The organism is Streptomyces sp. NPDC017056 (assembly GCF_044332485.1).
Taxonomy (GTDB): domain Bacteria; phylum Actinomycetota; class Actinomycetes; order Streptomycetales; family Streptomycetaceae; genus Streptomyces.
Map to the genome: position 1 here is coordinate 57,672 of NZ_JBIRPD010000015.1, position 54,460 is coordinate 112,131.

62 protein-coding genes and 5 pseudogenes (1 of these 67 running past the window's edge) are annotated in these 54,460 nt (G+C 69.6%); 46 read left to right on the plus strand and 21 right to left on the minus strand.

Annotated elements, in window-relative coordinates; translation table 11 throughout:
- On the minus strand, window positions 1-718 hold the 5' end (the start) of the coding sequence (locus tag ACH4OW_RS26095; RefSeq protein WP_360139549.1) for an ABC transporter ATP-binding protein. Its footprint begins 1,199 nt before the window's first position; the window shows 718 of its 1,917 coding nt (coding positions 1-718); it begins with the start codon at window positions 716-718; its stop codon lies beyond the left edge, outside the window.
- A gap of 218 nt (window positions 719-936) precedes the next feature.
- Here ACH4OW_RS26095 and ACH4OW_RS26100 point away from each other — a divergent pair, with 218 nt between their 5' ends.
- Entirely contained in the window at window positions 937-1,365 is a 429-nt protein-coding gene (locus ACH4OW_RS26100) for a metalloregulator ArsR/SmtB family transcription factor (RefSeq protein ID WP_360139552.1), read from the plus strand.
- Window positions 1,366-1,404: 39 nt separating this feature from the next.
- On the opposite strand, the gene ACH4OW_RS26105 is transcribed toward ACH4OW_RS26100, so the two are convergent.
- Both ACH4OW_RS26105 and ACH4OW_RS26110 read right to left on the minus strand, forming a co-directional pair.
- Complete coding sequence (locus ACH4OW_RS26105) at window positions 1,405-2,760, minus strand: NAD(P)/FAD-dependent oxidoreductase (protein WP_360139555.1); 1,356 nt, start codon at window positions 2,758-2,760, stop codon at window positions 1,405-1,407.
- Between the two features lie 125 nt (window positions 2,761-2,885).
- Window positions 2,886-3,464, minus strand: coding sequence for a GNAT family N-acetyltransferase (locus ACH4OW_RS26110; RefSeq protein ID WP_360139558.1), 579 nt, complete (start codon window positions 3,462-3,464; stop codon window positions 2,886-2,888).
- Between the two features lie 136 nt (window positions 3,465-3,600).
- Here ACH4OW_RS26110 and ACH4OW_RS26115 point away from each other — a divergent pair, with 136 nt between their 5' ends.
- Window positions 3,601-4,887 (plus strand): SLC13 family permease, encoded by a 1,287-nt coding sequence (locus ACH4OW_RS26115; protein ID WP_398030256.1) that lies wholly within the window; start codon window positions 3,601-3,603, stop codon window positions 4,885-4,887.
- 39 nt (window positions 4,888-4,926) lie between these two features.
- Here ACH4OW_RS26115 and ACH4OW_RS26120 read toward each other — a convergent pair whose 3' ends face one another.
- Window positions 4,927-6,510 (minus strand): GAF domain-containing protein, encoded by a 1,584-nt coding sequence (locus ACH4OW_RS26120; RefSeq protein WP_398030257.1) that lies wholly within the window; start codon window positions 6,508-6,510, stop codon window positions 4,927-4,929.
- A gap of 665 nt (window positions 6,511-7,175) precedes the next feature.
- On the opposite strand from ACH4OW_RS26120, the gene ACH4OW_RS26125 reads away from it, so the two are divergent.
- A complete protein-coding gene (locus tag ACH4OW_RS26125) occupies window positions 7,176-7,649 on the plus strand; it encodes an STAS domain-containing protein (RefSeq protein WP_398030258.1) in 474 nt (157 codons plus the stop codon).
- Window positions 7,650-7,656: 7 nt separating this feature from the next.
- Here ACH4OW_RS26125 and ACH4OW_RS26130 read toward each other — a convergent pair.
- A pseudogene (locus ACH4OW_RS26130) lies at window positions 7,657-7,773 on the minus strand (glutathione peroxidase); the annotation flags it as partial.
- A 187-nt stretch (window positions 7,774-7,960) separates the two neighbouring features.
- Window positions 7,961-8,245, minus strand: a complete 285-nt coding sequence (locus tag ACH4OW_RS26135) for a hypothetical protein (RefSeq protein ID WP_398030259.1) — start codon at window positions 8,243-8,245, stop codon at window positions 7,961-7,963.
- 486 nt (window positions 8,246-8,731) lie between these two features.
- On the opposite strand from ACH4OW_RS26135, the gene ACH4OW_RS26140 reads away from it, so the two are divergent.
- The 9 genes from ACH4OW_RS26140 to ACH4OW_RS26180 all read left to right on the plus strand — a co-directional run bounded on the left by ACH4OW_RS26140 (window position 8,732) and on the right by ACH4OW_RS26180 (window position 12,231).
- Complete coding sequence (locus tag ACH4OW_RS26140; protein ID WP_398030260.1) at window positions 8,732-8,911, plus strand: hypothetical protein; 180 nt, start codon at window positions 8,732-8,734, stop codon at window positions 8,909-8,911.
- 134 nt (window positions 8,912-9,045) lie between these two features.
- Window positions 9,046-9,402 carry a hypothetical protein gene (locus tag ACH4OW_RS26145; protein WP_398030261.1) on the plus strand — a complete coding sequence of 119 codons (357 nt, stop codon included), beginning with the start codon at window positions 9,046-9,048 and terminating at the stop codon, window positions 9,400-9,402.
- Window positions 9,403-9,455: 53 nt separating this feature from the next.
- Entirely contained in the window at window positions 9,456-9,875 is a 420-nt protein-coding gene (locus ACH4OW_RS26150) for a hypothetical protein (protein WP_398030262.1), read from the plus strand.
- Between the two features lie 17 nt (window positions 9,876-9,892).
- Complete coding sequence (locus ACH4OW_RS26155; protein WP_398030263.1) at window positions 9,893-10,126, plus strand: hypothetical protein; 234 nt, start codon at window positions 9,893-9,895, stop codon at window positions 10,124-10,126.
- The gene (locus ACH4OW_RS26160) at window positions 10,119-10,376 is read left to right on the plus strand and encodes a hypothetical protein (RefSeq protein WP_398030264.1); all 258 of its coding nucleotides are present in this window, start codon (window positions 10,119-10,121) and stop codon (window positions 10,374-10,376) included. Before ACH4OW_RS26155 ends, ACH4OW_RS26160 begins: the two co-directional genes overlap by 8 nt.
- 532 nt (window positions 10,377-10,908) lie before the next feature.
- Window positions 10,909-11,100 (plus strand): hypothetical protein, encoded by a 192-nt coding sequence (locus tag ACH4OW_RS26165; protein WP_398030265.1) that lies wholly within the window; start codon window positions 10,909-10,911, stop codon window positions 11,098-11,100.
- A 189-nt stretch (window positions 11,101-11,289) separates the two neighbouring features.
- The gene (locus tag ACH4OW_RS26170) at window positions 11,290-11,556 is read left to right on the plus strand and encodes a hypothetical protein (RefSeq protein WP_398030266.1); all 267 of its coding nucleotides are present in this window, start codon (window positions 11,290-11,292) and stop codon (window positions 11,554-11,556) included.
- Window positions 11,556-11,753 carry a hypothetical protein gene (locus tag ACH4OW_RS26175; protein ID WP_398030267.1) on the plus strand — a complete coding sequence of 66 codons (198 nt, stop codon included), beginning with the start codon at window positions 11,556-11,558 and terminating at the stop codon, window positions 11,751-11,753. The genes ACH4OW_RS26170 and ACH4OW_RS26175 overlap by 1 nt, the downstream gene beginning before the upstream one ends.
- A complete protein-coding gene (locus tag ACH4OW_RS26180) occupies window positions 11,746-12,231 on the plus strand; it encodes a hypothetical protein (RefSeq protein ID WP_398030268.1) in 486 nt (161 codons plus the stop codon). Before ACH4OW_RS26175 ends, ACH4OW_RS26180 begins: the two co-directional genes overlap by 8 nt.
- Window positions 12,232-12,663: 432 nt before the next feature.
- Here ACH4OW_RS26180 and ACH4OW_RS26185 read toward each other — a convergent pair whose 3' ends face one another.
- On the minus strand, window positions 12,664-13,617 hold the full coding sequence (locus ACH4OW_RS26185; protein ID WP_398030269.1) for a ribosome-inactivating family protein: 954 nt from the start codon (window positions 13,615-13,617) through the stop codon (window positions 12,664-12,666).
- Window positions 13,618-13,937: 320 nt separating this feature from the next.
- Between ACH4OW_RS26185 and ACH4OW_RS26190 the strand changes: the two genes are divergently transcribed.
- The 18 genes and pseudogenes from ACH4OW_RS26190 to ACH4OW_RS26275 all read left to right on the plus strand — a co-directional run bounded on the left by ACH4OW_RS26190 (window position 13,938) and on the right by ACH4OW_RS26275 (window position 26,865).
- Window positions 13,938-14,291, plus strand: a complete 354-nt coding sequence (locus tag ACH4OW_RS26190; RefSeq protein ID WP_398030270.1) for a hypothetical protein — start codon at window positions 13,938-13,940, stop codon at window positions 14,289-14,291.
- Between the two features lie 73 nt (window positions 14,292-14,364).
- Window positions 14,365-14,679, plus strand: coding sequence for a hypothetical protein (locus ACH4OW_RS26195; RefSeq protein ID WP_398030271.1), 315 nt, complete (start codon window positions 14,365-14,367; stop codon window positions 14,677-14,679).
- Window positions 14,680-15,000: 321 nt separating this feature from the next.
- A complete protein-coding gene (locus ACH4OW_RS26200; protein ID WP_398030272.1) occupies window positions 15,001-15,405 on the plus strand; it encodes an SsgA family sporulation/cell division regulator in 405 nt (134 codons plus the stop codon).
- A gap of 95 nt (window positions 15,406-15,500) precedes the next feature.
- Window positions 15,501-16,589: an AAA family ATPase gene (locus ACH4OW_RS26205; protein WP_398030273.1), complete on the plus strand. Its 1,089-nt coding sequence runs from the start codon at window positions 15,501-15,503 to the stop codon at window positions 16,587-16,589.
- Between the two features lie 12 nt (window positions 16,590-16,601).
- Entirely contained in the window at window positions 16,602-16,919 is a 318-nt protein-coding gene (locus ACH4OW_RS26210) for a hypothetical protein (protein WP_398030274.1), read from the plus strand.
- 1,181 nt (window positions 16,920-18,100) lie between these two features.
- On the plus strand, window positions 18,101-18,835 hold the full coding sequence (locus ACH4OW_RS26215; protein WP_398030275.1) for a hypothetical protein: 735 nt from the start codon (window positions 18,101-18,103) through the stop codon (window positions 18,833-18,835).
- A gap of 254 nt (window positions 18,836-19,089) precedes the next feature.
- Window positions 19,090-19,452: a DUF6221 family protein gene (locus ACH4OW_RS26220; RefSeq protein WP_398030276.1), complete on the plus strand. Its 363-nt coding sequence runs from the start codon at window positions 19,090-19,092 to the stop codon at window positions 19,450-19,452.
- Window positions 19,449-19,787, plus strand: a complete 339-nt coding sequence (locus ACH4OW_RS26225) for a hypothetical protein (protein WP_398030277.1) — start codon at window positions 19,449-19,451, stop codon at window positions 19,785-19,787. Before ACH4OW_RS26220 ends, ACH4OW_RS26225 begins: the two co-directional genes overlap by 4 nt.
- Window positions 19,788-20,252: 465 nt before the next feature.
- Window positions 20,253-20,459: a hypothetical protein gene (locus ACH4OW_RS26230; RefSeq protein WP_398030278.1), complete on the plus strand. Its 207-nt coding sequence runs from the start codon at window positions 20,253-20,255 to the stop codon at window positions 20,457-20,459.
- The gene (locus ACH4OW_RS26235) at window positions 20,456-20,677 is read left to right on the plus strand and encodes a hypothetical protein (protein WP_398030279.1); all 222 of its coding nucleotides are present in this window, start codon (window positions 20,456-20,458) and stop codon (window positions 20,675-20,677) included. Before ACH4OW_RS26230 ends, ACH4OW_RS26235 begins: the two co-directional genes overlap by 4 nt.
- A gap of 514 nt (window positions 20,678-21,191) precedes the next feature.
- A pseudogene (locus tag ACH4OW_RS26240) lies at window positions 21,192-21,824 on the plus strand (transglycosylase family protein); the annotation flags it as partial.
- Window positions 21,825-22,111: 287 nt separating this feature from the next.
- Complete coding sequence (locus ACH4OW_RS26245; RefSeq protein WP_398030280.1) at window positions 22,112-22,273, plus strand: LysM peptidoglycan-binding domain-containing protein; 162 nt, start codon at window positions 22,112-22,114, stop codon at window positions 22,271-22,273.
- Window positions 22,274-22,501: 228 nt separating this feature from the next.
- Window positions 22,502-22,651, plus strand: a complete 150-nt coding sequence (locus ACH4OW_RS26250) for an HNH endonuclease signature motif containing protein (RefSeq protein WP_398030281.1) — start codon at window positions 22,502-22,504, stop codon at window positions 22,649-22,651.
- A gap of 285 nt (window positions 22,652-22,936) precedes the next feature.
- On the plus strand, window positions 22,937-23,272 hold the full coding sequence (locus ACH4OW_RS26255; protein ID WP_398030282.1) for a hypothetical protein: 336 nt from the start codon (window positions 22,937-22,939) through the stop codon (window positions 23,270-23,272).
- A gap of 562 nt (window positions 23,273-23,834) precedes the next feature.
- A complete protein-coding gene (locus ACH4OW_RS26260; protein WP_398030283.1) occupies window positions 23,835-24,110 on the plus strand; it encodes a hypothetical protein in 276 nt (91 codons plus the stop codon).
- Between the two features lie 819 nt (window positions 24,111-24,929).
- A pseudogene (locus ACH4OW_RS26265) lies at window positions 24,930-25,409 on the plus strand (DUF5047 domain-containing protein); the annotation flags it as partial.
- Window positions 25,410-25,459: 50 nt separating this feature from the next.
- Window positions 25,460-25,828 (plus strand): hypothetical protein, encoded by a 369-nt coding sequence (locus tag ACH4OW_RS26270; RefSeq protein WP_398030401.1) that lies wholly within the window; start codon window positions 25,460-25,462, stop codon window positions 25,826-25,828.
- Entirely contained in the window at window positions 25,828-26,865 is a 1,038-nt protein-coding gene (locus tag ACH4OW_RS26275) for a hypothetical protein (RefSeq protein WP_398030284.1), read from the plus strand. The genes ACH4OW_RS26270 and ACH4OW_RS26275 overlap by 1 nt, the downstream gene beginning before the upstream one ends.
- A 30-nt stretch (window positions 26,866-26,895) precedes the next feature.
- Here the strand turns inward: ACH4OW_RS26275 and ACH4OW_RS26280 are convergent, their stop codons facing one another.
- From ACH4OW_RS26280 to ACH4OW_RS26290, 3 genes are read right to left on the minus strand one after another with little or no spacing between them, the layout of a single operon-like run.
- The gene (locus tag ACH4OW_RS26280; RefSeq protein WP_398030285.1) at window positions 26,896-27,300 is read right to left on the minus strand and encodes a hypothetical protein; all 405 of its coding nucleotides are present in this window, start codon (window positions 27,298-27,300) and stop codon (window positions 26,896-26,898) included.
- Window positions 27,301-27,321: 21 nt separating this feature from the next.
- Window positions 27,322-28,608, minus strand: a complete 1,287-nt coding sequence (locus ACH4OW_RS26285) for a WXG100 family type VII secretion target (RefSeq protein ID WP_398030286.1) — start codon at window positions 28,606-28,608, stop codon at window positions 27,322-27,324.
- Complete coding sequence (locus ACH4OW_RS26290; protein ID WP_398030287.1) at window positions 28,605-28,928, minus strand: WXG100 family type VII secretion target; 324 nt, start codon at window positions 28,926-28,928, stop codon at window positions 28,605-28,607. Before ACH4OW_RS26290 ends, ACH4OW_RS26285 begins: the two co-directional genes overlap by 4 nt.
- 136 nt (window positions 28,929-29,064) lie before the next feature.
- On the opposite strand from ACH4OW_RS26290, the gene ACH4OW_RS26295 reads away from it, so the two are divergent.
- A complete protein-coding gene (locus tag ACH4OW_RS26295; protein ID WP_398030288.1) occupies window positions 29,065-29,814 on the plus strand; it encodes an N-acetylmuramoyl-L-alanine amidase in 750 nt (249 codons plus the stop codon).
- Window positions 29,814-30,173 carry a hypothetical protein gene (locus ACH4OW_RS26300; RefSeq protein ID WP_398030289.1) on the plus strand — a complete coding sequence of 120 codons (360 nt, stop codon included), beginning with the start codon at window positions 29,814-29,816 and terminating at the stop codon, window positions 30,171-30,173. The genes ACH4OW_RS26295 and ACH4OW_RS26300 overlap by 1 nt, the downstream gene beginning before the upstream one ends.
- 49 nt (window positions 30,174-30,222) lie before the next feature.
- Here ACH4OW_RS26300 and ACH4OW_RS26305 read toward each other — a convergent pair whose 3' ends face one another.
- Both ACH4OW_RS26305 and ACH4OW_RS26310 read right to left on the minus strand, forming a co-directional pair.
- The gene (locus ACH4OW_RS26305; protein WP_398030290.1) at window positions 30,223-30,450 is read right to left on the minus strand and encodes a hypothetical protein; all 228 of its coding nucleotides are present in this window, start codon (window positions 30,448-30,450) and stop codon (window positions 30,223-30,225) included.
- An 86-nt stretch (window positions 30,451-30,536) separates the two neighbouring features.
- Window positions 30,537-30,722: a hypothetical protein gene (locus ACH4OW_RS26310; protein WP_398030291.1), complete on the minus strand. Its 186-nt coding sequence runs from the start codon at window positions 30,720-30,722 to the stop codon at window positions 30,537-30,539.
- 390 nt (window positions 30,723-31,112) lie between these two features.
- Here ACH4OW_RS26310 and ACH4OW_RS26315 point away from each other — a divergent pair, with 390 nt between their 5' ends.
- Genes ACH4OW_RS26315 through ACH4OW_RS26325 form a run of 3 tightly spaced genes read left to right on the plus strand, consistent with a single transcriptional unit; the run spans window position 31,113 to window position 32,989 of the window.
- Window positions 31,113-31,721: a hypothetical protein gene (locus ACH4OW_RS26315; RefSeq protein ID WP_398030292.1), complete on the plus strand. Its 609-nt coding sequence runs from the start codon at window positions 31,113-31,115 to the stop codon at window positions 31,719-31,721.
- Window positions 31,722-31,730: 9 nt separating this feature from the next.
- Window positions 31,731-32,618: a pre-toxin TG domain-containing protein gene (locus ACH4OW_RS26320; RefSeq protein ID WP_398030293.1), complete on the plus strand. Its 888-nt coding sequence runs from the start codon at window positions 31,731-31,733 to the stop codon at window positions 32,616-32,618.
- On the plus strand, window positions 32,615-32,989 hold the full coding sequence (locus tag ACH4OW_RS26325) for a hypothetical protein (protein ID WP_398030294.1): 375 nt from the start codon (window positions 32,615-32,617) through the stop codon (window positions 32,987-32,989). The genes ACH4OW_RS26320 and ACH4OW_RS26325 overlap by 4 nt, the downstream gene beginning before the upstream one ends.
- Window positions 32,990-33,194: 205 nt before the next feature.
- Here the strand turns inward: ACH4OW_RS26325 and ACH4OW_RS26330 are convergent, their stop codons facing one another.
- Window positions 33,195-33,422 (minus strand): hypothetical protein, encoded by a 228-nt coding sequence (locus ACH4OW_RS26330; RefSeq protein WP_398030295.1) that lies wholly within the window; start codon window positions 33,420-33,422, stop codon window positions 33,195-33,197.
- Between the two features lie 159 nt (window positions 33,423-33,581).
- On the opposite strand from ACH4OW_RS26330, the gene ACH4OW_RS26335 reads away from it, so the two are divergent.
- Window positions 33,582-34,247: a GntR family transcriptional regulator gene (locus ACH4OW_RS26335; RefSeq protein WP_398030296.1), complete on the plus strand. Its 666-nt coding sequence runs from the start codon at window positions 33,582-33,584 to the stop codon at window positions 34,245-34,247.
- Between the two features lie 50 nt (window positions 34,248-34,297).
- On the opposite strand, the gene ACH4OW_RS26340 is transcribed toward ACH4OW_RS26335, so the two are convergent.
- Together ACH4OW_RS26340 and ACH4OW_RS26345 are read right to left on the minus strand one after the other, a co-directional pair.
- Window positions 34,298-35,146 carry a helix-turn-helix domain-containing protein gene (locus tag ACH4OW_RS26340; RefSeq protein ID WP_398030297.1) on the minus strand — a complete coding sequence of 283 codons (849 nt, stop codon included), beginning with the start codon at window positions 35,144-35,146 and terminating at the stop codon, window positions 34,298-34,300.
- 13 nt (window positions 35,147-35,159) lie between these two features.
- A complete protein-coding gene (locus ACH4OW_RS26345; protein WP_398030298.1) occupies window positions 35,160-35,909 on the minus strand; it encodes a DUF6879 family protein in 750 nt (249 codons plus the stop codon).
- Between the two features lie 612 nt (window positions 35,910-36,521).
- Here ACH4OW_RS26345 and ACH4OW_RS26350 point away from each other — a divergent pair.
- A complete protein-coding gene (locus tag ACH4OW_RS26350; RefSeq protein ID WP_398030299.1) occupies window positions 36,522-36,770 on the plus strand; it encodes a hypothetical protein in 249 nt (82 codons plus the stop codon).
- A 1,086-nt stretch (window positions 36,771-37,856) separates the two neighbouring features.
- On the opposite strand, the gene ACH4OW_RS26355 is transcribed toward ACH4OW_RS26350, so the two are convergent.
- Window positions 37,857-38,105, minus strand: a complete 249-nt coding sequence (locus tag ACH4OW_RS26355; protein ID WP_398030300.1) for a DUF6545 domain-containing protein — start codon at window positions 38,103-38,105, stop codon at window positions 37,857-37,859.
- A 231-nt stretch (window positions 38,106-38,336) separates the two neighbouring features.
- On the opposite strand from ACH4OW_RS26355, the gene ACH4OW_RS26360 reads away from it, so the two are divergent.
- The 7 genes and pseudogenes from ACH4OW_RS26360 to ACH4OW_RS26390 all read left to right on the plus strand — a co-directional run bounded on the left by ACH4OW_RS26360 (window position 38,337) and on the right by ACH4OW_RS26390 (window position 45,532).
- Window positions 38,337-39,593 carry a M20 family metallopeptidase gene (locus tag ACH4OW_RS26360; RefSeq protein WP_398030301.1) on the plus strand — a complete coding sequence of 419 codons (1,257 nt, stop codon included), beginning with the start codon at window positions 38,337-38,339 and terminating at the stop codon, window positions 39,591-39,593.
- Window positions 39,590-41,035: an aldehyde dehydrogenase family protein gene (locus ACH4OW_RS26365; protein WP_398030302.1), complete on the plus strand. Its 1,446-nt coding sequence runs from the start codon at window positions 39,590-39,592 to the stop codon at window positions 41,033-41,035. The genes ACH4OW_RS26360 and ACH4OW_RS26365 overlap by 4 nt, the downstream gene beginning before the upstream one ends.
- A gap of 55 nt (window positions 41,036-41,090) precedes the next feature.
- Complete coding sequence (locus ACH4OW_RS26370) at window positions 41,091-41,387, plus strand: SDR family NAD(P)-dependent oxidoreductase (protein ID WP_398030303.1); 297 nt, start codon at window positions 41,091-41,093, stop codon at window positions 41,385-41,387.
- A gap of 243 nt (window positions 41,388-41,630) precedes the next feature.
- Window positions 41,631-42,623, plus strand: a pseudogene (locus ACH4OW_RS26375) (RNA polymerase sigma factor); the annotation flags it as partial.
- A gap of 285 nt (window positions 42,624-42,908) precedes the next feature.
- Window positions 42,909-43,415, plus strand: coding sequence for a hypothetical protein (locus tag ACH4OW_RS26380; RefSeq protein ID WP_398030304.1), 507 nt, complete (start codon window positions 42,909-42,911; stop codon window positions 43,413-43,415).
- A 4-nt stretch (window positions 43,416-43,419) separates the two neighbouring features.
- Window positions 43,420-44,391 (plus strand): hypothetical protein, encoded by a 972-nt coding sequence (locus tag ACH4OW_RS26385; protein WP_398030305.1) that lies wholly within the window; start codon window positions 43,420-43,422, stop codon window positions 44,389-44,391.
- 151 nt (window positions 44,392-44,542) lie between these two features.
- Window positions 44,543-45,532 carry an alpha/beta fold hydrolase gene (locus tag ACH4OW_RS26390; protein ID WP_398030306.1) on the plus strand — a complete coding sequence of 330 codons (990 nt, stop codon included), beginning with the start codon at window positions 44,543-44,545 and terminating at the stop codon, window positions 45,530-45,532.
- A gap of 80 nt (window positions 45,533-45,612) precedes the next feature.
- Here ACH4OW_RS26390 and ACH4OW_RS26395 read toward each other — a convergent pair.
- Window positions 45,613-46,084: pseudogene (locus tag ACH4OW_RS26395) on the minus strand (transposase family protein); the annotation flags it as partial.
- Window positions 46,081-46,416, minus strand: coding sequence for an ArsR/SmtB family transcription factor (locus ACH4OW_RS26400; RefSeq protein ID WP_398030307.1), 336 nt, complete (start codon window positions 46,414-46,416; stop codon window positions 46,081-46,083). The gene ACH4OW_RS26400 and the pseudogene ACH4OW_RS26395, both read right to left, overlap by 4 nt.
- 170 nt (window positions 46,417-46,586) lie before the next feature.
- Between ACH4OW_RS26400 and ACH4OW_RS26405 the strand changes: the two genes are divergently transcribed.
- Window positions 46,587-47,729 (plus strand): FAD-dependent monooxygenase, encoded by a 1,143-nt coding sequence (locus tag ACH4OW_RS26405; protein WP_398030308.1) that lies wholly within the window; start codon window positions 46,587-46,589, stop codon window positions 47,727-47,729.
- A gap of 283 nt (window positions 47,730-48,012) precedes the next feature.
- Here ACH4OW_RS26405 and ACH4OW_RS26410 read toward each other — a convergent pair whose 3' ends face one another.
- Window positions 48,013-48,582, minus strand: coding sequence for a TetR/AcrR family transcriptional regulator (locus ACH4OW_RS26410; RefSeq protein WP_398030309.1), 570 nt, complete (start codon window positions 48,580-48,582; stop codon window positions 48,013-48,015).
- Between the two features lie 83 nt (window positions 48,583-48,665).
- On the opposite strand from ACH4OW_RS26410, the gene ACH4OW_RS26415 reads away from it, so the two are divergent.
- The gene (locus ACH4OW_RS26415; RefSeq protein ID WP_398030310.1) at window positions 48,666-49,586 is read left to right on the plus strand and encodes an NADP-dependent oxidoreductase; all 921 of its coding nucleotides are present in this window, start codon (window positions 48,666-48,668) and stop codon (window positions 49,584-49,586) included.
- Window positions 49,587-50,079: 493 nt separating this feature from the next.
- Here ACH4OW_RS26415 and ACH4OW_RS26420 read toward each other — a convergent pair whose 3' ends face one another.
- Together ACH4OW_RS26420 and ACH4OW_RS26425 are read right to left on the minus strand one after the other, a co-directional pair.
- A complete protein-coding gene (locus tag ACH4OW_RS26420; protein WP_398030397.1) occupies window positions 50,080-52,371 on the minus strand; it encodes a glycosyl hydrolase family 18 protein in 2,292 nt (763 codons plus the stop codon).
- A 476-nt stretch (window positions 52,372-52,847) separates the two neighbouring features.
- Complete coding sequence (locus ACH4OW_RS26425; protein WP_360129756.1) at window positions 52,848-54,344, minus strand: amino acid permease; 1,497 nt, start codon at window positions 54,342-54,344, stop codon at window positions 52,848-52,850.
- Window positions 54,345-54,460: the final 116 nt, after the last annotated feature.

Genomic DNA, 54,460 nt, shown 5'->3' on the forward strand with positions numbered 1-54,460 from the left:
GGCCGAACAGCTTGATCAGGGTGGCGCCCGGCGCGGAGAACCGCTCGGTCATCTGGGTGCCCATCGCCGCGTTGTGGTCGGCCGCCTCCCGGCGCAGCCCGGCCAGCCGCCGGCCGACGCGGCGGGCGGGCAGCACGAACACCGGGAGCAGCACCAGCGCGGTCAGCGTGATCTGCCACGACAGGCTCAGCATCACCACGAGCGTCAGCAGCAGCGTCACGACGTTGCCGACCACGCTGGACAGCGTGTCGCTGAACGCCCGCTGCGCCCCGATCACATCGTTGTTCAGGCGGCTGACCAGGGCCCCCGTGCGCGTGCGGGTGAAGAAGGCGACCGGCATCCGCTGCACGTGGTCGTAGACGGTGGTCCGCAGGTCGAGGATCAGGCTTTCGCCCAGGCCCGCGGAGAGCCGGCGGGCCAGCAGGCCCAGGCCCGCCTCCGCCACCGCGATGACGGCGATCAGCCCGGAGAGGCCGAGGACAGTGCCGGCCGCCTCGGCGCCGACGATGGCGTCGACCACCCGGCCCGCGAGGAGCGGGGTGGCGACCGCGAGCGCGGCGGTCACCGTGCTGAGCACCAGGAACCAGGTCAGCGCGCGGCGGTGGGGGCGCGCGAAGGCGGCGATGCGCCGCAGCGTCGCGCGGGAGAACGGGCGCCGGTCGCGCTGCGCGTTCATGGTGCTGTGCAGCGAATGCCAGGCGGTGACTTCCATGTCCATCGCGGTCCTCCGGGGCGGCGTGGTCGGCTCGGTATCGGTCGCGGGCCGTGGTGACCGGCGACCGGACCCGAAGCTATGACCTCAACCAATGTTGAGGTCAAGTGATTCCCTCGTGGCGCGCGGCAGCCGCAACCCGTTGAGCCCTGTCGGCACGGTCGAACGTCATTCCCGTATGCATGAAGACATCTTCAAGTGTTGCCGAAGATACGATGAGGCGCATGGGACACGGAGTCGACGGCAGGACCACCCCGGCAGCACACCTGGACGCGGACGCCGCCGCGACCATCGCCGCCACTCTCCAAGCGCTGGCCACCCCGTCGCGGCTGATGATCCTCACCCGGCTCCGCCAGGGCCCCTGCCCGGTCGGCGAACTCGCCGACGCGGTCGGCATGGAGCAGTCGGCGGTCTCCCACCAGCTGCGGCTGCTGCGGGCGCTCGGCCTGGTCACGGGGTCCCGCTGCGGCCGCCGGATCGTCTACAGCCTGTACGACACGCACGTCGCCCAGCTCCTGGACGAAGCCGTCTACCACATCGAGCACCTGCGGCTCGGCGCACGCGACCTGCCCGGCACGGCGGCAGCCGGAGGCCCCGAAGGGGCGGCGGGCACCGGGCGGGCCGGGGGCGGGGCGAAGACCTCCGGGCACTGACCGGCAACCCGCCCGGCGTGCGCTCCCGCGCGCAGGCTCTCAGCTCGCTCCGCGCGCCCCCAGTCGCTCCCGTACGTCGTCCTGGGAGAGGTAGACGTCGGTCCGCTCGAAGTCGCGCAGCGTCGCGGGCTTCTCCGCCTGGAAGCCGGTCCGCACGAAATCGTCGCCGGCGGTGGCGTTGATCAGCCAGTTCGCGACGGTACGGAACCTGGCGACACCCGTGCGCAGCGCCAGCAGGTGGTAGCCGCGCGCCGCCACCTGGGCGGGCAGCCCGGTCAGCTCGTACCCCAGCGGCTTGGACACCGCGTCGATGCCGCCGAGGTCGACGACCAGGCCGAGGTCCTTGTGCCGGTAGGGGGCACGCGGGGTGCCGCGCAGCCCGGCGATGATGTTGCGGGCGGCGTGCTTGCCCTGCCGCTGCGCATGCTGGGCCGTGGGCGGGCAGACCGCGCCGGCACCCTTCGTCAGGTCCGGCACGGCCGCCGCGTCCCCGCAGGCCAGCACGTCTGGCATGCCCGGCACGGTCAGATCGGCGTCCACGACGAGACGGCCGCGTACCGTCTCCGCGCCCAGCGTGCCGATCAGCGGGCTGGCCGCCACGCCGGCGGTCCAGATCAGCGTCCGGCACGGCAGCACCCGGCCGTCCGTGAACTCCACGCAGTCCTCGGTCACTTCGGCGACCGACACGCCGAGCGAGACCTCCGTGCCGCGCCGCCGCATCAGCTCCAGCGCCTTCTGCCCGAGCCGGTCGCCCAGCTCGGGCATCAGCTTCGGCGCGATGTCGATGAGGTGCCACTTGATCTGGGTGGGGTCCAGGCGCGGGTAGCGCCGGGCGGCCGCGTTGGTGAGCCGCTGGAGGTAGGCGACCGTCTCCGTGCCCGCGTACCCGCCGCCCACGACGACGAACTGGAGCCGCGCCGCGCGCTCCTGCGGGTCCGTGGAGGCGGCGGCGATGTCGAGCTGGGCGATGACGTGGTCGCGGATGTACGCGGCTTCGGCGAGCGTCTTCATGCCGCGCGCGTAGTCCGTCAGGCCGGGGATGTCGAACGTACGGGTGATGCTGCCGGGCGTCAGCACCAGCCGGTCGTAGCGGATGTCGGTGGTCTCGCCCGTGATCAGCCGCACCACGCAGATCTTGGCCGCGGTGTCGATGCCGACCACGCCGCCGGGCACCAGGCGCGTGCGCCGCAGGATGCGCCGCAGGGAGGGCGCGATCGACTGCGGGGTGACCACCCCGGCGGCGACGTGGGGGAGCAGCGGCAGGTACAGCTCGTAGTTGTTGGGCGTGACGAGCACGATCTCGGCCGTCTCGGCGGACAGCCCGTGCTCCAGGCCCCGGGCGCACTCCACCCCGGCGAAGCCGCCGCCCACGATCAGGACTCTGGGTCGTTCCATGACGCGTCCTCGCCTCTGTCGGCAGCTGTGTCGGCTCCCGGCCACGCTGGCACGGGGCGGCGGGCCTCGCCACCGCGCCCACCGGGTACCTCCTGCGACCGGGTGAGAAACACGCGTCCCTGGCGTTACACCGTGCCCTCGGCCCGGCGGCCGTCGTGGCGGGTGGGCCGGGGGCGGCCGGTGCGGGCGAAGTGCGGCAGGGAGATGCCGCCGCGGTGCGGCGCCCCGTCGCTGCCCGGCCGGACGAACAGGGTGACGGTGACGCCCTCGGTGAAGCCGTTGCGGCGCATCAGCGCCGCCGACGCGGTGTTGTTCACCTCCACGTCGGTCACCACCGACGAGGCGCCGGCCTCGGTCAGTACGGCGCAGCAGTCCTGTACGAGCCGGCCGGCCACCCCGCGCCCCTGGAAGTCCGGGTCCACCGCGATCCACTCCATGTACCCCCAGTCCTCGCGCTGCTCGAAGGTCATCGAGCCGAGCACGAAGCCCGCCAGCCGCTCACCGGCCAGGGCGACGCGGCAGGCGGGCACGGAGGCGTCGAGGTGGGTGGCGACGGCGGTCAGCGACCAGCCGGTGTACGGCATGGCTCCGGTGTCGTAGACCCGGCAGCCCAGCTCCAGGACGGCCGGCAGGTGCCCGGGGTCCATCGGGTGCAGGGTGATCCCGGGGTCGGGTCCGGTGTCGTGCGCGGCCGGGGTCGGCATGGCCGGCGCTCCTTTCGGTGGTGCGGAGGTGGCGTAGGCGGTCGGAAAGGCGGGCCGGATGCACGCCAGTGACGGTACGAACCCACCCTAAGTGGGGCGATACGGGGCTGTGGATCAGCCCCTGTAGTTTGCGGGGGTGAGTACCGCCGTCGCCGAGATCCTGTCCCTCCTGCTGCTGGTCTGCGTGCTGGTCTTCGCCGTACGCAGGCCGGGCGGCGCGCCCGAAGCCGTGGTGGCCGTGCCGGCGGCGGGCCTGCTGGTCCTGGCCGGCGCGGTGTCGCCCGCCGCGGCGTGGACCCAGGTGCGCACCCTGCTGCCGGTCGTCGGCTTCCTGGCCGCGGTACTGGTCCTGGCCCACCTCTGCGCGCGGGAAGGGGTGTTCGAGGCGGCCGGCGCGGCTTTGGCGCGGCGCTGCGCCGGGCGGCCACGGCGCCTGCTGGCCGGGGTGTTCGTGCTCGCCGCCGCGGTCACTGCGGTGCTCAGCCTGGACGCGACGGTGGTGCTGCTGACCCCGGTGGTGGTGGCCACCGCCGCGCACGCCGGCGCCCGCGCCCGCCCGCACCTGTACGCCTGCGCCCACCTGGCGAACTCCGCCTCGCTGCTGTTGCCCGTCTCCAACCTCACCAACCTGCTGGCGCTCGGCGCGGCAGGGCTGTCCTTCACGCGGTTCGCGGCGCTGATGGCGCTGCCGTGGGTGGTGGCGGTGGGCTTCGAGTACCTGGTCTTCAGGAAGTTCTTCGGGCGGGAGCTGGCGGAGGACACCGGCGGGCCCGCGCCCGGATCCCCTGCGGAAGCCCCTGCGGGAGAACCGCCCTCGCCCCCGCTCCCCGTCTTCGCCCTCGTGGTCCTCTCGCTCACGCTCGCCGGCTTCGTCGTGACCTCCTTCGCCGGGCTCAACCCGGTCTGGGCGGCGCTGGCCGGCGTCCTGGCCCTGGGGATACGCGCGCTCGCGCGCCGGGAGACCACCGTGGCCGGGATGGCCGGGGCGGCGAATCCGTTCTTCTGCCTCTTCGTCCTGGCCCTCGGCGTCGTGGTGGAGGCGGTGGTCGCCAACGGCCTCGGCGACGCTGTCGACCGGCTGCTGCCCGAAGGCCCGTCGCTGCCCGCGCTGCTCGGGGTCGCCGCGTTCGCCGCCCTCCTGGCCAACGTCATCAACAACCTGCCCGCCGTACTGGCGCTGCTGCCGGTCGCGGCACACGGCGGCCCCGGGCCCGTGCTCGCGGTGCTGATCGGCGTGAACCTCGGCCCGAACCTGACGTACGTCGGCTCGCTGGCCACACTCCTGTGGCGGCGCACCCTCCAGGACCGGGGCGACGCGCCGGACCTGGGCACCTTCACCCGCCTCGGTGTGCTGACCGTACCGGCCGGGCTGGTCCTGACGACGGTGGCGCTGTGGGGGGCCCTGAACGTCATCGGTACGTAGGGCGCTCGTACGGTCCCGCGGGCGGCCCGCCCCTCCGCCCTACAGCGGCGCTTCCCAGACCACCACCGCGTCGCCCTCGCCCTCGCGCTCCGTCACCGTCAGCCGCACCCCCGCCCGCCCGTCGCCGAGGACGGCCGTGGCGTCGACCACCACGTCGATACGGGCCGGTTCCGGCGTCCCCCGCCGCCCGCCCGGCTCAGCGAGCGCCGCCCGCAGCGCCTCGACCAGCTCTTCGCCGTTCGCCTCGCCGACCCGCGCGTCCACCGGACCCACGAACCGCACCGACGGCCGGGTGCCCAGGACGGCGGCCGCGGCGCCGGCCTCCTGGAGGACGCGGGTCCGCAACCCGGCCGGCGCCTCGGCCGGGCCCTGCTGGAGGGCGATGATCGCGGTCCGTATCTCCTGGACCGTCGCCTCCAGTTCGTCCAGGGCCCGGCCGACGCCGTCCCGCACCTCGGGCACCACCGCCTTGCGCTGCGCGCCCGCCAGCAGCATCCCCGTCGCGAACAGCCGCTGTATGACCAGATCGTGCAGGTCGCGGGCGATCCGGTCGCGGTCCTCGTACACGGCCAGCCGCTCGCGGTCGCGCTGCGTGTCGGCGATCACGAGCGCGAGCGCCGCCTGCACCGCGAACTGGGCCGCCAGCGTCCGCTCGGTCGAGGTGAAGCGCCGCCCGCCCGAGGCCCGGCACAGCGCGAGCGCCCCGAGCACCTTCCCGTTGCTGCGCAGCGGCAACAGCATGGTCGGGCCGTAGTGGCGGGAGAGCGGGGAGACCGACCGCGGGTCCGTCGCGAAGTCGTCCGAGTGGACCGAGAGCCCGGCCCGTATCTGGTGGACGACCGGGCTCTCCGGCGGGATCACGCCCCGGTACGCCTCGTCGCGGGCGGGGTCCGGCAGGACCGTGGAGATCGCCACGACCTCCATGCCGCCTTCGGAGTGCGGCAGCATGACGGCACCGGTCGCCGCCTCGGCCAGCTCCCTGCCCCGCTCGGCCACCACGGTGAGCGCGTCCTCGGCCGTCGACCCGGTTCCGGGGCCGGCCAGCAGGGCGTTGGTGACCGAGGCGGCGCCGTCGATCCAGCGGCGGCGCTGCCGGGCGGCGGCGTACGCCCGGGCGTTGCCCATGGCGATGCCCGCCTCGGTGGCCAGGATCCGCACCAGGTGAAGGTCCTCGGCGCCGAACTCCGCGCCGTCCCGCTTGTCCGCCACGTAGAGGTTCCCGAAGCGCTCGCCGTGCACCTGTACGGGTACGTCGAGGAAGGAGCGCTCGGGCGGGTGCCCGGACGGCCGGCCGGTCCCGCGGCGGGCGTCGGGGGAGACGCCGTACGTGATCAGACCGGGCGGCCCTTCGCCGTCCTCGTCCAGGGTGCCGATGGCGGCGTACCGGGCGGAGGTCAGGGACGCGGCGGTCTCGGCGATGCGGCGCAGCGCGCTGTCCACGTCCAGGTCGGTGCCGACCGCCACCATCGCTTCGAGGAGCTGCGGGAGCCGCGGGACCGGCCCGTCGGGGCTGCCGGACAGTTCGCGCAGGCTCTGCGCGGTGTCCTCGGCGGCGTCCGGGGCGCGGACGGGCGCGGGGCCGTGCGGGTCGGTGGGGCCGTGGAGGCCGGGAGTCTGCGGCATCGGTCCGGCGTCTGCCCTGTTTCTGCTCGGCTCGGCGCCGCGCGCCCACTGCCGGTGTGTGCCACGTGCGCCGTACGGAACCAGAGGCGGCTGCGGGTCTGTAACGCGCCCCTGACAACTGGATGGCTGAATTCAGTCTAGTTCGTCCGAATGAATGAACTTGTGACTGCTTGGCGCGAGGCAGGCGCGGAGGGAACGCGTAGGAAAAGGATAAGCAGTGTCCTGAAATCGCTCGGTCTTTCGTCGGACCGGCCGATCGCCGGGGTGCCGCCCGCAGGTGCTTGCCGCCCCGGGGGTCACCGGCCCCGCTCCCGTTGCACCCGACGCCCCGGCCACCGGCCGCGTACCGGTCACCGCTACGGCCGCAGGCGGCGCAGTTTCCGGAAGCCCGATGTCCACCGACCAGGCCCATGGCATGAGTTTGAGACAACTTCTTTACGTATGTGCCGTCCGGACTGACAGGGGGGCCAGAGGGTAAGCCGTAAACACGTAAGGGCACAGCCGACGACCCGGACCCCGCCGAAGGCTGGCGCCGCGCGGATGCCGAACGCCGACGGTGGTCATCCCCGCCGGGACCGCACCGGAGCGAGTCCCCCATCTTCCGTACGTCTCCACCGCCAGCGTGCCGCGGCGTCACGCGCACCGGCACGGAGGTGGGGACAGGCATGGTGGACCAGGGACGGGGTTTCGCGAGCCGGGAACACGTGGTGGGCGCGACCACCGTGGTGGAACTGAGCGGAGAAGTGGACATTCTCGCGGCGACCGCGCTGGCCGCGCGCCTCGACGAGATCACCGGTACGCGCTGCCCGGACCTCGTCCTGGACGTGCGGTCGGTGACCTTCATCGACTGCTGCGGACTGTCGTTGCTGTGCCGCACCCGGCGGCGTATCGAGGTCAAGGCGGGACGGCTGCGCCTGGCGGGCGTCGCGGAGAGCCGCAGCGTGCTGCGGCTGTTGCGGCTGACCGGCCTGCTGCCCTTCTTCGACCTCTGCCTCGATCCGGGCCCCGACGCCGTCTACGGCCTCGCCAAGGAGACCGCAGGGCCCGGTCGGGACGACGCCTGCACCTGTCCGCCGCGGCCCGAGGGCGAGGGGTGCCCGGCCACTCCGGACACCCCCACGGACAACGCCGTAGCCTGACGCTACGTCAGGCAGGCAGCGCGGCCTCGATCGCCGCCGTCAGCTCCTCGGCCTCGGGCTCCGTCCGGGGCCGGAACCGCCCCACGACCGCACCTGCGCCGTCGACGAGGAACTTCTCGAAGTTCACAACTTTATTATCCCGGGCCTGAGCTGCGGAGACTCCACCCTGTGGGATTAGGTGTTCCCATCGTTTCGGACAGAGTTTCCCGTTTCCGGAAATGGTCGCAGGCTAAACCGAACAGCACATGACCGCGGCCCGTGCGTGATGGGCCGCGGTCCCTGTGTGCGCCTGCGTCTCCCGGCGCCGCGGGTCAGTCGTCCTCCCCGTCCTCCTGCCGGGCGCGCCGGCGGAACAGCTCCGCGCGCCCCTTGTACGCCGCGGGCGGCTCGATGCCGTGAGCGCGCGCGAGGCGCCGGTAGACCTCGGCGGTCTCGCCGGTCAGTGCGGCCAACGCCTCGGTGGACGCGCCGGCCCTCAGGTCTTCGAGCGCCAGCTCCCGGATCTCCTCCTTCATCTCGCGCGCGGCCTTCAGGGCGCGGCGGTACTTCGCGTACCGCGCTGCGGTTGCCTCGCCGGGTGTCCAGTCGTCAGCCATGCCGCTGATGTTACAGCCCTACTCATCGGGATCAAGAGAAGAATCATGAAGCCCAATGAGTTGGGATGTTGACAGCCCTATGTGTTGGGGTCATTATGGAGTCAGGAAAAGAAGACAACAGAAAAGAGAGAGCAGCGCCAGCCCCGGCCACGGTCACCACGGACGTCGCCGCAAACGCAGACCGGGGCACCGACGCCGGAGGGGCGTACGACCGGGGGGGACCCGGCAACGTCGGCTAAAACGACCGCCCAAGTACGGCCCGTGCAGCCCTTAGCGGGGAGCGCGGGCACGGCGCGGAAGGCACTCCGTCCCTTAGCGGGGACCGGAGAGCCTTCCGTAAAGCAAGGCAAGGCCCAGGGGAAACCGGCCGGTTCCCCGGACGGCGGCGGGGGCACTCGCCGCCGTCCAACAAGTCCCGTACGGAGAACATGACCGGTTCGAATCCGGTCCGGGGCACTGACCGCACACCCGGCTCGGGGAGGGGCCATGAAGATCGCCGTCACCATCACCGTTGAACTCGAAGACCCGGCCCAGTGGACCGAGGCGTTCGGCGTCGAAGGCGCTGCCAACATCCGGCAGGACGTCAAGGTTTACGTCGGCTACGGGGTGCAGTCGGCGGGGGTGTTCGGTGACGGGGAAGTCGCAGCGGACATCGCATGGCGCTGATCCGCAGCCCCGCGAGGGACACCCAGCCTGCCCGGGTAGGGCGATGGCGAGCCAGCCCCGCTAGGGGCGCGGCAAGGGGTTCGACTCCCCCGCCGGGCACTCGAAGAATCCAAAGCTCCGAGAGGGGGGAGGGCGTGGAGACATCCGGTCAACAGCAGGTGTCGCGCGAATCGCTGAAGGCTGTCGAAGGGTTGACGGAAGCCGCCGACGCATTCGTTGCCGCTCTCCGGAATGCAGCGGCTCAGGACACACATAACCGCGGCTACTGGACCGGCTTCATCGCTCAGGTCAAGCACGTAACAGAACACGGAGGCGCGGCACTGGAGGCAACTGTCGCCGAACTGCTTCCCGCGCCCGAGGGAAGTCCCAACCGAGTGCGGCTGAATGCGACTTTTGCCGCCCAATCAGCTCTCGCAACGGCGGCAGAGACAACTTACTGTGCGTCTGTTTTGTTCGGTAAAAGTGACAGCCGCATCATGGGCGTGTCGTGAGCTGGTAGCACTCACCGCAAGTCCAGTTAGCCGCCGGCGAGGCCCTGTCGCACGTGCTGGAACTGTTCGCGGACCTGCCGGGCGACCGGCTGATGATCCAGGCGACGTCCGGCATGTACCGCCCCGGCGCCCGCACCGGTCTGACGATGGGCGACCTGCGGGAACTGTCCGCAGAGCTGTGCGGTCGCGCGATGGAAGGTCCCGAGGATCAGGAGAACGCCGGATCGAAGGAGCCGGCCGTACCTGCCCCTCTGTCCGCCGAAGCTGCCGAGCGGTGGCACCGGGACCGCGTCCGGCTGTGGCAGAACCTGCGCGACGCACTGAACGCGCTGGAACTGGCCGGCGAGCGGCCGGGCCTGGATCTGACGGAGGCGGACGGCCGGATGGTGCGGCACGTCTGCGGCGAGACCGCCCGGGTCAGCCACGCGGACGACGACCCGGTGTGGCGGCTCGAAGTCGCCACGGATCTCTGAGGCGGAGGGAGGCAGCCGTGCCCAGTCCCTGCGCGTGGACGTACACGGACGACGACGGTATCCGCCGCCAGGTGAAAATCCATCGTACCCGTGACGACCGCGATGTCGTGTGGGCCCCGCGCTTTCCAAGCGATCCTGCCCCGTGGTTCGACGCGGACTATGCGGAGAACAATCCGGCCGCCTACTTCGCAGACGCCGACCTGACCGCGCTGGGCGTGCCGGTCGCGGCATGGTCCGGCTTCGATGACTGAGGAGAATGCCATGGCGAGGTACCGGGCCACACTGACCCAGCTGGCCAGTTGCGTCGTGGAGTTCGAGGCGCCGGACGGCGCCACGCCGCAGCAGCTCGAAGATGCGTTGTGGGGCGACCCCGAACTGGAGACCCCCATCCTGTGCCATCAGTGCGCAGACAGCCGCAACCAGTCACTGAATATCGACGGTGACTGGGAAGTCGTGACAAGTGACAGTGGCGAACCGCAGATCACGAAGCTGGACGGCTGATTGCCCAGGCTCCCGCCCCGGAGCGCGCCCCCTCCCCACGGCCCCGCGTTCCGGGGCGGGCCCCCGCTGCCGCCCTGCCCGCAATCCCTTCCCGGGCAGGGCGGCTGCTTCATGAGCGCCGCAAAGAATCACCAAGCCCTACGTGTAGGGGTATTATCAAACCTACGTGTTGGGCTGATAATGGAAGGGGAAGAAAACAGGCAGGGGAGGGAACCATGAAGATCACCGTCGCCGAATACCTCGTCACCCGGGGACTTCCCGTCGACTGGCGGTACGCCTCCCCGTTCGGCCGCCTCGCGGCCGACATCTACCGTGATCTCTACCATCGCGAGCCGCAGCACGCGTTCCAGCTCATCAACGATCATTTCTGCCGGGTGATGGCCTACCGGCCGGACGAACAGCATGTGCTGGATGCCGCGCTGGAGTTCTTTGCCGAGCCCGCACCGCGACCGTCCGCCGTTCCCTCGCCGCGCCGCACGGTCGCACACATTGACCGTGTGCTGGCCGACTACGTCAGCGACGACGCGATGCGGTGGGCGCCCGACCGCAGCAGTTGCGCACGGGGCACGGGAGCGCCCGCCCGTGGGCCTTCCTGCGCCGGGCGTACTGGCGGGGCGTACGCGCCACCACGACGACCGCGGCACCGCTGCCGGACTGCCCGGCCGAGCCCGTGTGCCCCATCTGCGGCAAGCCGTTCCCGTGCCTGGACCACGGCGACGGATGACCGCCCAGCGCACCGCGGGCATCCCCCGCGCCGGCGAACCACGTCGGCGCGGGAAATGCGTACCGCTGCGCGCCACCACGCCGTCCGAGAGGGCGGCGGCGCGTCGGCTCATCGGCCGCTGCGCACAAGGCCCCGGGGACCGGGCGTACGTGCTGTCCGCACTCGGGCTGGACGAATAAGAGGACCCCCATGACCACAGCACGAGCCGCGCTCTCCCGAGTCCTCGCGGTACGAGGACCGTGGCGCCCCGACGGGCTGGACCTGATCGAAGCCTTCGAGAAGGAGGTACAGGCGGCAGGCACCTGTGACGCTTCGGCGACCGGCGCATCAGTGGCGGAGGAACGGGCCGTCTTCGGCCCCTGCGTCCTGCGCCGCGGGCACGACGGCCCCGTGCACCAGGACGCGGACGGCAGGCGCTGGGCGGGGCAGGGTGAGCAGCCCGGGGGCGGCGGCTGATGCGCCTGACCGTGAAGACCGCAGGGCTGCGGATCTCGATCCGCGTCAGCGGCAGCTCGGCCGAAGCGCTCGCTGCGGCGCAGGCGACAGCGCAGAGACTGCTGGACGCGCTGACACCGGAGACCGAACACCCGGCCTTCGGCTACTGCGTGGCCTCCGAGACCGAGCGCGCAGAAAACGAGGAAGGTCATGACTGACGACACCACGCCCCGCCGCTTCCATCTCCAGCGCGACGCCGACGTCACGGGCATGTCCGGTACCGGGCACGTCGCCGACGGCGTCCTGTGGCCCGACGGCACCGCATCCATCCGCTGGCGCGGCACCCGCCCCTCCATAGTCCACTGGGATCGCCTGGACGACGCCGAAACCGTCCACGGGCACGGCGGGGCCACCCGCATCGTATGGGACGACCCGGAGCCAGTCGGCCGTGCCGAGGACCGCCTCCAGCCGTCCCTGATCAGCCAGTTGCAGCGGTACGCCGACGCCATTCTGGGTGCCATCCTTCCCTTCCACCCCGTCGAAGAAGGCTTTCACCGCTACCTGTCCACCGGCTGCCTGCACGGGGAGCACGGCTACTGCCAGGGGACGGCCGGCCGGGCAGGTGCCAAGGCACCGGCCCAGTGCAAGTTCTGCACGGCGCGCTGCGTGTACGGGTGCCATACGAAGAAGAGTTGATTACCGACATTCCCGCCCCGCCGCCCTGTGCGGTTACATGAGGAGTGCCCGCCAGTTCCGCACCCATGCAATGTCACGATTCTGTCCCTGAACACAACGACGGCCTGCACCACCCCAACGGAGCCGTGCAGGCCATCGTCACATAGCCATCGAATTCACCACCACCGTCAACGTACTCGGTGGGGCTTTTTTGTCTACCCTTGTCGCGGGTCTTTCGTGTATTCCTGCGCGGCGCGGTGCCCGGCGACGGGCCTTCCGTTCCTGCGGGACCACTACACCGGTCTGCCCTGTCGCCACGGGTGTGTGGGCTTAGCGCACTATGAGTGCCGTGTGAGCAGTCTACGCACCTGGCGCGCACCCGCCTGCCTCGGCGTGCGGCCGATTTTAGCCTGGGCCGCGACGTACTATCCTGCTGGCATCCAGCGAGCCGGGTCAGGCGCCTCTGTGTTTGCTATTCGCGAGAAAACCCCCGATTCTCGGTAGGCCCTCGCCGCCCCGCAGGATGTCTCGGATGGTGCGATACACGCGTCCATCCACGGTGGCCAGCACCAGCGCGCCACCGTACAACACGTGATAGACGAGGGTGGACAGTGTCGTCCAGTTGTTTTCCAGGGCTACACCGAAGCTGCCGACGTGATCGTATTGGTTTCGTTGGTCGTCCGGCTCGGAAACGCCGTCTCGCAACGTTTGGAAGATGCGATCGCGGATCCAATCGAAGCGGACAGCTTCCGAGGTGAGTTGAGCGACATAGGCGAAGTCGAGGCGGCGGGTGTTCGCGTTCGCTCGCGTCATTTCGCCGAGTCTGTTCAATCGACTGTACACTACCCGCGGAGTGTACGGTTCGGTGGCGCGCTGTTGATTGGGGTCTAGGATGGCGTAATTCTCGCTATATCCGATCGTCTGGAAGTCCGGAGCTGGATCGTTCCGGTAGAAATCCCTGTACGCCCTGGCCAGTGGACTTCCATCGCCGTCGCGGGAGAACTGATACCTTCTGCCGCCGGCGGCAATTCCGACGAGATACATGTCGTTTGTCCGGAAGTACAGTGACAGGAAATGCCGCTCATAGGCGGTGACCCGGACCTCGATGAAACGGTTCTGGTAGCCTTCGGTTTCCCATAGGTTCTGCCTATCCGTCCCATTGCCGATGTGCTCTCCGGCCAACCCGCGTATGTTGTTGATGAGATTGAGGTATCTCTGCGCGCCATTGCCATTGGCGCCCGAATAGGCCAAGTTCTCGACATCCCAGGTCACTTGGGTCCATGGCGCCAGTGTTTGCGCGTGAGCCGGTGTGGCGTTGGCGTCCAGCAGCCCGCATGTAGTGAGCAAAGCAAGAAGCAGCACGCCAAGGCGTCTGCCGACGCGGCGCGCGGAGGACACTGGATGCACGGAAGCTCTCCCTACGCTTCGACGCAGAGCCCCCCAGCGGGACTCCGCGAGAATGTCTCGGCAAGGCGTCAGCTTGCGATACAGGCGAATGCCGGTGCCGCTGCCTTGCCCGTCGATGCCGACCGCCCGTACGCATCAGGCAGTCGGCATCGACCGCCGAAGCGCAGGGCAGACCACGCCACGGCCACAGCGGACGTCCCTGACCCTGCCGTGCGGACCTAACGCTTATCTAACGGTGATCTAACCCTGGCGCCCAGGCACCGCTCCCGCTCCGCACGGCGCTCACGCAGGCGAAAGCTCCCGGCGGATAGGGTGCGGCCATGACGGTGCCGCCCGGCTTCACCTTCGAGCTGATCGCAGTCGACAGCCTGAGCCGCCATCCCGACGTCGGTGGTCACGGTGACAACCGGCCCCTGACGCGGGAGTACCTGGTCCGGCGCGCCGCCGCCCTCGACCGGCTCGCCGAGGCCGAGCTGCCTCCCGGCCAAGCGCCCTGTGCCGCCGAGTACCTCGTTGACGCCAACGAGTACGCACAGGTTCTGCTCGACTACGGCCGCGCGTACGGCACCACCCGCGGCCCCGCCCCGGCCGGCAACCTGTGCTGGGACGAGGACCCGCGCCACTACACACGGCAGGAGCACGCCATGTGGGTACTGGAGCACGACGTGCCGTAACCACCCCACCGATCACGACCACGCCCCGGCAGCCTTCGGCGCCGGGGCTTTCGCATGGAAGGACGCACCCGCCGTGAAGAGGACCAACGCCCTGGTGACCGTGCTGTCGGCCGGGGTCGTCGCGCTTATCTCGTGCGGTGCTGCGCCGCACGGCACGGTGACCGGCAAGGAGTACAAGGCAACCGGGAACCAGTGGACCACCGAGCCGCAGACGAAACGCTCGTGCTCCGGCACCGGAGCCAAACGCTCGTGCCGCACCGTCGGCGACGGGAGCAGGCGCGTCCAGCGGCCGCGCCCCGAGTGCTGGGAGATCGAGCTGGACACCGGTGACGAGATCTGCGTCAGCCGTGGGCAGTGGGACAAGGCCAGGGTCGGGCAGAAGTGGTGAGCGCCGGGACCGGGGACCTGCGCGCGCAGTGGGACGGGCACACCACCGGGCAGACGTACGCGCGGGTCTCCCGGCGCGTGCAGCAGCTCACGGGCGCGTGCCGCGATGACTGAACACCTCGCCTGGCTCGCCGCGTCCGTCGTTCTCGGCGGGGGAGCGGGCTACGCCGTCAGCGCCCTCGCCCGACCGGCCGCCGGCGCGGGGCACACCGCCGTTTCTGGCACCGGCGGCCCCGCCGCCGCAAAGCCCCGCGTCCAGGACGGCGGAGCTCCCGCTGCCCGACGCCGTCACCGAGACCATCCCGCTTCCCGAGGAGGAGACATGGACATCATCCGCACGCCGCTCGATCTCGATGTAGACGACGACGGGTGCATGCGGCGGATGCAAGCCGATCTTGTTTACGATCCGCGCGACGCCTGCGCCGTCCGGCTGCACATCAACGACAACGGACGCCCGGTGCGCTGGGACTTCGCCCGGGGCCTGCTGATGCAGGGCATCCTGACCAGCCGCTGGACCGGGATGGGGGACGTCCGGATACGCCGCTGCGACCGCGGGCGGCTGCGCATCCGGCTCCAGACACCCAAGGGAACAGCAGACCTCGTCGCGTCCTGGCCGCAGGCACGTGCGTTCCTGTGCCGCACCTACGAAGCGGTGCCCGAGGGCCGGGAGTTCGACGCCGTCGACATGGACGCGGAGCTGCGGCTCCTGCTCGGCGAAGCGGCGTGAGCCCTCAGGGGCGCCAGGGGACGAAGATGTACACCTCAGTGGTACGCCGGACGCGGCGGTGAACGTGTAAGCCACAGCACGAGAGGCGGGTGGCCGTGACCGGCGATCCTCAAGCGAACGGCCACCCGCCCCAGTTCAGCCAGCCGGACCGGCCGGCCGTCCCGCCGCTCCTGCCTCCGGACGAGATCAGCGCACGCACTTTCATAGGGGAACTGGATCCGGCGAAGCGCTCCGTGATGTGGGCCGCCATGTCTCCGGAAGCGCAATGGCTGGCTTTCAAGGCGGGACGCCATTTCCCGGTGGCGGGAATGGACCGGGATGTCGCCGCCCGCATGGAAGCGATGCACGAGGAGCTGAGGCGCGAGGAGAGCGTCTGCAAGCAGGTCGAATTCCTGGAGATTTCCGAGGAGGCGAAGCGGCGCCACGAGGAACGGAAGATGGCTGCGCTCACCTCGCCGGACGGCATGGCAGCGCTGGCCGAAGAGTTCGCCAAGAATGTTTACGACAGCGAATCACTGGATGCGATACCCGCTCCGGAACCACTGATCAGCGACTTCCTCAACCGGGGCACGCTCGCCCGGTTCTTCGGGCCGCCGAAGTCGCTCAAGTCCTTCGTCGCACTGGAGATGGCGGGCTGCGTCGGCACAGGGGAGCGGTTCTTCGGGCACGGCACCCGGGCCGCCCGGGTCCTGTACATCGTCGCGGAGGGCGCGAGCGGCACCCGGGCCCGGGTGCGGGCCTGGGAAGACCTGCACGGCCGGCGCATGGACGGCGTGTACTGGTACCCGCGCGCCGTCCAGGTGGGCGATGCGGAGCAGATGCGCAGCCTGCTGGCGTACTGCGTCACCTACGGCTTCGGCCTGGTGATCCTCGATACGCAGGCGCGCAGCACGGTGGGCATGGACGAGAACAGCAACGGGGAGATGGGCACCGCCATCGCCGCGCTGGACGCCCTGCGGGAGGAGACCGGCGCCTGCGTGCTGCTGGTGCACCACAGCGGCACCGAGGGCGGGCGCGGGCGCGGCGCGACGGCCTTCGACGGGGCGGTGGACAGCGAGTTCGAGATCAGGAGGACCGAGGGCACGGCCAGGGTGGAGGTCAGGAGCCGCTTCCAGAAGGACATGGCCGAGGCGCCCGTGCTCCTGGTCGAAGGCGTCAGGACGCTCGGCAGCCTCGCCCTGTAGCCGCAGGGGAGCGTGCCGCCCGCCGCGACCGAGGTCATCGTCACCGAGAAGCAGGCAGCCGTGCTGCGCGCGATCGGGGAGTACGGAGAGGTCGGTGTTTCCGTCAGTGGTGCCGCCGCGGCCCTGGGACTGGAGAAGGCGGAGAGGAGCGCCGTCGGCACGCACGTGAACGCGTTGCTGAAAAAAGACTTGATCAAGAAAGTGGCGGGGGCCGCGCGCTACGAGATCACCTACGAAGGCCGCCTCCAGACGGCCGCCTTCGCCGCCGCCGCGGCGGACGGGGCGGATCACTCCGCGTACGACCAGAGCATGATCGACCAGCTTGATTGAGGGCACCCCTGTGACCTGGGGTTTTGTAAAAGCGTCGCTATCCGTCGCTATGTCTGACCTGCGATGTCGCTACTTTTCGCGGTTCTTCAAGGTCATGTCGCTATTTCGTCGCTACCCCCTGTCGCTACCGTCGCTATTCCGTCGTGCTTTCGTCGCTATCTCTGACCTGCGGCGTCGTGCTTTCGTCGCTATCCCTTCCGTTTTTCCAAGATCGTGTCGCTAGTCGCTGGGGGTGTAGGGACTACCCCCCACTAGCGACGCCTGCGACAGCCATGATCCAAAGAGGGGGAAAAGGCGTTGCGTCACCTGATCGACACAGAGATCAAACTGGCCGTCTGCAACCGCTGCGGGGCGTACGTGTTCGCGTGCCGTGTCTCGGGGCTCGCAACGGCAGCCGATCCCGAACCGCTGGACGCGGCGGCGTACCGGGCCGCGCTCATTGCCGGCCGCCGGACGTACGACGTGATCACCATGGCCGGGCGCCCCTGGCACCTGAGGCGGCGCACCGTGTCGGTGTCCGCGACGCCGTGCGACATCGTCGCCTCCCGCGCCTGCGGCGCCCTCGGGCTGGACGCCACGGCCGTCACGGAGGTGCCCCGGGACCCTCCCCGAGCCCCTGTGAGCGCTACTGGGCACCCGGAGTGCCGCTCTGCTTCCGGGGCGGCTCGGGCGGACCCGGAGAGCCCCGGTCCTGCGAGCGGTGTGATCCGGCGCCGTTCTGACCCAGGTCAGAGCTGGCGGCCGAAGCTGTGCCTTCAGTGCCGCACCTGGCTGGACGCTGATGATCCGTACGTGGCCGTGCGGATGTCCGCCTCGCAGTGGTGGGCCTGCCACGCCGACGGCTGCCCGGCGCCCCGGCACACACCCCGGCCCTGGATGCGCCCCAGAGGCGCCTGAACGGCCCTCTGAGGGTCTGCCGCCCCCGCGTCGATATTTCCCGGCGCCACCCCGCGCCCTGCGCGGCCCTGACGGGCGCTCAGGGCGTTTTTGCTGTCCCCGTGATCCGAAAGGCTCGCACATGATCTGTCCCGCCTGCGCCTGGGCAGCCGACCACCCCGCCGCCGCACGGGAGTTCCCCGGCCAGGGGCACGCGGCGTGCCGCGGCGCCGCCTGGTGCTGCTGCGCGCACCGCGTCCCGGAGCCGTGCCGCGCCCCGCAGCCGCAGCGCGCCGGGACCGCCGGTGGGTGACGCGGAGACCGTGGCGCGACTCGTCGCCGAGCTGGCCGACGGGTGGCGCGAGCACATCGAGTACGACGTCGCCGTGCAGCGCCACAGCGGTGTGTGCCGGGCGCTCCGCGCCGCGATGACGCCGGCCTGCCGCAGGCATCACGAATGCGAATGCCCGTCCCGGACGGAGGCCCGCGCCGAGGACCGCCTCCAGCCGTCCCTGATCCGTCAGTTGCAGGAGGCGGTGACCGAACGCACCGCCGCCGGAAACGGCAGCGGTGTCAGCGCGCAGGAAAAGTCGCACAGCAGTCCGCCCGGAAATCAAGAAGCCCTGGATTGCCTGTTCGCCATCGAGACGGACGCGCACATGCATTACGCACTGCTGCGCGAAGCGCTGTATCCCCATGACCGGGCCGAGGGGATATCGGCGGTCAACGCGCTGCGCCAGATAGCGGACTGGTGTGCCCTGGTCGCCGACGGGACACTGGACGCCGGCCCGGACCTCGTGCACGAGGTCAAGAGCGACCTGCACCGGCGCGTACGGACCGCGAGGATCATTCTCGGGTACGACTCGCCGCAGCGGATGCTCGCCTCGGTGGTGTGCGGCGAGTGCGGAGGCGCGCTGAGCGTCGCCGACGACGCGTCGACCGATGTGCGCTGCATCGGCACGCCGGAGACGGCACCGTGCGGCACGCGGTACTACCGGTGGCAGTGGATCGAACTTCTGGAAGAAAGTGGGAGCGCATGAGCGAGGGGCGGCCGACGGCCGACGAGCTGCTTGAACTGATCGATCAATTGAGAGACCCCGACCCGTGCTGATACGACCATCACGGATACTGCCAGGCGCACGGCTGGCCATACACCGAACCGCGCTGCCCGCACGCCAGGGCTGCGGAACTGTTCGCCGAGGGGGAGGACGTGTGAATCACTGCTGTCGTCTCCCGGCGCAACACGCCGGAGGATGTGGAGCAGGATCGTCTGTGGAAGGAGACGGAGGACCGAGTGGCTGACAACCTTGCTCAGTTCCTGCGGGAGCGGGTGGCCGAAGACCTGGACGGTGCCGCGCATGCTGCAACGGCCGGGTGGTGTGACGAGGAGGTGGATGTCAGCAGCCCGGTAGAGCGCCACGTCCTGCGGCATGACCCGGCCCGCGTGCTGGTCGAGGCCGGGGCCAAGAAGCGGATCATCGAAGAACATGCGCCGTCCAGGCCCGAGCACCTCCGGCGTACGGAACGGGGCTGCCAGACGTGCTGCACTGCTCAGGCGTGGGACGCGGAGGCGGACGAGTCGAACTGCCTGACCCTGCGCCTGTTCGCTCGGCCGTACGTCGACCACCCGGATTTCAGGGAGGAGTGGCGTCCGTGAGCGACCCGACAGCGGCGCATGCCGATGCGCTGGTGAGCGTGTTCCTCCTGCGTAAGTTCCTGGAGGCCACCCGCGAAGGCATGGAGAGCGGTTCGCGCCGTCGCCGCCGCCAGGTGAGCGACGACGCCCGGCGTCTCGCCGGCTGTCCGGTCGTCAGGGTCGTCCGCCAGGAGTCGGGCGTCGACACCTCCGACCCGGACTGTGGGTACGCGACGGTCAAGGCCGTGATCGGCTGTGAGCACGGCTGCCGCGCGGAGTTCGAGGATGGGGACTTCGGCGATCTCACCGGCCTGATCGCGCGGATTGCCGGGGAAGAGTCGGGGAGGCGGCCGTGAGTGTGCCGCCCCGGAGCGCTGCTGTGCCGAAGGAGCGGCGGGCGTGAGCGGCGCCGATGACATGATCGCCTTCTAGCGGGCGCGACTCGGCGAAGTGGCGGAAGTCGTCCCCACGCGCGCGGGGACCACCCCGTCGCCAGATTGCCGGCCAGCGTCTCCATGGGATCACCCCCGCACGCGCGGGGACCACTTCGCAGCACTGCGAGGCCGGGTGAACGGCGAGGGATCACCCCCGCACGCGCGGGGACCACAGGGCGCGACCAGCGGTTCTACCCGGCGAGGTGCGGAATCTTCCTGACTTCGAGAAAACCGACATTGCGACCTGAAGGGTTCATTTGAGACGGCAGTGCGGTGACCCGATCACGCTACTACGTGCGGGCGACGGTACACAGCGTCGTGGCCCTGCACGTCGGTCCGTCTGCTCGTGTCCGACTACGACGATCGTCCCGAGTACAAGGAGAGTTGGTGCCTGTGAACGGACCCGACGACCCCCGCTGGGAGTGGGTCGAGATCCCGGAGTTCGGCAGTCCGTCCCAGTGGATCAAGGGGCGGTGCAACCACCTCGACGTGGTGCCCGTGTGCGAGAAGGACTTGCTGGGCGATGACGGCCCGGTCGTCGAGCACCTGTGCCGTACCTGCGATCAGCAACTGCCGAAGGAGTGGACGCCGTGAATATGCTGCTGCGTGCCGGGCGCTGGTACTGGCGTGTGAACACCGTCGTGTGGTGGCAGGTCCGCCGGTTCACGGTCCCGCTGCACATCCTCTTCGGCGCCCTGTCCGTGGTCGCATGGGCGGCCGGCGTCCGGACCTGCAACCCGGTGCTGATGTGGATGCCCGCCATGTACGCCGGAGCCTGGGCGGTGACCGTCTTCGCGGAGCCGCGGCGGTGACCCGTCTCGCCGATACCGACGCCGCGGTTCTCTACACCGGCCGCCCCCGCGAAGTCCTGTACCGGTGGCGGCGCGAGGGGCGGATCACGGACCACCGGGATGCGCGGGGGCGCCCCCTGTGGGACCTCACGGAACTGCCCGCGCACATCCCGGGAACACCTCTGCCCCAGCCGCCGCCCTCGCCTCACAAAGGCCATTCCTTGGCTCCCTAACCGATCATATGCACTATGGACCCGTACCAGGCGTGCCCGCAGGGGCGCGCCTGACGTGATTCTGAGGCCCCGTCCGCATGAGCCGGCGGGGCTTTCTGCTGCGCCGCGAGGCGGCGCCCGCGGCTGTCAACGGCCGCTCCTGACCGCCCGATCACGGGGCGGACCACGGTCTCGTACGGGGGGCGGACCATGACCCGAGAGGGAACCTCGTGGGGCATCACCGCACCACACCGGGACGGCACCGGAAGCCCAAGGCCGTCCGCGCCAAGCGCCCCCTGACGATCGCCGCCGTGACCGGGCTCGTGGGCACCGGCGCCGTTGTCGCGGGCGCGGAGAAAGCATCCGCCGCACCCGCCAGCGTCTGGGACAAGGTCGCCCAGTGCGAGTCCGGCGGCAACTGGCACACCAACACCGGCAACGGCTTCTACGGCGGGCTCCAGTTCACCCCGTCGACCTGGCGGGCGTACGGCGGCAAGCGGTACGCCTCCCGTGCCGACCGCGCGACCAAGAGGCAGCAGATCGCCGTCGCGAAACGCGTGCTCCGGAGCCAGGGCCCCGGGGCGTGGCCCGTCTGCTCGGCGCGCGCCGGACTGCGCCGCGGCATGGCCGCACCCTTCAGCGGGCCGGCCCAGGCCGCGACGCCCAAGTACCGGAAAGCGGCGCCGAAGAAGGCTGCCGCCGGTACCGCGGCCAGGGCGGCGGCGTACGCGCTGCGGCAGGTCGGCAAGCCGTACGTCTACGGAGCCTCCGGCCCGTACGCCTTCGACTGCTCCGGGCTGACCATGGCTGCGTGGCGGGCGGCAGGGGTCCGTATCCCCCGCACCTCACAGGCCCAGTGGTCCGGACTGCGGCATGTGCCCTTGAAGAACCTTCGGGTCGGCGACCTGGTCGCCTACTACCGGGGTGCCTCGCATATCGGCATCTACATCGGGGGCGGGCGCATCGTGGAGGCGCCCCGCCCGGGGCGGAGCGTCCGCGTGGCCAGGCTCAACGCGCAGCCCGTGCTCGGGGTGGTGCGTCCGCACGGCTCGACAACGGGGGGTGGGGGGGTACCCCCCACCCCCGGGGGGCTCCCCACACCAAGGCGGGGGCCTCTGCCCAGGCGGGGCCTGCTGGCCAGGGCGGCCGGTCGAAGGGCAGGGGCGGTGACCAGAAGGCGGGTGCCGGTGATAACCGGGGGAGTGCCAACGCACCGGGTGAGGCAGGGCCCCGCCCCCATGCCGTGGCCAAGCCCTACAAGGTCAAGCGTGGTGACAGCCTGTATCGCATCGCCCAGGCCCACAACATCAGGAGTTGGCGTGCGCTCTACCGCGTCAACCACCGCACCGTCGGCAGCAACCCGCACCTGATCCATCCTGGACAGGTGCTGAGCCTGCCCCGATAGCCACCGTCCGCTACCGCACTTCGCTTGTGCTGCCTGGCTGTTCGCCATGGATACACAGTGCCCTGCCGTCAAGGAGCTGTGTACCCATGGAGAATGGTGATGGTGCTCGTGCCCATCGCTCTGGTTACCAATGGCGCAAGGCAGCAGAGCGCCTGCGCCGTGAGGCCGAGCCCATGTGCTGGATCTGTGGTGCAGAGATCGACCTGACACTGGGACTACCGACACGCGATGTCATGGACTGCTGGTCACGTTGATCCCTTGTCGCGTGGTGGTGATCCCTACGATGCCGCGAACCTGCGTCCCGCTCACCGGCGCTGCAATTCGATCAAGGGTGCCGGACGTGCGCCGGTTCCGCTGGTGGCCTCGCGGCGGTGGTGATCACTGCCAATGCATACGCAATATGCATCCATGCATGAATAGTTGATGTATAGGTTCTTATGTTGATCTCCGGGGAGTTATGCAGAGCCTGGACGGGGGCGGCGGCCGCCACGGGCCAGCTCGGGCACCCGGGAATCGGGCAGGGGGTGCAGGGTCGGCGCGGCAGGGGGCACCTCCAAGGGGTGGGGGATCGTTTCTTCGCCACTCATTCGAGTGGAGCAACGGATATACCCATGCCCATGAGGGCATTCCATGTGTGATCAGCAGCAAAAAGAGAGGGAACCCATGCGCCGCATCACCGCCGTTGCCCTCGGAACCGCCACGCTCCTCTGCATTCTTACCGCAGCCCCCCAAGCCGCGTTCCCCGAACCCTCCCAGCCACGGGCGAGCGGGACATTCTACTACCACACCCAGCCCGGAGACTTCACAGAGTCCATCAACAATCCAAAGGATGACAAGTGCTACACCGACCCTGCTGCCAGCGGAGCCGTGGATAATGCCACAGACCGGACCGCTCAGCTCTACTCGGCAAAAAACTGCCGTGGGGAAGCGGTTGGCGCCTTGCTCCCGTATGAGGCTCTAGATCACGAGGAATTCCGCTCGGTGAAATTCGTCCGGTAATCGCGACCGCAACGCCACGGCGAAAGTGAACGTAACGAGGAGGCGCAGCCTTACCCGTGCCCTCTGATACAAGCTCCACCAAGCGTCAGCCCATGTCCGCCCCGTACGAGCCTGGTTAAGGCCCGTGCGGGGCGTTGCCTTGGAGCGCCAACGCTCTCCCATGGCCAGCTCGGGGCACGCGGCGATCGGGCAGGGGGTACGGGGTCGTCGGGGCAGGGGGCCACCTCCAGGGGCGGGGAATGTGGTGCACACCACTCGTCATGTGCGCACGCGGAGCGGACCTACAGCGCGAGCCGGGGCAGTCTCGGAGGGGCCCGCAGGCGACTAGGAGGGAACGCATGGCTGTGCACATTGGCGACGTTGAGCGCCTGGTTAAACGGTGGGTCGTCCAGGCCCGAGCCGGCGCGAAAGAGCGTGGCGAGCGTCCCGTGTACTACTCGGGGTTGTCGAACACCAAGCGAACCGAGCTGTTCCGAGAGGCGCACTTCTGGCACGCTCTCGCGTCCGGTGAACTTCTGGAACAGTGCGTCCAGCCCCGCCCCACCGGCGCGAACACGGGGCCATGCGCATGAACTTAGCGGACTGCTGCGAGCGGCTGCACGCCATGCTGGACGCCCGCGGAGACACGTTGCCCGTGGGCACCCGCGAACAGTTCGCCACAGCAGAGCAGCGCATCGGCGTCGCGCTGGACATCGTGGAGCATGCGCCCGCCGCCTGGTCGCGTGAAGCAGACGCAGCATGGGGCGAACTAATGAGGTGGGCTGGTCGGCTCGATACGGACAGCTTCCGGCAGAGTGGCGAATGGGTTCCCGAAGGATGGGGAGCGTTCTCGGGCTGATCACTCATACGTTCGGGAGTGACCTACCGCGCCAATCATCGTTCGTAGGGCATGACCACCCGTAGGACCGTCACGGAGCTTGCCGTCACCGCAGCAGCGATCGGAACCGGGCTCGCGACCGCCGCACCCGCGTCCGCTGGAGGAATCGGCGTCCTCCTGTCACCAGCATTCGCGACGACATGCGCCAACAAGACAGGCACCCACGCAACCGGAGCCACTACGGCTGGAAGTGGCACCGCCAGCAACAACCTTGGGAAGCTGCCGATCCTCGGAGCGATGAACCAGTGCGGCGGGGCTGATATGCCCGCGCAACAAAGTCCACTGAGCCTGTTGCCCGACAGGCTGAGCACGGTTCATGCACTGCCTAAGGCTCTTGGCGAACTTAGCCAAGCCTCTCCCATGAGATCTTTGTTGACGCGCCATGGGCTCGGCGGTTAGCGCCGAGATCGACAGCTCCAAATTCTGTACGTGTCTTGAGCTGGTGACACCCGACGCACAGCACTTGCACGTTCCCATCCGTGTCGGCCCCTCCCATCGCGAGGGCCGCACGTGATCGATCTCCACCACGTCCGCGGGGAAGTCGCCCAGACACCAGTCACACCAGCCCGACCCGCGCTCATCCACCCGCCGGCGGAGCCTCGCAGCAGCGTCGTAGCGGGCAGCTCGGCGCCTACTGCGGGCCAGGCGTGCACGATCACCGGTTGCGCGCCCAGTTGCTGCTCATTGCCATGAACGTGCTGGCCCCGGTGTCGGCGTTTGGGGGAAGCTCGGTCTGTCCCGAACGCGCGGGCAGCACCTCGTACCTGTGCATCTTCGGGCATGTGGGGTGGGAGGCGGCATGGCTCAGCGTGCTTCGGACCGCCTCCTTCAAGAGATCAGGCGCAGCCATACGGTCCACGCCTGCGTGGACGTGACCTCGCCGACGCGGCAGACGGTCCGGCTCCCGGCCACGGGCGGGGAAGTCGGGTGCGACCGTACGGCGGCGGTCCGGCGTACCTGCAAGGCCACCTGCGTAGATCCTCTGGGGGTGCTGGTCCCCAGAGCACGGATTCCCTGCTGACGCCGTACGGGACCGAGCTGCGGCCATACCGGGGCGTGAAGTACGACGACGGAACGGTGGACGTGCTGCCGCTCGGAGTGTTCCGGCTCGCCAAGGTCAGCGTCTCGGACGCGACCGGCGGCAGCCCGGACATCCAGCTGGAGGCGTACGACTTGTCGAGGACGGTCGCCAGGGACAAGTTCACCAGCCCGTACGTCATCGCCAGCGGCACGAACATGATCGAGGCCATCAAGTCGGTTCTGGCGCGCACCTTCGCGTCTTCACCGATGAACCCGGATACAACGGGGTCGTGCTCACCGGCGAGTCGCCGGGCGACGAACTGCCTGCGGTGCGTGCGGTGGCCTGGGACGAAGAACCGACCAGCGCGACGTATCACCTGGGCCCGTACGGCGAGGTTCCGCAGTTCGTCACGGACCAGCTCATCAAGACCACCGAAGACGCGCAGGCGACCGCAGACCAGCTGCTGCGCACCCTGCTCGGCTTCTCCGCGCAGCTCTCCATCTCCGGCATCGTCAACCCGGCGTACGAGGCCGGCGCGGTGATGGAGGTCGTACGCGAACGCAGCCACGTGTCCGGCCTCTATGCGCTCGACGCGTTCAACGTCCCGCTGGACGCAAAGAGCACCCAGTCCCTGACGCTGAGGCGGCAGGCCGGCTGATGACCACTCCCGGCGAATCGACACCCGCAGAGCCGCCCGTTGTCCTGGCCGAGGCGGCGGCGCAGGAAGCACAGCAGGCAGCACAAGCCGCGCAGACCGCGCAGACCCAGGCCATCCGCGATCTCGCTACGGAGATCGCGAAGCGGACGCTGCTCGACTTCGAACCGGCGACGATCCGCAAGGGCACCGTGGCCAGCATCGCGGACACGGCCGTGCCGCCGACGCTGGGCATCCAGATCTCCGGGGACACCACGGAGATCCCCGGCATCCGCTACATCGACAGCTACGCGCCCGTGGTCGGCGAAACGGTCCTGGTCATCAAGCAGGGCACGGACTTGGTGGCACTCGGGGAGATCGCACAGCAGTACACGGCCACCGGCTGGACGGTACTGTCGCTCGGTTCAGGCTTCAGCCACAACGGCAACGACAACGGGACCGTGCGTTATCGCCGTGGCTGGGACAACGGGTCCTGGAAGATGCAGTGGCGCGGGGGAGCAGCGGTGACCGGTTCACCGACGGCCGTGGTGTCCACGCCGCTTGCCAGCGGCTACCGCCCGGCCGACCGCGCGACTGCGGTGGTCGCCCGTGATGCGGTCGGCACTGTGAGCGTGAAACTCGACTTCAACGCGGACGGCACGATCACGCTCGTCGGAGGGACGGCCGTGCCGAGCATCACCAGCACAGTGATCCCCGCGCACACGCACGCGGGCCCGGCGCACAGCCACAGCGGACCGAGCCACACCCACGCGGTCTTCACCAGCCACCAGCAGAACATCGGGTCAACCAGCGGGATGTCGCAGAGCCATACGCACAGCGTCCCGGGCGGCGGCACGACCGGCGGCCAGAACCAGTCCCACGCGCACGAGCTGAACCACACCCACGAGATGGACGACACAGGCGCGAGCGGCAGCGGCCAGACCAGCATCAACGGTACGGCCGCCACCGGTCCGGACGGCGGCAGCACGCACGGTCATGACAACAACGCCTTCGCACCGACGTGGATCAGCTTCAACAGCATCGAGTACTTCCTCGACTGAGCACAGGGCGGGCGGGGCGGCCTGCTGAGCCTATGACCAGGGGGAGGGCCGCCGAGGGAAAAGTTCTGCCATGATTTCCCGGGAGCGGTCGTCCGGTACCCGGGGAGCCTGGTATCCGGATTTTCGCACATGATCGAGGAAATCGGCTGGAAGGGCAATATGGTAACGCGAGAGGTAGTAAACGAGGTCGACAGGCCAGACCCATTCACCATCCGTCAGCAGTGATCCGGCGCCGCCGATCCACTCGTCTCTGGAAATGGCGTCGCGTTCAGCGCCCATGGTGCTGAAGATCTCTTCGCCGTCTTCGAGGTAGGAGAGAATGCGGTCCTCATCGGGCGCTGGGGGCCCCTCCATGGCCAAGGTCAGTGACGCACTGTAGACAGCAGGGTCGCCGTCCTCGTTGCCTTCTGCGAAAAAACCTACTCGGCGAATCATTGTTCCTCGCAATCGTGGATGTCAGTCAGTGAGGGGAAGGAATATGCGCCAGTACCCGCCCTTGTCGATGACGGGTTCCTGGACTCCTAGCTTGCGGTCCACTCCCATGCGGTTGGTGGGTGCGTAGACAGGGACACCCAGTTCGTTCGCTACTGACTGCGCCAGTGGCTCGGCTCCGGCCCCCGAATGGCAGGAGACCAGTCGCACAGGACCACCGGTGTAGTTCGGGTTGTTGCGGATTGCTTCCACGACCTGGTGCGGGCTGATGTGGTAAGTAGTCTTCATTTTGCCCGCCGGGTTCATGTGGCCGGCGATGAACGTACCTTCATCCGTTCCGTGCACCACGATGTCATGGCGACCCGGTATACGTCGCACGCGCTCTGCGTTCGACAGGGTGCGAGTGTCGTAGCCGATGGTGGTCGTCTGCTTTCCGTGGTAGACCGGGTGCCCGGACGGGAGCATATCGTCGCCCGGTTTGGCTGGCGGTGCCATGGCGTCGGAGCTTTCCGCCCGGTACAGCTCCCAGGTGCGCCGCTTGCCCATCTGGTCGATCGCCGGGCGAAGCTGCAAGCTGTCCAGCTTCATGCCGCTGAAGACGTTCTTGACGCCCCCTGCGTCGGCGACAGCCTTGACGCCGCGGGCGGCTCCGCCGAAGGCGCCGCCCACGAGCAGGCCGGACACGCCGGCGTCCTGGATCTCGGTGACGTTGATGCCCTTTTGCTCGCCGAGCAGGTTGCGTCCGCCCTGGGCGACGACCACGTCCACGGTGATCGCTTCGATGCTGCCGATGGCGGCTGTGGCCAGGACGCTTCCTGCGATCTCGGCGACCGTTGTCGAGATGGCGACGCCGGCCGCGCTGGCGGCAGCGAGGATCTCCGTACTGGCTGCCGCGGCCGCACCCGCGGTGAGGCCGCCGGAGAAGATCGCCAGCGCGGTCCCGACCACGAGGACTGCTCCCGCGATCTCCAGTTCGTGCTCGATCTTCTTCTTGGCCGCGGCAACCTGGTCGGCAAACTTGTCCAGCGCCTTGGCCATATCCCGTGCGGCACTGGCGACGTCGTCCAGGTAACCCTTGCCGCCGCCGTGGTACTTGCGCCAGAACTCACCGAACGCCTCGATGCCCGGGCCCTTGTTGTTGTCGATGACGTCCTGGGCGGGTTTGTGCGCCGCGGCGGTGACATCTTCCACCTCATCGGCGAAAGTACGCCAGGCGCGGGCGGCCTCCCGCAGTTCGTCCTCGTCGCCTTCCGGCCAGTACATGCCGGTCAGGTCCTGGACGATCTCCTTCGCCTTGTCGGCGGCGCTCACTTCGCACCACCCTTGCCGAAACCGGTGGCAGAAGAGCGGTCGGCGTCTTCGTGGTTGTCCGCCATGTCCTTCATGGCCTTGGAGATGCTTTCCAGTCCCTTGACCAGGGCTTGGGATGCCTTCTCAATCTGTGCCCGGTGCGGAGCGTACATGCGCTGGAACTCCTGCCCGCGCTCGTCGTCCCCCCACGGCGAACCGAGCCCGTCCAACGAGCCCTTGAGTTTTGCCGTCGCCTTTGCCAGCGCGTCGGCTTCGCGGTGGAAACGCGGCGCCGCGGACTTGAGCTGGTCCGTGTCTATGTCGAAGCCGTCACCGGCCATAAGTCACCCCAGGAACTGTGCCTTTGCTGTTCCCACAACCTATCGCGAGCCACTGACAACGCTTCAGCGACTTCCCGCCTCAGGGTGCAGCGGGAAGTCGTTCACGACTCAAGCAATAACGGGAAAGTGAGAACCCATGGCTCCTCCGATGTCCGCCGCGAGCCTGCTGACCGTCCTGAAGGACGAGGGGCTGCACGTCGTCCAGGTCGGCAACTGGCGCACGCACAACCGCGCCGGGCACGGCGCCTGGGGGCCGGTGCACGGTGTGATGATCCATCACACGGTCACCTCGGGCACGGATGCCACGGTGCGGATCTGCTACGACGGCTACGCGTCTCTTCCCGGACCGCCGTGCCATGGTGTGATCGCGAAGAACGGGTGGGTGTACCTGGTGGGCTGCGGCCATGCCAATCACGCGGGACGCGGTGACCGGGACGTGCTGAACGCGGTCATCGCCGAGACGCCGCTGCCACCGGACAACGAGACGGACACTGACGGCAACGTGCACTTCTACGGCTTCGAGTGCGAGAACCGCGGCGACGGCAAGGATCCCTGGCCGGCCGTTCAGCTCGAAGCGGTCGAGGCGGCGGCAGCTGCCATCTGCCGCTTCCACCACTGGAACGAGCGCAGCGTGATCGGGCACCGCGAGTGGCAGCCGGGGAAAGTCGACCCGCTCGGCTTCACCATGGACGCGATGCGTGCCCGGATTGCGGAGCGCCTGGCACCGCTGCGCACGTACCGCGTCCGCCCGGGAGACACGCTCTCCTCCATCGCCGCCGAGCTGCTGGGCAGCCTCTCGCGCTGGCCGGAAATCGCACGGCTCAACGGTCTGGAGGACGCCGATGTGATCCGCGTCGGCCAGGTGCTCAAGATCCCCCAAAGGTAATGGACGGACAGGCGTGGCTGGTTGCGGGCGGCGGAACGGTCGGCATGATCGTGTGCGGACTGCTGGCCGCGCGTGCCACGATCCGCGCGGGCGCGGCCGCCGCGACGGCGAACGAAGCGGCGGCGCGAACGGGCGCGGCGCCGGCCAGCCGCTCTGCCGACCTCGCGGTCCTGACGGCTACCGTCGCCAGGGTCGATCAGGAGAACGCCGCGTTGCGGACGCGCATGTCCCGTATGGAGTCGCTGGTCAGGGCTTTTTCCTGGACGGTCGACGGCCTCTACCGCTGGGCACGCAATCCGGTGGGCGACCCGCCCGAGCCGCACCGCCTGGTCCAGGAGTACAACGACACCGGATCATGACAGATGCCCCCTCCACCCGCACGGGTGGAGGGGGCATCTGTGCGTGGGGTCACGGCTGCGGATTTCCGATGCCCAGTTCCCTTTCCAGGCGGGCGATCCGGGCGTAGTCGGCGGCCGGGCGCCGGGCCCCTTCCCGGAAAGCGCCGACGCCGTCCCAGAAGCGGGCCGGGAAGGTGAGCCAGAGGGGACCGGCGCTGCCGACGCGGAGCGAAGTGATCAGCGAGGCGAGCAGCCACGGGAACGCGATGGCCAGGATGAGGGCTACGGGCAGTGGCATGGGCTTTCCTTCGGTGTCGAGCAGCCCTGCCGCACAGGGGCTCGCGGCAGGGCCCGGTCCGAGTGCGGCAGCTACGTGGGGGCGGGTCAGTCGTCGGGGGCAACCTCGTTCCAGGGCGCATCGGTGAAGAACTCGCTGCCGCCGCGGCCGTCGCTGCTCATCCAGCCGTGCGGCTCGCCGCTGCGGGCGGCGTCGGCGCAGGGGACCCAGGCGCTGTGCCCGCAGTCGACCCAGTAGTGGTAATCGTCGATGGTGTAGGTCTGGACGGTCACGGCGGTTCCCTTCACCCTGTGAGGCTGGTCGTCCGCTGTCGCTTCCACCTTATAGCCCAACGCGTAGGGCTAGCTAGAGGGTTGGGCATGACCGTTTGGCGCGCCGTCCGATCTCGCCCGGCCAGTGCCGTCGTCGGTTTTCCCTGCCCCTGACTCGCTGCCCGTGACTGACAAAGTGACACAGTGGCTCCCGAGGGAACGCATTGGGTGAATGCGGCATATATGATCTCTCGTCTGGCGCTCGGGGTGGCTTTTGCGCCGCCGTTAGGCGTGTACTCCCTTCACGCTGGGTATGCCTGATTCCTCTTTCCGTCTGATGCGGCGATGGCCAAGGCAAGGCGACTTTCCAGGCCAAGCGCCATTTCGCCATTTCCTGTAAGTCTGGAATCCATGAAGAATCGCATATTGAGCAGAACCGCGGCGTTGGTATTGACGCTCGCCGTCTTCGTCACCGGCGGCATGAGCCAAGCTCTCGCTGCCAATCAGAAAGAGACACCCTCGGCTCTGGAGCAGTGCCTTGCCGAGCCTTTCGGGAAGAAGCTGGAGTGCATCAAGAAGAACGCCCGGAGTGAGGCGCTCGCCCTGCTGGGCATCGTTCTCTACCTTGGTGCGTCGCTCGACTGGAAAGACCAGGCCGATACCCAGTTCCCCGGCCTACGCGAAAAGTTTTCGGGCGTGAAGGGGGCCGCTCCGCTCATCGAAGCCAAGATGAAGGAGTACATCGCCGCCAAGGAGAAGAAGGATCCGGAAGCGGCGGATATACTCAAGAACCTGACCGCCACCGTCGACTCGCAGAAGCGGGTACTCGGCAATGTCCGGGATGTAGTCCAGCACTCGGCCCAGCTCGCGAAGGCCACAGGCGACCTCACCGTCGAGCTGGCTCCGGTGATCCGCGAGGCCGCGAACATCCTGTCAGACCCGGAAATCCATGCCGCGTTGGAAGAAATAAACGCAGGTTTCGGACAGATGAATTCCGCTCTAGACGGACTCAACGCCTAGGTCCCCGGCATGATCCAGGCGATGGATCAGATGGTTCGCGGCCTGAATGAAATGATCGTTGCCCTGGACGGGATGAACCAGGCTCTCGACCAGATGAACCGCGGCATCAACGGAATGGTCGAGGGCATCGATCAGGCCAACCGCGGGATCGCGGGGATGAATCGCGGCATTGCTGAGGCCAATCGCGGCATGGAACAGGCCAACCAGGGCGTCGCTGGAATGAACAAGGCGATCGGCGATATCAACGATGCCATCAAGACGCCTATCGCGAAGGACGGCAGCAGCCCGTTCAAGGACCTCGACCTCTCCGGCATCGGTGACTACGTCCGCGGCCACTCCAAGGTTGAGGACAGCAAAGCCAAGCAGGCCCTCACTTCGCTAGTGGCAAACCTCCTACCCGGAGCAGGCGATGCAAAGGGGGTAACGGAAGCCATCACAGGAACGGACATAATCACCGGCGAGAAGCTACCCGTTGCGGATCGTATCCTGGGCGCGGTCATTCTTACGCGCTGGATCAAAGCTGGCAAGGATATAATCAAGGCCGAAGATCTTATCAAGTCAATCAAGGCGGAGAAGGCCACTGGTAAGATTGATGGCTGGCTCAGCAGGCAGGCGTGGGACAAGGTTCCCGGTCACCTCAAGTCTTTCGAAAAGTCCACCAATAAGGGCGTTGGGTATCGATGGAACAACGGCAAGGGTGACGGCGTCCGCATTGATAAGGGGAATCCGAACAATTCGCAGGTGATCCAGCAGGTCGACCATGTTGTCATCAATTCCGGCGGAAAGGTGATCGGCCGAGACGGTAAGCCGATCTCTGGATCCATCAAAGATAACCCTGATGATGCCCATATTCCGTTGTCGGAATGGGTAAAGTGGAGGGAGTGGAACAAGCCATGACGGAGAGCAACGTGGAGCTTCCGGACATGCGGGCCGAGGTCGTATCTGCTGTCCGAGCCCTTTCCGACCGCGAGTATCAGCAGCGCGTCTGGGTTGGCCGAATTTATCCGCACCCAGGCTTTTTTGATGACTTCACGCTGAATGTGAATATTCTCGGGGATGCCGGCGTCTGGGATTCTCCCCGTGATGCCATCGGATACACCCTTGCTTCTGAAACAGAGGCAGCAGCTATGGGATCCCTGGTCGCGCATCTTGAGAAGGTCATTGAGGACGTCGGCAGCGAAAGCCCGGACAGCGACTTCCTGGCATCGCCCCTGTGGCAAGAAGTCGTAGAAGCAGCCCGCAATGCCCTCGAACTCCTGACACGGTAACGACGGTGTCAGAACGCCCTTGGTCAACCCGCGCAACGGTGACCAAGGGCGTTTTTCGTTTGCCAGTGGTTCGTCAGCCCCCGCCAGCGCCAGGTGCAATGCACTACCGGGGCGGCAGCCAGGCCGTCCCAGCGAGCTGTCCCGTTCCGCAGCCGCGCTGTCCGGGCCGGCCCGCGGGGCGGTAACCGGAAAGCGTAGCGCCGGATCAGCCGGCGGGATCCGCGTCGTCGGGTGACCACACGCCGAGCCCGCCCCCGCGCCACTCGATCAGCGAGGTGTCGTCCAGGTCGGCATCGTCCGGGTCCAGGCCCGCACGGCGCAGGAACTCCAGCAGGTCGGCCACGCCGTACGCCACTCCCAGGATTGCGGAGTCGGCATGGACGCGCCGCCCTCCGGTCGGTGAGGGCGGGTGCACCACCACGCGCGCTGCCATACGGACAGGATCATGCGGGGGAGCGCGGTCCGCATCCCGGGCCCATGACGAAGCCCGGCATCTGCCAGATGCCGGGCTGTGTGCTGGTTGCTCAGGTGCTCCGTACCGGCTGATCCTTCGTTGCCACCGGCTGGCTGTGCAGCCAGCAGCGTGTCTGGCGTGGACTGCGCAGGCGCAGCACCAGTACGCCGTGCGCCGCCGCCTGCGCGGTCTGCCGGGTATAGCGCGGCCGGTTCCTGCGAACTGCGCCACGAGAACCTGGTCGAACCCCGGCAGGGCATCGGCACCGTGGTCACTGCCCGCCACACCCAGCACCACTCACCGTCCGACCGCGTCCGGTCGGCAGACGTCACCGGTCGGATCTACCCGCCCGGCCAGTACGCGAAGATCCTCTCCGCTGAACTGCGCCCTGCACCGGAGCGCGTGGCTCTCGCGCTGGGTATCGAAGAGGGTGCCCAGGTCATCTGCCGCCGACGGGTGACCTGTGACGAGTCGGGCCCGGTGTCCGTGTCCACCTCGTGGTTCGCCGGTGAACTCGCGCGTGCCGTTCCGGCGCTTCTGGCCACGGAGCGCATTCCCGGCGGCACGCCGGGGGCAATCGAGGAAGCCACAGGCCGGGTCTGGAACGACGGGCAGGACTTGGTCGGAGTCCGGATCGCGACGGACGAAGAAGCCGAGCTGCTCGGCATTACCGAGCGGCCGGCGGCACTGTTCATCGGGTACAACTCGCTTTTCGATGAGGAGAGCGAAGTGATCGAGTACGGCGAGTACCTCAGCGCCGGCGACCGGCTCACCCGCTACGCCTACCAGCGGCCGCGGGACTGACCTTCCGCAGGCGGAGCCCGGCAACCCCCAGGGTGCCGGGCTCCGTCATGTCACGGTGTGCCGAGCGCCCGCCTGGCGCGGCTGATCACGTTGTGCGCGTCGGCGCCGTACACGGCGGATTCCCGCAGGGTGTCCCAGGTCCGGAGATATGTGCTGATGCTCAGGGACTGATCGATCCACAGCTCCGCGTGCCAGTCCTCGGCGATGACCAGGCGCTCGTCGAAGATCCAGAACCCATTGGCGGGCGGAATCTTGAGCGATGCGGCGAACGGCACGATCCCGAGTTCGACGGTGTCCATGCCGATTACTCCGGCCAGCCGGTCGAGTTGTGCGGCCAGGACCCGGGGCGGGCAGACCATGGCGCGCAGCGCTCCTTCCCACATGAGGATGCGGTACTTGGCGTTTGCCCTGTACAGGTTCTCCTGCCACCTCAGCCGGGTGCGGACGGCGGCGTCGGTGTCCTGGGGCGAACGCTGGAGTTCGGCGTACCGCGTAAAGATCGCCCTGGCGTAGTCACCGGTTTGGAGAGCGCCGACGATCATGGCGCTCTCCCATGCTCGGAAGGTTCTCGACCGGGCGAATTCCGCACTGACCGCATCCTGGACGGCCTGGTGTCCTGCTGACAATTGCCGCCGCCAGGACCGCACATGGGACTCCAGCCCCCTCAGGCGTGCCAGAAGATCGTCGGACGCTCCGGGCTGCTCGGTGGCCTTTGCCCAGTCCTGGAGATCGGTGACCGTGGCCGTCTGCTTGCCGTTCTCCAGACGGCTGATCTTCGACTGCGCCCAGCCGAGGCGGGCCGCCAGCTGCATGCCGGTGAGCCGGCCCCCAGGGCACGATTCCCGTAGCTCCCGGAGCCTCGCCCCGAGGGCTGCCCGTGCCTGCTGGAAGTCGGACACCGGTTCACGCTCGCTACTCTGCGGCGACCTCCGCCGCGATCGTTTCGTACGGGACGGCGTGATGCTGCGCTGCATCACGCAGCTGGACATAGCGGCTGACGTCGGCCGGCTCGGTGATCAGCTGGACGCTCACCAGGCTGTCTGCCCTGTCGAAGACGAGCAGCGCGACAAGCCGTGAATCGAAGATCCAGAAGTCTTCGCCGGGCAAGCCGAGCAGGTCCGCCTGAGACCGCCGCAGGCAAAAGATGCTCTCACCTACGGAGCTGTTGCGCCGCGCGTTGTCGAGCAGGTAGAGCTGCCCTTGGGTTGGGGGATTGTCGATCACGCGTACGCGTGCGAACCGCTTGCCCAGCGCTGTCTGTTCGCGGCGCTCCGCGCACCACTGGGTGTCAGCACCTTCCCAGTCCACCCGTTCGCCCCGCAGGAACTGCCGGTACGTTTCGGTGGCTTCGTCGCTCGCGTACCGGCGCCGGGTCTCCAGCCGCCACGCCGTGTGCTCGAACTGTGTGAACAGCCGGTCGAATGCGTCCAAACCGATGATGTGCGGCACGCGCACCACCTCCTTCGGGCCCCAGTCCACGAGCAGCTTGCGCGGGACGACGACAGCTGTCTCGCCGGCTCCGAGATGCCGGAGCTGGGCGAGGTCGCCGGGATCGGTCAGCGGGGGTCCGTGAACGATGATCTCGCCTGTGTCCAGGTCTTCGTGGACGGCAGGGCAGCCGTTGATGCCGCTGCCCGTGCCGTCGAACCGCAGTCGCCTCATGACCATGACCTCTCGTCCGGGGCTGATCACCCCAGCATCCACGGCACCGAAGCCCTGCGATACAGGATGAGCACAGGGCTCGTGAAGATATAGCTGCATATTGAGCCAACCGGATCGCATATCTGCGCATAATGCGTGGCGCCCTGAACGCCGCGCTCCTAGCGTCCGGTTCATGGCGAAGAACCAAGAGCCGCAGACAGCGCCCCCGGGGCTGCCGAATCGGACGCGGCAACCGATGCGCTGCGTGAAGCCCTCGCACTGGCCGGAATCGTTCTGCCGTCGCTGTCACCCGACCTGGGCTCCCCGAATCTGCCCCTGGTCAACCTGGGCCGCGTACGCGCCGACACGGCCATGCGGCTGGCTGCGGCCGTACGCAAGGGGGCGGACACATGACGGCGGACAGCCCCGCCGTGGGCCACGTGGTGTTCGACACGGACCAGATGCGCGTCGGCAGGGTCATGGGGCACGTCGGGACGGGCATCCAGCTGCGGCCGGTAGACGGAGGCCGGGATTGGGACGCCGACCCGGATAACCTGCGCCCCCGACACCGCGTGAACTCCTCGGCGCTCGCGTGGCCGTGGTCAATGCGGAATCCGAGAACAGGCCGCTGCGGTGAGCGCGGAGGCACTTGAGCAGATCGATCTGCGCGGGCTGACCGGCCCGCAGCAGGAGGGCTGGAACTGCGCACTGTGCAACGCCCGCCTGTTCGCAGACCGTTCGCTGGGCGTGTACCGGGTGGTCTCCTGCGGCCAGGAGTCCAGGGTGGAGCTGTGGGCGTGCAGGCCCGACTGCCGGACTGCGGCCCGAAACGCCGAACGGCTTCACGCCGGCCGCCCCCGCCTGCCGGGGTGGGCCTGGTGAGCGAAACATGCCGTTGGTGCAGGGAATCGGCCGCCGACCCCGTCGATGTCGGGGTCGAGCACGTGGCGTCAGCCGGTGGCAGGACGGTGTACGCCTGCACAGCGTGCGTGCGCAGGTACGGCATCGTCCCCTTCGCGGATCATCCGGCGGGCAGCGACGGGCGCCCGCGGTTCACGGCAGCAGCCATGAGGGCCGCGCTCGTGCGCAGGGCGCGTCGGACCTAGTAGGACTCCGTCAGGTAGGGAAGATCCACGCTTCCAACTGCGAGCACAGCAAGACCTGACGGAGCCCTACTAAGGGCAACGGCCGAAAGGTCCCGGTTCCTTACTCAGTCCCTGCGGTCATGCCCTCTTCGGCCTCTACCTGGCCTCGCAGTCGTGCCCCTCCAGGTACCCGTTGTCGTACTCCCCGGTTTTGCAATAGAAGCGTTTGGGGCCTCGATCTTGGTACACGGAGAAGGGAGCGGTGTAAGGGGGACCATGGGGAGGGTCAGAGAGGCAGGCCCCGGCGACAATCTCCCCGGGGCTTACCTCGCTAATACTCAGGCAGTTGAAACGGGTGTATGCCGCCGCCGGGGCCGCGGCAGTGATGAGGGCTCCTGCGGCGATGAGGGTTACGGTCGCGGTCGCTGCGGTCTGGCGCAACCGGGCACGTGTCTTCATGGCTTACCTCCATGGAACTGGGAGAGCACGCTCGGACGACGGGTGCTGGCAGCGATGTCCGACCACCGTGAGCGCCGCCTTCGGCATGTGTTCGCGTCTTTCTGCTGCACAACATGGGGATGCCCACGCCAGCAGGGCGGCACGTGAGTACTGAGCCAAACCGCCGGATCGGGTGAGTGGGAAGCATTCCATGTAATTGCCGTAGTGATGGGAACACCCCATTCGCGCGGTAGGTGTCCCTTACCGGACGGCAGCGGAGTGTGAGCCCGCTGCCGTCCCCGCGCTTCCGCCCTGGCGGTGACCGCTGCACGGCCGGGGCGGGGCAGGCGCCCTTCCCATCGGTTCCCGCCTCAGGCGGGACGACGGCGGGTGGGGAGGGCTTTGGTCCGCGGCTTCGAGATGACCGGGGTGCCTCCGGCGGCGCTTATGCGGTGTGCGCCAGAACATGGTCGACCAGCGGGGTGTGCAGGTAACGGGACACGGCAACGAGATGGGCGCGTTCAGCTGCGGGAGACACGTCCATGCCGGGCACGACGGTGGTCTGCTCGGGAGGCTGCTGGGACTGCCGGGCGCGCAGCGCGCCGGCGAATGCCGAGGCTGCGATCATGGCATCCCGTTCGCTGCCTGTCAGACTTTCCCGGTCGGTGCGCAGGGGGATGTCGTACAGGCTCACGTTCGGGCTCCTCGGTACGGGGTCGTGACGGCGGACGCACTTCGCAGCCGTCAACAGTGCCGGCGCGCGCAATCTTCCCCGGCCGGAATCCCGCCGGCCCGTGGAGGGCGCCTTGTGACCCACTTGGCCCGTCGTGCCCCTCTTGACCCGTAAGCGAACGTGCCAGCACAGTACGGGGACCAGCTGGTCCGACCAGTCTCCCGGCCGCGGGCAGGGGAACCGGAGGGTGCCGTGCGCAGCAGCCCCAGTGCCGTGCCGTCGGATCCGGACGCCGGCGTCCCGGAGGTCGACGAGGCGGCCGCCGTCGCCTTCACGCAGGACCTCGTACGGCTGAGGACCGTCAACGCAGCGGGCGCCACGGCCGTCGAACGGCCCGCCGCCGACCTCGTCTCCCGCCTCTTCACCGCGTTCGGCTGGCCCCACGAGGTGGTGGCGGTGGCACCGGGCCGCCCCAACGTCGTCGCGGTCGTCGAGGGCGGCGGCGGGCCGGGCCGCACCCTGATGTTCGAAGGGCACACCGACGTCGTCACCGAGGGCGACGCCGGGGACTGGACCGTCGACCCGTACGGCGCCGAACTCCGCGACGGCAGGCTGTGGGGCCGGGGCGCCGCCGACATGAAGTCCGGCGTGGCCGCGATGGTCCACGGCGTGCGGGCGCTCCAGCGGGCCGGCCCCTTCCCGGGGCGCATCGTCGTCGGCGTGCTGTGCGACGAGGAGGGCCTGATGCTCGGGGCCAAGGCGTTCGCCGCCTCGCCGCTCGCCGCCGAAGTGGACGGTGTGATCGTCTGCGAGCCGGAGGGGTACGAGGTGTGCACCTCGGCCCGCGGCGGCATCCGCCTGCGGCTCGACCTGCGGGGCGAGATGGCGCACGGCGCGATGCCGCAGGAGGGCCGCAGCGCCCTCGTCGCCGGCGCGCGGATCGTCGCCGCGCTCGCGGAGGCCGAGGCGTGGGCGCTGCGGCGGTACGGCACCCACCCGCACGCCGGAGCGGTGACCGTGACCCCGACGGTGCTGCGCGCCGGCGACCCCGACCAGCTCAACGTCATACCGGGCCGCGGCGTGCTCGGCATCGACGTACGCACCGTGCCCGGCACCGACCACACCGAGCTGACCGAGCACCTCCGGCAGGCGGCCGTGGACGCGGCGGACACCGTGGGCGTCACCGTCGAAGCGGCCGTCGTCGACGACCGGCCCGCCGTCGAGATCGACGCGGCACACCCGCTCGTCGCGGCGCTGGTGGCCGGCCACCGGCAGGTGCACGGCGCCGCGCCGCGCTTCGGCGCGGTGCCCGGCACGACCGACGGGACGATCCTGACCCGCGACGCGGGACTGCCGACGGTCGTCTACGGGCCGGGCGGCAAGTGGATCGCCCACCAGAAGGACGAGTACGTGGAGGTGCGCGAGATCGCCGAGTACGCTCGGGTCTACGCCGCTGCGGCCCGGCACTTCCTGAACGGCGGGGCCCGGCCGGAAGGCGGCGGCACATGAGCGTTCCCGCCGCCTTCCCCCAGGGCCTGCCCGTCGGCGACGGCTGGGTGCTCGCTCCGCGTACCGGCCCGGTCGTCTTCCCGTACGACGGCACCGAGTTCGCCACCGCGCCGGTGGGCGACGCGGACCTCGCCCGCCGCGCCGCCGGGCACGCCGCCGCCGTACGCGCCCGCGTCGCACGGCTGGCTTCGCGCGTACGGCGCCAGGTGCTGGGCGGGGTGGCCGCCGGCCTGGAGGCGGTCGCGGGGCCCATGGAGGACCTGCTCGTCCTGGAGACCGGCAAGCCGCGGACCGACTGCCGCACCGAGGTTCGGCGGGCCGTGGTGACCTGGCAGGCCGCCGCCGACGAGGTGGTGCACATCCACGGTGAGACGGTGCCCCTGGACCTGCTGCCCTCGGGGGACGGCATGGTCGGCTTCTGGACCCGGCGCCCCGTGGGCGTGGTGGTCGGCATCGCGGGCTTCAACTACCCCGTGCTGCTCGCCTCCCACAAGATCGCCCCGGCGCTCGCGGCCGGCTGCCCGGTGATCGTCAAACCGGCCCCGGCCACGCCGCTGGCCACCCTGTGGCTGGTCCACCTCGTACGGGAACGGCTCGCCACGGCCGGCGCGCCGCCCGGCGCCGTGCAGCTGGTCACCGGCGACGCGGAGGTCGGCCGCGTCCTGACCACCCACCCCGAGGTGGCGGCGGTCTCCTTCACCGGCTCCGCCGCCGTCGGCCACCGCATCGCCCGCGACGCGGCGCCCCGCAAGACCGTCCTCGAACTGGGTTCCAACGCGGCGCTGGTGGCCGCCGCCGACGCGGACCTGGACGCGGCCGCCGACGCCGTGGCCCGCGGCGGCTACTACGCGTCCGGCCAGGCGTGCATCGCCGTCCAGCGCGTCATCGCCGTCGCGGAGATCGCCGGCGAGCTGGAGCGGCGGATCGCCGAACGGCTGCCCGGGATCGTCGTCGGCGACCCGCGCGAGGAGGACACCCGGGTCGCCGCCCTCATCGACGAGGCCGCGACCGAACGGGTGCTGTCCTGGATCGAGCGGGCCCGCGCGGCCGGGGCGCGGGTGGTGGCGGGCGGCACCCGCCGCGGCCGGTGCGTGACGCCGACGCTGCTGGCCGACGTGCCGGACGGCGAGCCCGCATGGGACGAGGAGATCTTCGGTCCGGTCGTCGCGCTGCGTACGGTGCCGGACCTGGACGCGGCGTACGACCTGGTCAACGCCGGGCGGTACGGGCTGCACGCGGCGGTCTTCACCCGCGGCCTGGACGCCGCCTTCCGGGCGCTGGACGCGCTGGACGTCGGCGGCGTCGTGATCAACGAGGTCCCGGGCTACCGCAGCGACACCGCGCCGTACGGCGGCGTCAAGGACTCGGGGCTCGGCCGCGAGGGGCCGCGCTTCGCGATCGGGGAGCTGACGGTGACGCGGATGGCCGTGATCCGCCCGTGAGCGCCGCGGCCGGCGGCGGCACGGGCCCGTACCCCCTACGACCCCGGAGCACACCATGGAGCAGGTGATCGAGTACGCGAAGCTGTTCCGCCTGGACGGGCGGCGGATCGCGGTCGTCGGCGGCGCCGGCGGGATCGGCCGGGAGGCGGTGCGCGCCCTGGCCGCCCACGGCGCCGAAGTGATCGTCGCCGATCTGGACGCGGCCGGCGCCGCCCGGGCGGCGGAGGCGGCCGCCTCCGAGCCCCCGGCCCCCGGCAGCCGGGCCGGCACGGCGACCGCAATCTCCCTCGACGTGCTGAGCGTCGACGGCGGCTGGACGGCGGTCGACGGCCGCTTCGAGCCGTCGGTCTGACCCGGCGGCGTTCCGCCTGCCCGCCCGTACGCCTGCCCGCCTCCCCTCTCCGCACGAAAAGCGTGATTCAGATCACGGGAATTCCGGTGTAACAAACCACGGGTAAGTGCGCGATGGATAAAGAGGTGCTCGCCGTGCACCGTGCCTATGTGTATCGAGAGGTTCCTCGTGTCACTCACCTCGTCCATCACGCGACCGCAGGAAATAGCCGTATCCCCGGCCCCGGAAGCCGTACCGTCCGCAGGTACCGCGATCGAGGCGGCGGGCGGATTCACCCTGTCCCACGGTGACGAGGGGGACGCGCCGGCGCAGCAGGTCGCCGGCAGCGGCGCCTCCGCCGACCCGGTCAAGGACTACCTCAAGCTGATCGGCAAGGTCCCGCTGCTCAACGCCGAGCAGGAGGTCGAGCTGGCCAAGCGCGTCGAGGCCGGCCTGTTCGCGCAGGAAAAGCTGGACACCGGCGAGCCCGCCGGGAAGCTCAGGCGCGAACTGGAGATCCTGGTCGCGGACGGCGCACGCGCCAAGGAGCACCTGGTCGAGGCCAACCTCCGGCTCGTCGTCTCGCTCGCCAAGCGCTACACCGGGCGCGGCATGCTCTTCCTGGACCTCATCCAGGAAGGCAACCTCGGCCTGATCCGCGCGGTCGAGAAGTTCGACTACGTCAAGGGATTCAAATTCTCGACGTACGCGACGTGGTGGATTCGCCAGGCGATCACCCGCGCCATGGCCGACCAGGCCCGGACGATCCGCATTCCGGTCCACATGGTCGAGATCATCAACAAGCTGGCCCGGATTCAGCGCCAGCTGCTCCAGGACACCGGCCGCGAACCCACCCCCGAGGAACTGGCCAAGGAACTCGACATGACCCCGGAAAAGGTCATCGAGGTACAGAAATACGGCCGTGAACCGATATCCCTGCACACCCCGCTGGGCGACGAGGGCGACAGCGAGTTCGGCGACCTGATCGAGGACACCGAGGCCGTCGTCCCGGCGGAGGCCGTCGGCTTCTCCTTCCTCCAGCAGCAACTGCGGGCCATCCTGGAGACCCTCGCCGACCGCGAGGCCGGCGTCGTCTCGATGCGCTACGGCCTCAAGGACGGCCAGCCCAAGACCCTCGACGAGATCGGCAAGGTCTACGGCGTCACGCGCGAGCGCATCCGCCAGATCGAGAACAAGACCATGTCGAAGCTCCGCCACCCGTCGCGCTCGCAGTTGCTGCGCGACTATCTCGACTAGGCGGCGCCACCTCGACCGGGCGGCGCCCGGAAGCGCTGCGGCCCCATACGAGGACCGCAGCGCGCCCGGCAGGGCTCAGGTGCGCCACTCCCGGCAGTCGCGCCGCCCATGACCAGTGCGGACGTCAGACGCGCGGTCGCGACCGCGTGACGTTTGGTGAGCAGCTTCACCGTTCCCGCGCGGTAGCCCGGTGGGCGGGTTCGGCTTTTGCGGTACGGACCCGGTGCCCGGCCCCCGGGCGCTGCTAGCCTCGCTACAGCGGCTCGCGGGGGACGGGGGTCCGAGATGAGTTCCGCAGTGGCGAAGGCCGGCCGTGTCGCGGCGTCGGTGGTCCTGTTGCTTCTCGCCGGCACGGCGGCGTGCGCCCGGCCCGCGAGCCCGCATCCCGGCAGCGTTCCGTCGGGCACGGCGGTGTCCGGCACGGCGGTGTCGTCCGCGCCGGCGCATTCCGGCACACCCGGTGGTCCCGGCGGCGGCGATGGCGGTGGTGGCAGCGGCGGCTCGGGCGGTGGAGGCGGGAGCGCAGGCGGAAGTGCGGGCGGGAGCGCGGGCGGCGGGACCTCGTACAGCGAGGGCGGCGACTCCGTACAGCCGGTCCCGGAACCGCCCGAGGACACCGACAAGTCCGGGACGACCGATATCGGGAACGTACCCAGCGGCGCCACCACCACGCCGCCCTGCACCGGACCCTCGGCCGAAGAGGCCACGTGCCCGACGGCGAAGTCCGCCTCGCCGCCGGCCGGCGGTTCGCCCAGCCCCGGCCCCACGCCGCCCGCCTCCAGCGCACCCTGACCCGGTGACGGGCGACCCGGCCGCCGCGCGGGCCCGCGCACGCCGCCGCCGGCAGCTCCGCCGGTCACCCGCTCCTCGCAGGCCCCCGGTACGCCGTACCGTCCTGCCGCCACGCGCGCCCGCCCCCGCCCCGCCGCAGCCCGAATCCCGGTTCGAGTGGGCGAACACCGTCGCGGGGGCGGCCTCCCTCATCGGCGGCCTGATGTATTACGCGGGCGTCCTCCACAGCAGCGCGTACTTCTCCTACTTCAACCTCCAGGCGTCCGCCCTCGGGTTCGGCTTCCCGCAGATGATCATCTGGAGCCTGCGGCTGGTGAACCTCTGGGTCCTCGTCGCCCTGGCCCTCCTGGCCGTCGCCCCGCGCGTCCCCGAACTCCTCGCCGCGCTGCGCGTCCCGAGCCGCGTCACCCGCGCGATCCGCCGGGCGGCCCGCGCCGTCGCCCGGCGGTACGCGCTGTTCGTGGCGGCCGGCGTCGCCCTGATGCTGCTGTGGCAGCACATCCAGCCGTACGGGTGGGTGGCGCCTTTGCTGGTGGCCGTCGGCCTCGTACTGGGCCTGAGCCGCGCGGCCAACCCCGCGGCACCCGCACGCGGCCTGTGGCGCAAGGGGCTGCCGGTCGCCGCGGCCGGACTGTTCCTGGTGTGGGTCGTCGCGCTGGTCGCCGGCCGGCTCGGCGCCGAGGACGCCAAGGTGGCCGCCGCCCACCTGGTCCGCCGCCCCGCCGTCGTCGTCCTGAGCACCGAACGCCTCAGCCTCACCGGGCCGGGCCTGGTGTCCGAGGAACTGAAGGGCATGCACTACCGCTACCGCTACTACGGCCTGCGCCTCCTGCTCGAACGCGACCGCCGCTACTACGTCCTCCCCGTCGGCTGGCGCGCCCGCACCGACCCCACCTACGTCATCGAGGACGACGACACGACCCTGGTCCAGCTCATGCCGGGCACCCGGCCGCGCGGCGGGGGAGCGGGGAACTGAGGGGCGGCCGGCGCGCCGTCCGGGTGCGTCCGTGCGAGTGGTCGTCCGGTCAACGTCGTTTGCACCGGCGGGAGTTGGCCGTACCGTTCGGTGCGGGACGTGAAGTGCCCGCACCGTCGGTGGGCCCGCGACGACGACCGCAGGAGGACTTGTGACCAGCACAGTCGAGCACAGCTTCGTCGAGGTGAACGGCGTCCGGCTGCACATCGCCGAACAGGGGCGGGGGCCGTTGGTCGTGCTGCTGCACGGCTTCCCGGAGTGCTGGTACTCCTGGCGGCACCAGTTCGCGCCGCTGGCCGCGGCCGGATACCGGGTCGTGGCGCCCGACCAGCGCGGCTACGCGCGAAGCGAGCAGCCGGCCGACATCGGCTCCTACACCTTGCTGCACCTGACCGGCGACGTGGTCGCGCTGATCCGCGCGCTGGGGGAGGAGCAGGCGGTCGTCGTCGGCCACGACTGGGGAGCGCCGGTGGCCTGGACGACGGCCCGGCTGCGCCCGGACCTGGTGCGCGGCGTCGCCGGGCTCAGCGTGCCGCCGGCACCGCGGTCGCCCATGGCACCGTTGCCGTACTTCCGCGAGATCCTCGGCCCCGGCTTCTACCAGATCTACTTCCAGGAACCGGGCGTCGCCGACGCCGAGCTGGCCCAGGACCTCACCGCCACGTTCCGCTCCATGCTGGCCGGCGGCTCCGGCGACAGCGCGTTCACCGACCCGCCCGTCCCGTGGGTCATCCCCGAAGGCGCCAAGCTGCTGGACGCCATGCCGGAGGTGGCGGAGCTGCCCGGCTGGCTGAGCCAGGAGGACATCGACACATTCGTCGGCGAGTACGCCCGGCTCGGAGCCCGCGCGTTCACCGGTGGCCTGAACTGGTACCGCAACATCGACCGCAACTGGGAACTGCTCGCGCCGTTCGACGGCCGCGGCATCGACGTGCCCGCGCTGTACCTGGCGGGCGACCGCGACCTGGTGCGGGCCTTCCCCGGCATGGCCGAGCTGCTGCCCGCCCTGGAACGGACGATGCCGAACCTCCGCCAGGCCCCGCCCCTGCCCGGCTGCGGACACTGGACGCAACAGGAGCGGCCCGAGGAGGTCAACGCGGCCTTGCTGGAATTCCTGGCGGAGCTGCCGGCGGCAAAGTGAACCGGCCTCACCCTGTGCGCGTGAACTCGCCGGCCGGGCCCGTCGGCTTTTTGCCGGCGTCACGGATTTCAGACTGAGCCCCCGGCGGCGCCCCGGTAGCCCTTGTCGGCCCAGCAAGCCACCCCGGCCCCCGCCAGGGCACCGATGATGCCGTGGGTTCGCGCGGCCTTGATGTCGTGGAAAAATCCCGGCAGCGCGGGCGAGGCCCGCAGCAGCCGTCCTGCCGGGTCGGCGATCCGGTCGATCGGCAGCAGCGTGCCGTCGACGATCACGAACGCCTTGCCGGTGGCTGTCCTCACCGCCTCGGTGAGGGTTGGCGCCAGAGCGGCCAGGATGTCGACGGCCTCGGCGATGTACCCGGTAGGCGGTGGTGGTGCCCACACCGAACCCGGCGGCGAGCTGGGCGTAGGTATGGCCGCATCGCAGATGAGCCGGTACGAGCAGCGCCTGCCGTCCGGCGGCCAGCCGGCGCCATCGCGTCCCTTGCGCAAGACGACGTGCGGTCAACTCAGCCGACTCGGACTCCCCTCCGGTGCGCTCGGCTGTGCTCAGCGAGGAGCAGTACCGCCCGGGGACTCTGCGCCCAGGAGCGTGAGCAGCCCGGGGAATCTCTTGTCGAGGTCCGCGCGTCGTAGTCGGATGCCCTTGCGGTTGCCGTAGTCGATCTCGTCAATAAGACCTGCCTCGCGCAGGACCCGGAAGTGGTGGGTCTGGGTCTGCTTCGAGATCGGAAGATCGAACGAGTTGCAGCCCCGCTCGCTGTCGCTGCGGTCGGCGGCCAACTCCGTCATCACCGAACGGCGGTGCTCGTCGGCGAGGGCGCGAAACACCGCACCCAGATCGAGCGCATCGGCCTCCGGGCCGACCAGGTTCCTCCCGGCCACGCCGCACCTCCTTCAAGTACGACTTGCATCGTACCTGAAGGACGTGCTCCACTGAGGTACGAAATCTTTCGTACCTGCCCGGGTTGCGCTGCCCTGTGCCGCCGCCCCCCTGAGACCAGGGCCGGCACCCACCGGGAACCTGGTCATCGACACTCCGAGAGGTCATCGTCATGAAGAAGCCCGAGGTGCTGATAGTCGGTGCCGGAATCGCAGGGCCCGCACTCGCCTACTGGCTCTCCCGGAAGGGATACCGGCCCACGGTCGTCGAACACGTCCGGCAGCTGCGCTCCGGTGGCAGCGCGATCGTCGTGAAGGGGCCCGCGATCCCGGTCGCCGAGCGCATGGGCATCCTCCCCCAGCTCCGCGAACTCGCCACCCGCAATCGGTCGCTGACCCTGCTCGACCCCGACGGCAGGCGAATCCTGCACCTCCCGCTCGCCTCGGACCAGGCGCCGACGGTCGAGGTGACCCGAGCCGACCTGTCCGAGGTGCTCCACCAATCGGCGCAGACCGAGGCCGAGTTCTTGTTCGACGACACGGTCACCGCTCTCGACCAGGACGCAGGCGGGGTGGACGTCACCTTCCGGCGGTCCGCGCCACGGCGCTTCGACTTGGTAGTCGGTGCCGACGGGATGCACTCCACCGTACGGCGCCTGGTCTTCGGCCCCGAGCGGCAGTTCGCGAGCGACCTGGGCCTGTACGGCGCGACCGTCCCGCTGGAACCCGACGCCATCGAGGACCCGACCGAGATGACGATGCTGACCGTGCCGAACCGGATGCTGGTCCTCCACCCCTCGCGGACCACCCCGCTCGCGATCTTCACCTTCCGGGCCGCACAGCCGGCGCCCCACGACCGCAAGAACATCGCCCTTCACAAGCAGACCGTGGCCGACGCCTACGCCGACGTGCGGTGGCGGGCACCGGAACTCGTGGCGGCGTTCCTCGACCACCCGGCTCCGTTCTTCGACCCCCTGACCACCGTCCGGGTGCCCTCGTGGTCCCGCGGACGGGTCGTACTGCTCGGGGACGCGGCGGCGGCGACAGCCCTGCTGGGCGACGGGTCCAGCATGGCGATGACGGGCGCGTACGCCCTCGCGGAAGAGCTCGCCGCCCACCCCGGTGACCACGCCCGCGCCTTCGCCGCCTACGAGTCGCGGCTGCGCCGCGAGGTAGGCCCGCGGCAGCGACGCGTCGGCCTGCTCTCCAGGCTCATGGTGCCCCGCACCCGGCCGGGCCTCGCGGTGCGCAACACGGTGGGCCGCGCGGTCGGTCGCACGAACCGGATCGCCTCTCGCGAAGCCGCGAACCGGTAGACCGGGCCCGCACCGACCGGTCACCGGTCGGTGCGCAGCTCCGCGGTAGCTCCCAACCGGCTCGGCGCCGCCATGCCCGACGAGCCCGGCGTGGCAGGCCATTACCGACGCGGCAGGCCGGCTGCCGGCGGCCTCACCCACCGTTAACGTCGGCACAACAGCACCCACGCCCGGATCCGTTGCCTCGGCGAGCAAGCCATGGCCGCCCTGAAGGGGCTCATTGAGCTTCAACCAACTCGAAGGTCAACGCGCGGGGCGTCACCAACGTCATGGCCGGCAACGACTAGCGCACGGCTGCGGCCGCGCATACGTCGGCGAGTGCCTGTCGTGCCAGCGGGCCGAAGCCCTCACTGTTGTCGGTGCCGATCCACTGGTCGTAGGCGATCTCCCAGGCGAGCGCGCCCAGGTGCGCGGCCACACGCGCGGTCAGGCTCGGGACTCCGCGGCGGTGGAGGGCCTCGATCATCGAGGCGGTGAGGTCGATCCTTTTCAGGGCCTCGCGTTCACGCAGTTCCGTATGGGCGTTCAGCACGGCCTGGCGCCGGCGGCTGAACTCGCGGCGGTCGGCGGTGAAGAACGTCCGGCCGAGCGCATCGAGGGCCTCCGCCACCGTGTCGAGCGGCCCGGACTCCGCCGGCGCCGAGGCGATCCCTTCGACGAGCAGACCGGCCACCGTGCCCCTGCCGAAGAGCACCTCGCGCTTGTCCGGGAAGTGCCGGAAGAACGTGCTCTTGGTGAGCCCCGCGCGCTCCGCGATCTCGATCACGGTCGTGTTCTCGTAGCCCTGTTCCTCGAAGAGGTCGAGGGCAGCGGCGGCGAGTCGTCCTGGTGCGTCGGGTTGCCAGCGAGCCATGGAAACAGTGTACGGGACTTTGTCCCGTCACTGGTGTACGGTCGATGAGACCAAGTCCCATCACTGGCCAGGAGAGGTCACCGATGAGTAAAGCTGTCCGCTACCGGCGCTTCGGCGGTCCCGAAGTGCTCGAACTGCTGGAGATACCCGAGCCGCACGCCGCACCCGACGAGGTGCGCGTCCGGGTCACGGCCGCCGGGCTGAATCCGATGGACTGGCAGATCACCACCCAGCCCGACATGGCGGCGCGGTTCGGTATCTCACTGCCGGCCGGGTTCGGCAGCGACTTCGCCGGAGTGGTGGACGAAGTGGGCGCCGAAGCCACCGGATTCGCGGCCGGCGACCGGGTGTACGGGGCGGCGATTGGCCGGTCCGTCGCCGATTTCGTGCTGGTCAAGACCCCCGCCGCGGACCTGTGGCCCACCCCGGACGGCATCAGTGACGAGGTGGCGGCCACACTTCCGGTGGCCGGCCTGACGGCCTGCGCCGCGCTCGCCGCGATCGAACTCCGCGCCGGGGACACCGTCCTGATCGGTGGGGCGGCGGGTGGCGTGGGCATCTTCGCCGTGCAGCTGGCGAAGCTGGCGGGAGCCCGGGTGCTCGGCACCGCCTCCGAGGGGACGTTCGGATTCCTGCGCGGGCTCGGCGCCGAACCCGTGGCGTACGGCCCCGGGCTGGCGGACCGGGTGCGGGCCCTGGCGCCCGAGGGGATCACCGCCGCCACCGACCTGTTCGGACGGGAGGCGGCCGAGACCGCCCTCAAGCTCGGCGTGGCACCCGAGCGGGTCTCCGTCGTGGCCGACGGCCCCGCCCCGCCGCCTGGTGTCCGCAAGGTGGGCGCCCTCGACGCGGGTCCGGACGCCCTGAAACGGATCGCCGACGCGGTCCATGCCGGCGAGATCACGGTTCCGATCGCGGCGACCTTCCCGGTCGAGCAGATCCGCGAAGCCGTGACGACGCAGGCCGAGAGGCACGTGCACGGCAAAATCGTGATCGCCCTGTGAACCGGCACGAGGCGGACTCGGCGCCCAGGATCCACTTCGCAACAAGCCCTAGCTTGATCTTTAACCTGTAGGGCGGGGTTTCGGAGCTCTGGCCGGGCAGGCGGCCTGTGGGCGGATGTGCCGGAAGTCGCGGCGGACGCGGGCGGGAGTGAGCCTGTCCGGAGGGCTGGGTTTCTCCCAAGGACGGCGCCGGTCGGCTGCCAATGAGCCGATTCCAACCTGACGGCGCTGCCCGAGGGTTGGACGGATCTACGAAGCGACGAAGCTTCTGGTCAGGCCCTCCTCGCCCAGGCCCCTCTGCGGTGCGGTGACACCTGCGCCCAGCTCGACGCACTCACCCACGCCGGCCTCAAGTGCTGGGCCGACAAGGCTTACCAGGGCGCCGGCGGCCCTGCCCTTCACCACGCGTCAGCGTGAGGTTGGAAAAGGCGCACTGCCGGACGAGGCCCGCCCGCCGGCGGGCGGGCCTCGTCCGAAGGGCGGGGCAGTACCTCTAGGGCAGCCCGCTGTCGATGGCCTTCATCAGGGTGCCCGTTGGCGTGTCACCGGACATTTCCCAGACCATGGCCCCCAGCAGCCCCTTCGCCTTGACCCAGTCCGTCTTCTTTCCGATCGACCAGGTGTCGTCGAAGGACCACCACTGGCCGTTCGCGCCGGTGTACCCGTACGTCGAGATGGACTGTTCGTCGTGATAGACGGTCATGTTGGGGACGTTGCTCAGCATGTTCTGGTAGCCCCGGATGCCCGCCTCCTCCGGGAACTGGCCGGGGGCGGCGCCGTCCGCCGACTGCCACTCGCCGTGCGCCCCGCCGTCCGCGACGGTCTTCCAGCCGCGGCCGTAGAACGGGAAGCCGATGGTGATTTTGCGCGGGCTGACCCCCGCGTCCAGGTACGCCTTGACGGCGTTCTCGACGCTGAAGTGGAAGTCGTACGGGTCCTGGGTGTCGCGGTAGAGGTTGGCCTGGTGGCCGGTGCGTTTGGGCTCCCAGGAGTTGTCGCTGCCCGAGCCGTGGAAGTCGTAGCCCTGTACGTTGGCGTAGTCCAGCGACTCGAAGATCGTGGACAGGTCCCAGCCCTGCTGGATCTTGACGGGGTCGGCGGGGGTGAACGCGGTCAGCAGCTTGTGCTCGCCGCCCAGCGCGTCGAGCTGCCGGCGGAACTCCTTGATCAGCAGCGCGAGGTTGGCCTTGTCGTCCGGGCTGTAGTGGTTGCCCGGGTGGCCCTCGGCGCCGGGCCACTCCCAGTCCAGGTCGATCCCGTCGAAGATGCCCGCGCCCGTTCCCGGGCCGCCCGCGCCGTTGTAGGCGGGCAGGTTGCCCTTGATCCACACGTCGATGCAGGAGGCGGCGAACTTCTTGCGGGAGGCGTCGGTGGCCGCCGCGTCGGAGAAGAACTTCGAGTACGTCCAGCCGCCGAGCGACATCACCACCTTCAGGTGCGGGTGCTTCGCCTTGAGCTTCTTGAGCTGGTTGAGGTTGCCGCGCAGCTTGCCCCAGCCGTCGTCGGCGACGCCGTCCACCGACTGCGCGGCGGGGAACGCGCGCCCGTAGTCGGCGTCCGCGTCACCCGCGCCGGTGCCCTCGTCCGGGTCCTGCGGATTGCCCGAGACGCCCTTGGTCACCCCCGCCAGACAGGTGAGGTTCTTCGGATCGACGTTGGCGAAGGCGTAGTTGACGACGTCCAGCTTGGCCGCGGCGCCCGAGGTGTCCAGGTTCTTGACGAAGTACTGGCGGCCGTAGATGCCCCACTGCGCGAAGTAGCCGACCTTCAGGTACTTGCCGGGCCCGGCCACGTCGTCCGTGGTGACGGTCAGGGCGTTGGAGGCGGGCGAGGCGTTCTCGGCTGCGTCGCGGGCCTTGACGGTGAAGGTGTACGAGGTCGCGGGCGTCAGGCCGGCGACCGTGGCGGCGGTGGTGCCGCCGGGAACGGTGGTGGCCAGGTCGGCGCCCCGGTAGACGTCGTACGCGACCACGCCGACGTTGTCGGTGGCCTTGTCCCAGGCCAGGGAGACGCTGGAGGAGGTGGTCGCGGTACGGCGCAGACCGCCGGGCGCGGTCGGCGGCACCGGGTCGCTCGCCGGGTCCACGGTGCTCGCGGTCACCGGCGCGCTCGGCGGCCCGGCGTTGCCGCGCCGGTCCTTGGCCCGGACGGTGAACGTGTAGCGGGTGGCCGGGGTCAGGCCGGTGACGGTCGCCGTGGTGCCGGTGGAGGTGGCGACCGGGCGGCCCTCGCCGAGCACCTCGTAGGAGGTGACCGGGTAGTCGCCCTGGGCGGCGGCCGGCCAGCTCAGCGAGACGCTGCGCGCGGTGGTGGCGGTGACCTGGGGAGTGCCGGGCGCGGACGGCGGCACGTCCGGGCTGCCGTCACACTTGTCCCCGTTGACGGTGCAGGACGTCGGGTTGCCGACGGGGCCGTTGGCGATGAACCAGTAGCTGAACGGTTCGGTGCTGCCGCCGGCCGGTACGGTCGCGTTGTAGTGGGCGTTCTTGACCGTCACGTGGCGGCCGTTGACGGTGGCGTCGCCGTTGTAGTGTCCGCTGATGGTGACACCGGCCGGCAGGTCGAACTCCAGGCTCCAGCCGGTGACGGCGGTGGAACCGCCGTTGCGGACGACGTAAGTGCCTTTCCACCAGGAGCCGTTCTCCTGGCTGGCGAACATGGCGGTGAGGGTCCCCGCAGCCTGGGCGGGAGCCGCCGCCGGGCCGCTCAGCACGGCGGCCACGGACAGGATCAGGGTGGTGAGCAGGGCCGCGGCTCTGCTCCGGAATCTGCGCCGGTCTTTCATGGGCACCCCTGTGAGTGTGAGTGGTACAGGGTGTGAGAACCGAAGTGCGCATACCCGGCCGTGCGCCAGGGGGACGGGCGCCGGGTGGCCGGGTGCCGGACGGCAGTCGCACCATAAATGGTCTGGACCAAGCCGTCAACGGGTGTGAAGGGAGCGGCAGTTGGGGTCCGCGCGGTGCCTTACGCCCGCACCGCCCTGATCGCGGCGCCGCCCGGCGGGGTGGTGGTGCCGCGGGCATTCGTGCAACGCCTCGTGGCCGCCTGGCATGGAAAGTGCTTTTCTCGTACGGCTCGAAGCCGCCGATTGCGCCGAGGCTGCTATTGGGTGGGCAATCGGACAAGCTGCCCGGAGATTGGAGGGGAATGCGGCGCTTGTGGCAACGGCATTCCCGTAATGAATTACTTACGCGATAATCGTTCGGTCGGTGCGGGAGGCCCGGACGGTGAGCGGGATATGCCCACGTCCGGGCGCGCCGCCTATTCGGCCGCTTGGGCCTGCTCCGCCGGCTCCGTCGCCCCCGCGCCGATCTTGCTGTGCCGCCGGCCGTAACCGAAGTACAGCGCGAGGCCCGCCGCGAGCCAGACCAGGAACCCGACCCAGGTGATGACCTGGAGGTTGAGCATCAGGTACAGGCAGCACAGCAGCGAGACCAGCGGGATGAACGGGACCCACGGGGTGCGGAACGCGCGGGGCAGGTCGGGGGCGGTGCGCCGCAGGATCAGCACGCTCGCCGAGACCGAGGCGAACGCGAACAGGGTGCCGATGTTGACCATTTCGGCGAGCAGGTCGAACTTCAGGAACGCCGCCAGCCCGGCCATGATGACGGCCAGCACCACCAGGTTGATCTTCGGGGTGCCGTGCTTCGGGTCCACCTTGTACAGCGCCTTCGGGAGGAGCCCGTCGCGGGCCATCGCGAAGACCACGCGGCTCTGCGACCGGAAGCAGATCAGGCTCACCGCGGCGAGGCCGACCACCGCGCCGACGCTGATGACGGTCGCGAAGAAGGGGTGCCCCTTGGCGGTGAAGGCGTCGGCCAGCGGGGCCTTCACCGACAGTTCGGAATAGTGCTGCATACCGGTGACCACCAGGCACACCGCGACATAGAGCACGGTCACGACGATCAGCGAGGCGATGATGCCGATGGGCAGGTCGCGCTGCGGCTTGCGGGTCTCCTCCGCCGAGGTCGCCACCATGTCGAAACCGATGTAGGCGAAGAAAACCATCGCGGCGGCGCTCAGAATGCCGGCGACGCCGAATGCCGTCGGCGTGATGCCGGTCAGCATCTGCAACAGCGGGGCCTCCAGGCCGGAAACCCGCGCGGTGTGCTGCGCCTCGGGCACGAAGGGGTGGTAATTCGCGGTGTCGACGAAGAAGGCCCCCGCGATGATCACCAGCAGCACGATCGCGAACTTGATGCCGACCAGCACGTTGGTGACGCCCTTGGACAGCTTGCCGCCGACGACGAGCACCGCGCCCAGCACGAGCACCAGCAGCGCCGCCGGCAGGTTCAGTACGGCGTCGTCGCCCCCGCTCAGCGCGGCGGGCAGGTGCAGGCCGATGCCGTTGAGCATCGATTGCAGGTAGCCGGACCAGCCGACCGCCACCACCGCGGTGGCCAGCGTCAGTTCCAGGCTCAGCGCCCAGCCGATGATCCAGGCCGGCAATTCGCCGAGTGCCGTGTACGAGTAGGAGTACGCGGAGCCCGCGACCGGTACCGAGGAGGCGAATTCGGCGTAACACAGTGCGGCGCACGCGCAGACCGCCGCCGCGACGACGAAAGAGAGTGCCACGGCGGGCCCGGCCATGTTCTTGGCGACCGTGCCGGTGAGGACGAAGATTCCGGTGCCGAGAATGACACCGACCCCGAGGATGGTCAGGTCCAGAGCGGAAAGGTCCCGGCGAAGGCGTTGTTCGCCTTCTCCGCGAGCCTCCTTGATGGCTCGCTCCAGAGGCTTTTTGCGCAGCAGACTCACGGTGGGTATTCCGAACTCTCTCAGGGGTGAGGAAACGGTTGTACGCGTTCCCGGTCGGAGTGTCCGTCAGGCGTCCGCGTCCTCGCAACGTAACGCCCCGGCATCTCAAATACTGG

Coding starts and splice junctions, on each gene's coding strand:
- ACH4OW_RS26255 (WP_398030282.1), top strand. CDS start 22,937: ATGCGCCGCATCACCGCCGTTGCCCTCGGAACCGCCACGCTCCTCTGC.
- ACH4OW_RS26330 (WP_398030295.1), bottom strand. CDS start 33,422: ATGGCAGCGCGCGTGGTGGTGCACCCGCCCTCACCGACCGGAGGGCGG.
- ACH4OW_RS26315 (WP_398030292.1), top strand. CDS start 31,113: ATGAAGAATCGCATATTGAGCAGAACCGCGGCGTTGGTATTGACGCTC.
- ACH4OW_RS26170 (WP_398030266.1), top strand. CDS start 11,290: ATGACCACAGCACGAGCCGCGCTCTCCCGAGTCCTCGCGGTACGAGGA.
- ACH4OW_RS26190 (WP_398030270.1), top strand. CDS start 13,938: ATGACGGTGCCGCCCGGCTTCACCTTCGAGCTGATCGCAGTCGACAGC.
- ACH4OW_RS26110 (WP_360139558.1), bottom strand. CDS start 3,464: ATGCCGACCCCGGCCGCGCACGACACCGGACCCGACCCCGGGATCACC.
- ACH4OW_RS26325 (WP_398030294.1), top strand. CDS start 32,615: ATGACGGAGAGCAACGTGGAGCTTCCGGACATGCGGGCCGAGGTCGTA.
- ACH4OW_RS26120 (WP_398030257.1), bottom strand. CDS start 6,510: ATGCCGCAGACTCCCGGCCTCCACGGCCCCACCGACCCGCACGGCCCC.
- ACH4OW_RS26105 (WP_360139555.1), bottom strand. CDS start 2,760: ATGGAACGACCCAGAGTCCTGATCGTGGGCGGCGGCTTCGCCGGGGTG.
- ACH4OW_RS26365 (WP_398030302.1), top strand. CDS start 39,590: ATGAGCGTTCCCGCCGCCTTCCCCCAGGGCCTGCCCGTCGGCGACGGC.
- ACH4OW_RS26260 (WP_398030283.1), top strand. CDS start 23,835: ATGCGCATGAACTTAGCGGACTGCTGCGAGCGGCTGCACGCCATGCTG.
- ACH4OW_RS26280 (WP_398030285.1), bottom strand. CDS start 27,300: ATGATTCGCCGAGTAGGTTTTTTCGCAGAAGGCAACGAGGACGGCGAC.
- ACH4OW_RS26410 (WP_398030309.1), bottom strand. CDS start 48,582: ATGGCTCGCTGGCAACCCGACGCACCAGGACGACTCGCCGCCGCTGCC.
- ACH4OW_RS26320 (WP_398030293.1), top strand. CDS start 31,731: ATGATCCAGGCGATGGATCAGATGGTTCGCGGCCTGAATGAAATGATC.
- ACH4OW_RS26175 (WP_398030267.1), top strand. CDS start 11,556: ATGCGCCTGACCGTGAAGACCGCAGGGCTGCGGATCTCGATCCGCGTC.
- ACH4OW_RS26295 (WP_398030288.1), top strand. CDS start 29,065: ATGGCTCCTCCGATGTCCGCCGCGAGCCTGCTGACCGTCCTGAAGGAC.
- ACH4OW_RS26345 (WP_398030298.1), bottom strand. CDS start 35,909: ATGAGGCGACTGCGGTTCGACGGCACGGGCAGCGGCATCAACGGCTGC.
- ACH4OW_RS26415 (WP_398030310.1), top strand. CDS start 48,666: ATGAGTAAAGCTGTCCGCTACCGGCGCTTCGGCGGTCCCGAAGTGCTC.
- ACH4OW_RS26290 (WP_398030287.1), bottom strand. CDS start 28,928: ATGGCCGGTGACGGCTTCGACATAGACACGGACCAGCTCAAGTCCGCG.
- ACH4OW_RS26405 (WP_398030308.1), top strand. CDS start 46,587: ATGAAGAAGCCCGAGGTGCTGATAGTCGGTGCCGGAATCGCAGGGCCC.
- ACH4OW_RS26380 (WP_398030304.1), top strand. CDS start 42,909: ATGAGTTCCGCAGTGGCGAAGGCCGGCCGTGTCGCGGCGTCGGTGGTC.
- ACH4OW_RS26300 (WP_398030289.1), top strand. CDS start 29,814: ATGGACGGACAGGCGTGGCTGGTTGCGGGCGGCGGAACGGTCGGCATG.
- ACH4OW_RS26420 (WP_398030397.1), bottom strand. CDS start 52,371: ATGAAAGACCGGCGCAGATTCCGGAGCAGAGCCGCGGCCCTGCTCACC.
- ACH4OW_RS26200 (WP_398030272.1), top strand. CDS start 15,001: ATGGACATCATCCGCACGCCGCTCGATCTCGATGTAGACGACGACGGG.
- ACH4OW_RS26180 (WP_398030268.1), top strand. CDS start 11,746: ATGACTGACGACACCACGCCCCGCCGCTTCCATCTCCAGCGCGACGCC.
- ACH4OW_RS26275 (WP_398030284.1), top strand. CDS start 25,828: ATGACCACTCCCGGCGAATCGACACCCGCAGAGCCGCCCGTTGTCCTG.
- ACH4OW_RS26140 (WP_398030260.1), top strand. CDS start 8,732: ATGAAGATCGCCGTCACCATCACCGTTGAACTCGAAGACCCGGCCCAG.
- ACH4OW_RS26250 (WP_398030281.1), top strand. CDS start 22,502: ATGTCATGGACTGCTGGTCACGTTGATCCCTTGTCGCGTGGTGGTGAT.
- ACH4OW_RS26135 (WP_398030259.1), bottom strand. CDS start 8,245: ATGGCTGACGACTGGACACCCGGCGAGGCAACCGCAGCGCGGTACGCG.
- ACH4OW_RS26125 (WP_398030258.1), top strand. CDS start 7,176: ATGGTGGACCAGGGACGGGGTTTCGCGAGCCGGGAACACGTGGTGGGC.
- ACH4OW_RS26305 (WP_398030290.1), bottom strand. CDS start 30,450: ATGCCACTGCCCGTAGCCCTCATCCTGGCCATCGCGTTCCCGTGGCTG.
- ACH4OW_RS26160 (WP_398030264.1), top strand. CDS start 10,119: ATGACTGAGGAGAATGCCATGGCGAGGTACCGGGCCACACTGACCCAG.
- ACH4OW_RS26100 (WP_360139552.1), top strand. CDS start 937: ATGGGACACGGAGTCGACGGCAGGACCACCCCGGCAGCACACCTGGAC.
- ACH4OW_RS26370 (WP_398030303.1), top strand. CDS start 41,091: ATGGAGCAGGTGATCGAGTACGCGAAGCTGTTCCGCCTGGACGGGCGG.